The organism is Bradyrhizobium sp. 41S5 (assembly GCF_011516665.3).
GTDB lineage: Bacteria > Pseudomonadota > Alphaproteobacteria > Rhizobiales > Xanthobacteraceae > Bradyrhizobium > Bradyrhizobium quebecense.
Map to the genome: position 1 here is coordinate 56,377 of NZ_CP083721.1, position 56,502 is coordinate 112,878.

General features: G+C 63.4%; 54 protein-coding genes, 1 tRNA gene and 2 pseudogenes (2 of these 57 cut by a window edge). 25 read left to right on the forward strand and 32 right to left on the reverse strand.

The window, feature by feature from the left end; all coding sequences use genetic code 11:
• A protein-coding gene (locus HAP47_RS00265) for an MFS transporter (protein WP_173639938.1) crosses the window boundary here: on the forward strand, nt 1-151 show its 3' end. Its footprint begins 1,529 nt before the window's first position; 151 of the gene's 1,680 nt are visible here — the last part of the coding sequence; the start codon falls outside the window, past its left edge; the stop codon is at nt 149-151.
• 56 nt (nt 152-207) lie between these two features.
• On the opposite strand, the gene HAP47_RS00270 is transcribed toward HAP47_RS00265, so the two are convergent.
• Together HAP47_RS00270 and HAP47_RS00275 are read right to left on the reverse strand one after the other, a co-directional pair.
• On the reverse strand, nt 208-423 hold the full coding sequence (locus tag HAP47_RS00270) for a cysteine rich repeat-containing protein (RefSeq protein ID WP_173639937.1): 216 nt from the start codon (nt 421-423) through the stop codon (nt 208-210).
• Between the two features lie 162 nt (nt 424-585).
• On the reverse strand, nt 586-876 hold the full coding sequence (locus HAP47_RS00275; RefSeq protein ID WP_173639936.1) for a hypothetical protein: 291 nt from the start codon (nt 874-876) through the stop codon (nt 586-588).
• Between the two features lie 220 nt (nt 877-1,096).
• On the opposite strand from HAP47_RS00275, the gene HAP47_RS00280 reads away from it, so the two are divergent.
• Nucleotides 1,097-2,146, forward strand: coding sequence for a polysaccharide deacetylase family protein (locus tag HAP47_RS00280; RefSeq protein WP_173639935.1), 1,050 nt, complete (start codon nt 1,097-1,099; stop codon nt 2,144-2,146).
• A 434-nt stretch (nt 2,147-2,580) separates the two neighbouring features.
• Here the strand turns inward: HAP47_RS00280 and HAP47_RS00285 are convergent, their stop codons facing one another.
• A complete protein-coding gene (locus tag HAP47_RS00285; RefSeq protein WP_173639934.1) occupies nt 2,581-5,145 on the reverse strand; it encodes a glycosyltransferase family 4 protein in 2,565 nt (854 codons plus the stop codon).
• 660 nt (nt 5,146-5,805) lie between these two features.
• On the opposite strand from HAP47_RS00285, the gene HAP47_RS00290 reads away from it, so the two are divergent.
• The 4 genes from HAP47_RS00290 to HAP47_RS00305 all read left to right on the forward strand — a co-directional run bounded on the left by HAP47_RS00290 (nt 5,806) and on the right by HAP47_RS00305 (nt 8,791).
• Complete coding sequence (locus tag HAP47_RS00290; protein WP_173639933.1) at nt 5,806-7,098, forward strand: tyrosine-type recombinase/integrase; 1,293 nt, start codon at nt 5,806-5,808, stop codon at nt 7,096-7,098.
• Between the two features lie 79 nt (nt 7,099-7,177).
• Nucleotides 7,178-7,405: a hypothetical protein gene (locus tag HAP47_RS00295; RefSeq protein WP_173639932.1), complete on the forward strand. Its 228-nt coding sequence runs from the start codon at nt 7,178-7,180 to the stop codon at nt 7,403-7,405.
• A 99-nt stretch (nt 7,406-7,504) separates the two neighbouring features.
• Nucleotides 7,505-8,116, forward strand: a complete 612-nt coding sequence (locus HAP47_RS00300; protein ID WP_173639931.1) for a GIY-YIG nuclease family protein — start codon at nt 7,505-7,507, stop codon at nt 8,114-8,116.
• A 63-nt stretch (nt 8,117-8,179) separates the two neighbouring features.
• Complete coding sequence (locus HAP47_RS00305) at nt 8,180-8,791, forward strand: hypothetical protein (RefSeq protein WP_173639930.1); 612 nt, start codon at nt 8,180-8,182, stop codon at nt 8,789-8,791.
• 21 nt (nt 8,792-8,812) lie between these two features.
• Here HAP47_RS00305 and HAP47_RS00310 read toward each other — a convergent pair whose 3' ends face one another.
• The 15 genes and pseudogenes from HAP47_RS00310 to HAP47_RS00380 form a co-directional block, all read right to left on the reverse strand.
• Nucleotides 8,813-9,073: a hypothetical protein gene (locus tag HAP47_RS00310; protein WP_173639929.1), complete on the reverse strand. Its 261-nt coding sequence runs from the start codon at nt 9,071-9,073 to the stop codon at nt 8,813-8,815.
• Nucleotides 9,074-9,087: 14 nt separating this feature from the next.
• On the reverse strand, nt 9,088-9,330 hold the full coding sequence (locus tag HAP47_RS00315) for a hypothetical protein (RefSeq protein WP_210285735.1): 243 nt from the start codon (nt 9,328-9,330) through the stop codon (nt 9,088-9,090).
• Between the two features lie 370 nt (nt 9,331-9,700).
• Nucleotides 9,701-9,964 (reverse strand): annotated as a pseudogene (locus HAP47_RS00320) (hypothetical protein); the annotation flags it as partial.
• 317 nt (nt 9,965-10,281) lie between these two features.
• Entirely contained in the window at nt 10,282-10,878 is a 597-nt protein-coding gene (locus HAP47_RS00325) for a recombinase family protein (RefSeq protein ID WP_231168695.1), read from the reverse strand.
• A gap of 494 nt (nt 10,879-11,372) precedes the next feature.
• Nucleotides 11,373-13,805 (reverse strand): bifunctional DNA primase/polymerase, encoded by a 2,433-nt coding sequence (locus HAP47_RS00330; protein ID WP_173639928.1) that lies wholly within the window; start codon nt 13,803-13,805, stop codon nt 11,373-11,375.
• Between the two features lie 79 nt (nt 13,806-13,884).
• A complete protein-coding gene (locus HAP47_RS00335) occupies nt 13,885-14,442 on the reverse strand; it encodes a hypothetical protein (protein WP_173639927.1) in 558 nt (185 codons plus the stop codon).
• 15 nt (nt 14,443-14,457) lie between these two features.
• Nucleotides 14,458-14,766 (reverse strand): hypothetical protein, encoded by a 309-nt coding sequence (locus tag HAP47_RS00340; protein ID WP_173639926.1) that lies wholly within the window; start codon nt 14,764-14,766, stop codon nt 14,458-14,460.
• A 194-nt stretch (nt 14,767-14,960) separates the two neighbouring features.
• Nucleotides 14,961-15,359: a hypothetical protein gene (locus tag HAP47_RS00345; protein ID WP_173639925.1), complete on the reverse strand. Its 399-nt coding sequence runs from the start codon at nt 15,357-15,359 to the stop codon at nt 14,961-14,963.
• Nucleotides 15,356-15,541 carry a hypothetical protein gene (locus HAP47_RS00350; protein ID WP_173639924.1) on the reverse strand — a complete coding sequence of 62 codons (186 nt, stop codon included), beginning with the start codon at nt 15,539-15,541 and terminating at the stop codon, nt 15,356-15,358. The genes HAP47_RS00345 and HAP47_RS00350 overlap by 4 nt, the downstream gene beginning before the upstream one ends.
• Nucleotides 15,538-16,449, reverse strand: a complete 912-nt coding sequence (locus HAP47_RS00355; RefSeq protein WP_176396247.1) for a hypothetical protein — start codon at nt 16,447-16,449, stop codon at nt 15,538-15,540. The genes HAP47_RS00350 and HAP47_RS00355 overlap by 4 nt, the downstream gene beginning before the upstream one ends.
• Entirely contained in the window at nt 16,443-16,910 is a 468-nt protein-coding gene (locus HAP47_RS00360; protein WP_173639922.1) for a hypothetical protein, read from the reverse strand. Before HAP47_RS00360 ends, HAP47_RS00355 begins: the two co-directional genes overlap by 7 nt.
• A gap of 380 nt (nt 16,911-17,290) precedes the next feature.
• Nucleotides 17,291-17,782 (reverse strand): hypothetical protein, encoded by a 492-nt coding sequence (locus HAP47_RS00365; protein ID WP_173639921.1) that lies wholly within the window; start codon nt 17,780-17,782, stop codon nt 17,291-17,293.
• 321 nt (nt 17,783-18,103) lie between these two features.
• The gene (locus HAP47_RS00370) at nt 18,104-18,412 is read right to left on the reverse strand and encodes a hypothetical protein (protein WP_176396205.1); all 309 of its coding nucleotides are present in this window, start codon (nt 18,410-18,412) and stop codon (nt 18,104-18,106) included.
• Nucleotides 18,413-18,574: 162 nt separating this feature from the next.
• A complete protein-coding gene (locus HAP47_RS00375) occupies nt 18,575-19,006 on the reverse strand; it encodes a hypothetical protein (RefSeq protein ID WP_173639918.1) in 432 nt (143 codons plus the stop codon).
• An 85-nt stretch (nt 19,007-19,091) separates the two neighbouring features.
• On the reverse strand, nt 19,092-19,565 hold the full coding sequence (locus HAP47_RS00380) for a hypothetical protein (RefSeq protein ID WP_173639917.1): 474 nt from the start codon (nt 19,563-19,565) through the stop codon (nt 19,092-19,094).
• A gap of 1,260 nt (nt 19,566-20,825) precedes the next feature.
• On the opposite strand from HAP47_RS00380, the gene HAP47_RS00385 reads away from it, so the two are divergent.
• A complete protein-coding gene (locus tag HAP47_RS00385) occupies nt 20,826-21,551 on the forward strand; it encodes a hypothetical protein (protein ID WP_173639916.1) in 726 nt (241 codons plus the stop codon).
• Nucleotides 21,548-22,396, forward strand: a complete 849-nt coding sequence (locus HAP47_RS00390) for a hypothetical protein (protein WP_173639915.1) — start codon at nt 21,548-21,550, stop codon at nt 22,394-22,396. The genes HAP47_RS00385 and HAP47_RS00390 overlap by 4 nt, the downstream gene beginning before the upstream one ends.
• Before the next feature lie 471 nt (nt 22,397-22,867).
• Here HAP47_RS00390 and HAP47_RS00395 read toward each other — a convergent pair.
• The 4 genes from HAP47_RS00395 to HAP47_RS00410 form a co-directional block, all read right to left on the reverse strand.
• Nucleotides 22,868-22,943 (reverse strand) — tRNA-Thr (locus tag HAP47_RS00395).
• Between the two features lie 107 nt (nt 22,944-23,050).
• Nucleotides 23,051-24,802, reverse strand: a complete 1,752-nt coding sequence (locus HAP47_RS00400; RefSeq protein WP_173639914.1) for a heme biosynthesis protein HemY — start codon at nt 24,800-24,802, stop codon at nt 23,051-23,053.
• A 20-nt stretch (nt 24,803-24,822) separates the two neighbouring features.
• Nucleotides 24,823-26,082 carry a COG4223 family protein gene (locus HAP47_RS00405; protein WP_173639913.1) on the reverse strand — a complete coding sequence of 420 codons (1,260 nt, stop codon included), beginning with the start codon at nt 26,080-26,082 and terminating at the stop codon, nt 24,823-24,825.
• Nucleotides 26,083-26,300: 218 nt separating this feature from the next.
• Complete coding sequence (locus tag HAP47_RS00410) at nt 26,301-27,029, reverse strand: uroporphyrinogen-III synthase (RefSeq protein ID WP_173639912.1); 729 nt, start codon at nt 27,027-27,029, stop codon at nt 26,301-26,303.
• Between the two features lie 173 nt (nt 27,030-27,202).
• Between HAP47_RS00410 and tsaD the strand changes: the two genes are divergently transcribed.
• The 4 genes from tsaD to HAP47_RS00430 all read left to right on the forward strand — a co-directional run bounded on the left by tsaD (nt 27,203) and on the right by HAP47_RS00430 (nt 31,117).
• Nucleotides 27,203-28,276 (forward strand): tRNA (adenosine(37)-N6)-threonylcarbamoyltransferase complex transferase subunit TsaD, encoded by a 1,074-nt coding sequence (tsaD, locus tag HAP47_RS00415; protein WP_173639911.1) that lies wholly within the window; start codon nt 27,203-27,205, stop codon nt 28,274-28,276.
• A gap of 14 nt (nt 28,277-28,290) precedes the next feature.
• Nucleotides 28,291-29,271: an NAD(P)H-dependent glycerol-3-phosphate dehydrogenase gene (locus tag HAP47_RS00420; protein WP_173639910.1), complete on the forward strand. Its 981-nt coding sequence runs from the start codon at nt 28,291-28,293 to the stop codon at nt 29,269-29,271.
• Between the two features lie 141 nt (nt 29,272-29,412).
• Nucleotides 29,413-30,525 (forward strand): alpha/beta hydrolase, encoded by a 1,113-nt coding sequence (locus tag HAP47_RS00425; protein ID WP_173639909.1) that lies wholly within the window; start codon nt 29,413-29,415, stop codon nt 30,523-30,525.
• A 178-nt stretch (nt 30,526-30,703) separates the two neighbouring features.
• Nucleotides 30,704-31,117: an EVE domain-containing protein gene (locus HAP47_RS00430; RefSeq protein ID WP_173639908.1), complete on the forward strand. Its 414-nt coding sequence runs from the start codon at nt 30,704-30,706 to the stop codon at nt 31,115-31,117.
• Between the two features lie 23 nt (nt 31,118-31,140).
• Here the strand turns inward: HAP47_RS00430 and HAP47_RS00435 are convergent.
• The 3 genes and pseudogenes from HAP47_RS00435 to HAP47_RS00445 all read right to left on the reverse strand — a co-directional run.
• Nucleotides 31,141-32,130, reverse strand: a pseudogene (locus HAP47_RS00435) (IS30 family transposase); the annotation flags it as partial.
• Between the two features lie 156 nt (nt 32,131-32,286).
• Nucleotides 32,287-33,465: a DNA topoisomerase IB gene (locus HAP47_RS00440; protein WP_173639907.1), complete on the reverse strand. Its 1,179-nt coding sequence runs from the start codon at nt 33,463-33,465 to the stop codon at nt 32,287-32,289.
• A 483-nt stretch (nt 33,466-33,948) separates the two neighbouring features.
• Entirely contained in the window at nt 33,949-34,089 is a 141-nt protein-coding gene (locus HAP47_RS00445; protein ID WP_173639906.1) for a hypothetical protein, read from the reverse strand.
• 197 nt (nt 34,090-34,286) lie between these two features.
• On the opposite strand from HAP47_RS00445, the gene acs reads away from it, so the two are divergent.
• Both acs and HAP47_RS00455 read left to right on the forward strand, forming a co-directional pair.
• Entirely contained in the window at nt 34,287-36,227 is a 1,941-nt protein-coding gene (gene acs / locus HAP47_RS00450) for an acetate--CoA ligase (RefSeq protein ID WP_173639905.1), read from the forward strand.
• Between the two features lie 371 nt (nt 36,228-36,598).
• Nucleotides 36,599-37,114, forward strand: coding sequence for a L,D-transpeptidase (locus tag HAP47_RS00455; protein WP_173639904.1), 516 nt, complete (start codon nt 36,599-36,601; stop codon nt 37,112-37,114).
• Between the two features lie 89 nt (nt 37,115-37,203).
• On the opposite strand, the gene HAP47_RS00460 is transcribed toward HAP47_RS00455, so the two are convergent.
• On the reverse strand, nt 37,204-37,812 hold the full coding sequence (locus tag HAP47_RS00460) for a thermonuclease family protein (RefSeq protein WP_173639903.1): 609 nt from the start codon (nt 37,810-37,812) through the stop codon (nt 37,204-37,206).
• Between the two features lie 51 nt (nt 37,813-37,863).
• Nucleotides 37,864-38,091 carry a DUF1674 domain-containing protein gene (locus HAP47_RS00465; protein WP_173639902.1) on the reverse strand — a complete coding sequence of 76 codons (228 nt, stop codon included), beginning with the start codon at nt 38,089-38,091 and terminating at the stop codon, nt 37,864-37,866.
• A 183-nt stretch (nt 38,092-38,274) separates the two neighbouring features.
• On the opposite strand from HAP47_RS00465, the gene HAP47_RS00470 reads away from it, so the two are divergent.
• The 3 genes from HAP47_RS00470 to purH all read left to right on the forward strand — a co-directional run bounded on the left by HAP47_RS00470 (nt 38,275) and on the right by purH (nt 43,348).
• A complete protein-coding gene (locus tag HAP47_RS00470) occupies nt 38,275-39,624 on the forward strand; it encodes an RsmB/NOP family class I SAM-dependent RNA methyltransferase (RefSeq protein WP_173639901.1) in 1,350 nt (449 codons plus the stop codon).
• A gap of 137 nt (nt 39,625-39,761) precedes the next feature.
• Entirely contained in the window at nt 39,762-41,513 is a 1,752-nt protein-coding gene (locus HAP47_RS00475) for a heparinase II/III family protein (RefSeq protein ID WP_173639900.1), read from the forward strand.
• 242 nt (nt 41,514-41,755) lie between these two features.
• Nucleotides 41,756-43,348 carry a bifunctional phosphoribosylaminoimidazolecarboxamide formyltransferase/IMP cyclohydrolase gene (purH, locus tag HAP47_RS00480; RefSeq protein ID WP_173639899.1) on the forward strand — a complete coding sequence of 531 codons (1,593 nt, stop codon included), beginning with the start codon at nt 41,756-41,758 and terminating at the stop codon, nt 43,346-43,348.
• A 47-nt stretch (nt 43,349-43,395) separates the two neighbouring features.
• On the opposite strand, the gene HAP47_RS00485 is transcribed toward purH, so the two are convergent.
• Nucleotides 43,396-44,775, reverse strand: coding sequence for an MFS transporter (locus tag HAP47_RS00485; protein ID WP_173639898.1), 1,380 nt, complete (start codon nt 44,773-44,775; stop codon nt 43,396-43,398).
• Nucleotides 44,776-44,901: 126 nt separating this feature from the next.
• Between HAP47_RS00485 and ggt the strand changes: the two genes are divergently transcribed.
• The 3 genes from ggt (at nt 44,902) to HAP47_RS00500 (ending at nt 49,196) form a co-directional block, all read left to right on the forward strand.
• Nucleotides 44,902-46,641 (forward strand): gamma-glutamyltransferase, encoded by a 1,740-nt coding sequence (ggt, locus tag HAP47_RS00490; protein WP_173639897.1) that lies wholly within the window; start codon nt 44,902-44,904, stop codon nt 46,639-46,641.
• A gap of 174 nt (nt 46,642-46,815) precedes the next feature.
• On the forward strand, nt 46,816-48,114 hold the full coding sequence (locus HAP47_RS00495; protein ID WP_173639896.1) for an MFS transporter: 1,299 nt from the start codon (nt 46,816-46,818) through the stop codon (nt 48,112-48,114).
• 185 nt (nt 48,115-48,299) lie between these two features.
• Nucleotides 48,300-49,196: an SDR family oxidoreductase gene (locus HAP47_RS00500; RefSeq protein ID WP_173639895.1), complete on the forward strand. Its 897-nt coding sequence runs from the start codon at nt 48,300-48,302 to the stop codon at nt 49,194-49,196.
• 1 nt (nt 49,197) lies between these two features.
• Here the strand turns inward: HAP47_RS00500 and HAP47_RS00505 are convergent, their stop codons facing one another.
• Nucleotides 49,198-49,533, reverse strand: coding sequence for a GIY-YIG nuclease family protein (locus HAP47_RS00505; RefSeq protein ID WP_173639894.1), 336 nt, complete (start codon nt 49,531-49,533; stop codon nt 49,198-49,200).
• 104 nt (nt 49,534-49,637) lie between these two features.
• On the opposite strand from HAP47_RS00505, the gene HAP47_RS00510 reads away from it, so the two are divergent.
• The gene (locus HAP47_RS00510) at nt 49,638-50,063 is read left to right on the forward strand and encodes a DUF1330 domain-containing protein (RefSeq protein WP_231168698.1); all 426 of its coding nucleotides are present in this window, start codon (nt 49,638-49,640) and stop codon (nt 50,061-50,063) included.
• A gap of 8 nt (nt 50,064-50,071) precedes the next feature.
• Here HAP47_RS00510 and HAP47_RS00515 read toward each other — a convergent pair whose 3' ends face one another.
• Entirely contained in the window at nt 50,072-50,737 is a 666-nt protein-coding gene (locus HAP47_RS00515) for a glutathione S-transferase family protein (protein ID WP_173639892.1), read from the reverse strand.
• A 131-nt stretch (nt 50,738-50,868) separates the two neighbouring features.
• On the opposite strand from HAP47_RS00515, the gene HAP47_RS00520 reads away from it, so the two are divergent.
• The 4 genes from HAP47_RS00520 to panE all read left to right on the forward strand — a co-directional run bounded on the left by HAP47_RS00520 (nt 50,869) and on the right by panE (nt 54,797).
• Complete coding sequence (locus HAP47_RS00520; RefSeq protein ID WP_173639891.1) at nt 50,869-51,456, forward strand: DUF2239 family protein; 588 nt, start codon at nt 50,869-50,871, stop codon at nt 51,454-51,456.
• A gap of 211 nt (nt 51,457-51,667) precedes the next feature.
• Nucleotides 51,668-53,032, forward strand: coding sequence for an MATE family efflux transporter (locus HAP47_RS00525; RefSeq protein ID WP_210285285.1), 1,365 nt, complete (start codon nt 51,668-51,670; stop codon nt 53,030-53,032).
• A 121-nt stretch (nt 53,033-53,153) separates the two neighbouring features.
• The gene (locus tag HAP47_RS00530) at nt 53,154-53,759 is read left to right on the forward strand and encodes a 2-hydroxychromene-2-carboxylate isomerase (RefSeq protein ID WP_173639890.1); all 606 of its coding nucleotides are present in this window, start codon (nt 53,154-53,156) and stop codon (nt 53,757-53,759) included.
• A gap of 117 nt (nt 53,760-53,876) precedes the next feature.
• Nucleotides 53,877-54,797 carry a 2-dehydropantoate 2-reductase gene (panE, locus tag HAP47_RS00535; RefSeq protein WP_173639889.1) on the forward strand — a complete coding sequence of 307 codons (921 nt, stop codon included), beginning with the start codon at nt 53,877-53,879 and terminating at the stop codon, nt 54,795-54,797.
• A 165-nt stretch (nt 54,798-54,962) separates the two neighbouring features.
• On the opposite strand, the gene HAP47_RS00540 is transcribed toward panE, so the two are convergent.
• Both HAP47_RS00540 and HAP47_RS00545 read right to left on the reverse strand, forming a co-directional pair.
• Entirely contained in the window at nt 54,963-55,541 is a 579-nt protein-coding gene (locus HAP47_RS00540) for a c-type cytochrome (protein WP_173639888.1), read from the reverse strand.
• 202 nt (nt 55,542-55,743) lie between these two features.
• On the reverse strand, nt 55,744-56,502 hold the 3' portion of the coding sequence (locus tag HAP47_RS00545; RefSeq protein ID WP_173639887.1) for a PQQ-dependent sugar dehydrogenase. Its footprint extends 519 nt past the window's final position; only the last 759 of its 1,278 coding nucleotides appear in the window; its start codon lies off the right edge, out of view; its stop codon occupies nt 55,744-55,746.

Sequence of the window (56,502 nt, forward strand, 5' to 3'; positions counted from 1 at the left end):
GGCCGGCTTCCACATCGGCGCGGAGCCGATCCGGGTGCGCCGGATGCTGGAGCGTCCGTTCGGCTCGGTGCGCTGGAAGGACGAGACCCCGGACCGCGCCGCCAAGGAGGTGATCCCGGTGGTCGCGACCGCGGCGGGCAGCAGCACGTAGTCTCAGTCGTCATTCGGGGGCACGCAATGCGCGAGCCCGGATGACGACGATCGGAGCTACTGCCCGTTGTCGACAAGCGTCTGCTGGCAGGCCTTGCTGAGGCGGCTGCGGTGCTCCTTCAGGCAGGCCAGCACGACCTGATCGCCCTCGCTGAGATGGGCGCGGCAGAACCGCGAGGCGTCGCGTGAGCAGGCATCATGCCCCTGCTGCTGTGCGGAGGCGGCCGACGCCAACAGAACCAGTGGAACGACGGCAAACAGAAATCGGGTCATCTCAAAGCCTCTAAGGAATGCAACGCTGGTTCTATAGCGTTTCAGGGCCGCGAAGAAGCTTGAAACAGGAGGCGAATCGGCGGTTTCCGCCCCGGGATGACCATCCGGAGACGGCCTGCGTCTCGTCGCCGCAGGTTTTGCCCCGTCAGATGCCGCGCAAAATCACTCCGCGGCGGCCCTGCGCTGCGCGGCCAGATCGCGATCCAGCACCAGGCGGCAGCCGCTGCTCAGCTGGGGGCGATTCCTGACCATGCAGGCGGTGATCCTGGGGATGTTCGGGATCTCCGCGCTGCACAGGCGAAACGCGTCGCCTGAACACATCTGCTGGGCCTCGGCGCTGAATGCCAAGCTCGCGGTCGACGACAGCACAGAAAAACTGGCCGCAAAAGCCAGCGTGACGCTGGCGCTGCGAACCGCACGCTCCAGAACCTGGCTCTTCAAGATGGCGGTCATGATCGGCTCCCATCGGCACCGCAACTGGCGGGGCCCGTTGCTTGATGGGTCCGATCCTGCATGGGAGCGGGCTCACCGACTGTGACGGTTGTCACGCAGGCGTAGGCCGCACTTTTTCTTGCCCCTCCGGCGCCCTGTTGGGATCGCGTTAAGACCTTGTTGGCATTAATCGGACGTTACGGCTGTGGCGTATCCTTGAGTTCCGAGAGAGTGTGTAGCGATGCGTAGTGCGTTGGGCCTGATGCTGGCCAGTGTTGTAGCGGCGATCGTGATCGCCGGCGTGTGGTTCTGGACCTCCTCGCCGCGCGCCGACGCGGCTCCTCCGCAGACAACTGCCGCAGCCAAGGCCGATCCGCTTCCTGCGGCAGCGGCAAAGCAGGCTGCCAAGGACGATGTCGAGACGACCGCCGCGCTGTCGAAGCGCGCCGATGCCACCCAGGCGGCAGCCCCGGCCGCCGCCCCGGCGCCGGCCCCGGTCGCGGCCGCGCCCAAATGCGCCAATCCCGATGCGCTCGGCATCACCCGCACCGTCGTCGTCGACACCACAGGCGGCCCGGGCTTCGGCTTCCTGCAGTACAAGCAGTATGACTTCCTGACCGACCATGAGGTCGTGCTGACCTTCGACGACGGTCCGTGGCCGACCACGCCCGCCGTGCTGAAGGCGCTGGCGGACGAGTGCACCAAGGCGGTGTTCTTCCCGATCGGCCTGCACACCACCTATCACCCGGACATTCTCCGTCAGGTCGCCGCCGCCGGCCACACCATCGGCGCCCACACCTGGTCGCATGCGCACCTGGCAAGCAAGAAGATCACCGAGCAGCAGGCCAAGGACGAGATCGAGAAGGGCTTCAGCGCGGTGAAGCTGGCGTTGGGCAGCAACCCCGCCCCGTTCTTCCGCTTCCCGGCGCTGGCGCACACCCCGGCGACAACAGCCTATCTCGGCAGCCGCAACATCGCGATGTTCTCGGTCGACGTCGACTCCAACGACTTCAAATCGAAGAGCTCGGACGAAGTGATCAACAACGTGATGACCAAGCTCGACAAGGAGCACAAGGGCATCATCCTGATGCACGATTTGCAGAAGCACACCGCGCAGGCGCTGCCGACGCTGCTGCGCAAACTGAAGGCGGGCGGCTACAAGGTGGTCTGGATGAAGGCCAAGACCCAGATCGAGACGCTGCCGGAATACGACGCGATGATGGCGAAGACCGAGAAGCCGATCGCAACGGGCCGGCCAATCGGCAACGTCGTGCAGACGGTCGCCGAGTAACGCCGCGAACACGCTCAACGCAAAGCGCCCCTGGATCCGATCCAGGGGCGCTTTCGCTTTCTGATCGCAACTTGTGCTGGCCCGGCACGGCCGAACGACCTTGAACGCCTATGCGCCTTCGAGAGCGGCGCCATCGCGCCCGGTGGTTGCGGCTCCCACCAGAATATCGAAAACAACCCCATGCAAAGTAGCTGGCGGATACCGGCGCGCGACAAGGCAACTTGACCCGTCGGGCAAATCAGGAATATATTTCCAATATTCCGAAATCGCACGCCCTCGCCCGCACTCAGACGGGATGAAGCGAGGTTGAATCGACCGGGTGGCAGATTCGCTGCGCTTCTCCCGCTCGCTCGCGGAGGCAGGTTCTCCGCCGATGCAATTCAAACTAGATCTCATCACGCTTTAGTTTCGAGACCGTCGTGATGGCTGGCTCGTCAGGCGGCGCAAATCGTTCGATAAGCGGCCAGTTGCAGCGCGACGACGCGCTGCGCGGAATGACACTTCTCAAACCACAGACGAGCTGCATCGCCACGGCCGTTGCAGTCCAGCGGATCAGCAAGAACCTCGAGAATCCGGGTCGCGCACGACTCGACTCTGTCGGCGACCAGGCAGGGCGGCGCCGCTCCAAAGAACTCCGCTGATTGGGTTTCATCTAGATTGGTTATGACTCGGCGTCCGAGCGCCATTGCTTCAAAGGCAACGCCGCCGATCGCTGGTATCCTGAACTGATCGACGACGACGTCGCTCGAGCAGTACAGCTGTCGAAGCTCCGCCTTGTTCAACGACGGTATCCACGAAACCATGTCTTCGATTCTAAGTTCCTGAATCAGTTCCTTGCTTCGGTGCACGTCAACACCCCACTCGACCAGGATGATGCGAAAATCGCGATCCGTTTGCGCAACCTGCGCGGCCGCCCTCAAGAAGAGATCATTGCCCTTCTGCATCGAAACAGGTGCTGCGTACCAGTGATGGCGCGTCGGGCTAAAGAATGTGGTGTGCTTGGGGCCCCGCTTCGGAAGCTTGAGGCCTGCTCGGAAGCTTGAAATCTTTTCATCATCAAAGGCATGCGGAAGATAAACCGTCCGCTCTCTCTTCAACTGCAGCCGCGCCACAGACGGCAGCACATCCGAGTTGGTCACGAAGGAGAAAGCCGCATTCTTGTACGACGTCGAACAAAGAATGCCATTATAGGTTTTCTCAAAAGGCAGTTCCCGCAACGTGCCATGCTCGTAGCATGTGTAATTCTTGAGTCCATTGATGAACGGAATGAAACCGTCGATCGAATAACCCTGAATGATGTCATAATGCTCCAATACGTCAGCGAATTCATTGGCAATGGTGGACGCGAAGGCTTCGACCAAGACCAAGGCTTCTGCCGGATAATCCGTGAACTGTCGCAGCAGGTCACCAAGAAGTGCCGCACGCTGCGTAGCGTTTCGATCCTCTCCCTTGCCGTATTTCTCGAAATAGCGAAACTCCGGGCGGTCGACGATGTCCGCGTGGGTCACCACGGGCATGGCTGATGAACCGACGTCAGCGGCCGCGCTGTTGCTTGTGGTCGGCGTCACGGTGTCGGGATTTGGGATCGTGAAGACATCAGCAGGAAACTCGAAGCCAAAACGCGGCAAGCCGCGGCTGCATCGCTGACTTCGCCAGATTGCGACCGCCAGGCTCGGCCCGGCGACAACGCCGGTTTCCGCCTCACGCTGCAAATGTGCAAATACATACTTTGTTAGCAGGGAACGGTAGATTGATACGAGGCGGCTTGGCTCCTTGGGAGTTGATGACCGCAAGTCGCGGAACGTCCGATCTTCATTGCTTTCGCCTGCAGCCGGCGTCGCGATGTCAGGATTTGGGATCGTGAAGACATCAGCAGGAAACTCGAAGCCAAAACGCGGCAAGCCGCGGCTGCGTCTCTGACTTCGCCAGATTGCGACCGCCAGGCTCGGCCGGGCGACAACGCCGGTTTCCGCCTCACGCTGCAAATGAGCAAACACATACTTCGTTAGCAGGGAACGGTAGATTGATACGAGGCGGCTCGGCCCTTTGGGAGTTGATGACCGCAAGTCGCGGAACGTCCGATCTTCATCGCTTTCGCCTGCAGCCGGCGTCGCGATGTCAGGATTTGGGATCGTGAAGACATCAGCAGGAAACTCGAAGCCAAAACGCGGCAAGCCGCGGCTGCGTCTCTGACTTCGCCAAACCGCGACCGCCAAGCTCGGCCCGGCGACAACCCCGGTTTCCGCCTCACGCCGCAAATGAGCAAATACGTACTTCGCCAGTAAGGCGCGATAGGTTGATACGAGGCGGCCTGGTCCTTCGGGATTTGGATATTCGTTGCCGAGAGATCGACGTTGCCCAGGCCGCCGATCTGGCGAGGCCAACTTTGATGAGGTCGGCAAAATCGGAGAGAGTGCAGACTCAGGCTCTATGGTCGCCCCTGGCAGGACGATTGTCGGTTGATCGAGCGGCTGCGGGATCGCCTTGCTTGACTGGAAGTCCTGAAACTCGCGCGCAATTGAAATTTTGTCAGCCAGATGCTCCGGCATCGGTGGACGGACCCGGCTCTCTGCGGCAGCGATACCATCAAGCATCTCCCAATATCTTGCCTGCAGCAGCATCCAGAAGAATGCTTCGGCTCCGCCGTCGCCGGCGTTCTTCGCACGAAGGTAAGAAAGGCAATCGAGAACGGGGCCTTGCACAAACCAATCCGGTCGACGCCAACCGCCCAACTCGGTGGCCCACCAATCCGGGAACATGTTGTCGACGTTGCCGTCGAAGCTTGCGGCCTCCCATTCCGGGCACCCCATGACGTGGTAGTAGTTATAGCAAATGACATCCGCTTCGATCCCAAAGCGCCGCTGGATCAAAGCATTGTTGTAGGCGTTGTTCGCGATATTGCCGATATGCAGGACGCGGAGCGGACGATTGTGGGCGCGTTGGAACTCCCTCAGGAAGGCAAGCTGTAGTTGAAAGTCGCTATCACGATCCTTGTGCACCAACGTGATTCCCCAGCAATCGTAGTTCAGGTATTAAACTTCCGCGCGAAAATGCACAATCAACGAACACCGATTCCGCTGCGGTTATTCTGCTCCATGTCGCGCCTCACCAATCATTTAGTCGGCTTGCGCATTGGGTGCGGTTCGCGTTGCGCTGGAGCTATCGGCGGATGTGTTCCGCGTGTTGCAGATCGGCTCGGGCATTTACATCGTCACCATCTGAATACCGCGTTCATCTCGACGCGAGCCGCACATTCGGCGTTTTCTTCGTGTTTGGGCATCTCGCGCCGGGGTTGTGCGGGGTCCTGACGCACCGCGGGGCCACCACAGTCGCCCGCCGGGCTCGCCGCAGGCGAACTGGTCGCGACTGCGATCGTAAGCGGATTGTGCAATGCGAGGATCAAGGCGAGCAAGACTCACCTGCGCATCGCGGCGGGGGATATCTCTGAGGGGTGGTGCCGCAAGAGGGACTCGAACCCCCGACCCCGTCATTACGAATACCGGATTTCCGAATAACACGGCCTCACGCGCCCTAACGCAAATCGGCGTTTACCGTGATCAATCAACGCCCTAGTTAGGCCCTGTTACGCGGTGTTAGTAACGCCATCTAACCCCGAAAGCGCCGGGTTTTCTTACCCCGGGCTTACCCCGGAGGGTTTGATGCGCAAACTACCAGCATTGACAGAGAAGATCGCGGCCGACCCGGCGAAGGCTCTTCTCGCCGCCGGCATCGATCCGGAAGCCGGGCGCGTCGAGCTTCGCGACAGTGACGGTAGAAGCGCCGTGCGCGGGCTTGGCATGGTCGTCCAGCCATCCGGGCACCGGACATGGGTGTTGCGCTATGAAATCGCCGGCAAGCCCTACAAGCTCACGCTGGGCCCGTATTCCGAGGCCATGAAGCTAGCCGCCGCGCGCGAGATCGCCGGCCGCCGAAAGCTGGAGATCGCCGGGGGTAGCAACCCCGCTGCGGAGAAGACCGAGGCGCGGCGCAAGGCAGCCGCCGGCATCGATCCGGATGCGCTGTTCTCGACGGCATGGGGCGACTGGGAGAAGGCTCCCAAGCCAAAGTCACGGAGCAAGAAAGACTGGCGTGCATCCACGGCCGATCGCGTCGCGAAGCTCTACACCAACGAGCTAGAACCGCGATGGGGCAAGCGCCGGTTGAGCGAGATCGCCAAGGGCGACGTGCAGGCCTATCTCAACCCGATCGCAAAGAAGCATCCGCACGGTGCCGCGCGCCGGCTACGTGTGATCGGCTCGTTCTTCGCATGGTGCGTCTCGCAGGGCCGGATCGACAAGTCACCCTGTGACGGGATCGAAGCGGTCAAGCCGACAAAGGGCAAGCGCAAGCTGACGGATGCTGAATTGCGATGGCTGTGGAAGGCCTGTGACAAGGTCCCGTTCCCGTTCGGTTACATCGTGCGACTTCTGATCCTCACGCTTGCCCGGCGGAATGAGATCGCCCGCATGGTGGACCGTGAAGTGCATCTCGGCAACCGCCGCACGTGGATACTGCCCGCCGCTCGCGCGAAGAACAACCATGAGCACGAGGTCTTTCTAACTGATCCGATGCTGGCGATCATCAAGGCCGTGCCACGCGTCAAGAACAAGGCTGGCTACCTGTTCACCACGAACGGAAAGACGCCGTTCTCGGGGTTCAGCAAGGCGAAGCGGCATCTTGATGCGCTGATGCTTGAAGTGGCCCAAGAGGAAGACCCGGAGATCACGTCAATCCCGAATTGGACGCTTCACGATCTCCGCCGCACGAGCGCGACCCGGATGCAGCGTCTCGGCTTCGAGAAAGAGATCGTGGATTGCTGCCTCAACCACATCGACGATGACGAGTACCTTCAACACGACTATGCGGACAGCATGGTGAAGGCGTTCGATGCATGGTCGTCTGAAGTGCTGAGGATCGTGTCCGGGCCCGACGCGCCCACGGCGGCGGGCTAGACGTTGAAGCCCGGTATCATCCGGGTCTTCCGTTTTGGCGGGCGCTCGGTTCGCCTCACAACCAATGAGGGAGCGGGCCGTGTCAGGAAAGATCGCCAGTCCGCAGGGCGAAGCCCTACCGCACCGCGTAGAGCCGCCATTGATGGTGCTTCGATTACGCCGCGTCGAAGACTGGCGACGGGCTCGACTGCAACGTCTGCTTGCTGATCTCTCCGTGAGAGACAGGGAGAAGCGCATCCGTGCCGCACGGCTGTATCTCGAAGTTGGTGCTCGCCGCATGGCATTGGAGCGAGGCCTGATCAAATAAGAGGATCATCTCCAAAAAAAACCACATGAAGGTTTCCGTTGATCGTAACAGGTGTTCTTGCGCATAATGCGGCAACGCTGGATTGCGCAGGAACAGACCATGGCCGAGGTGATCTATGTTCTCACAAATGAAGCAATGCCGGGGCTGATCAAAATCGGTATCACAAACGGTGACATCGCGGAAAGGATTAAGCAGCTAGACAATACCTCCATCCCGCTTCCCTTCGAATGCTTTTATGCAGCCGAAGTCACGGACGCAGCAAAAGCCGAGAAGGCAATACACACCGCCTTTGGTGATCATCGGGTCCGGCCAAGCCGCGAATTTTTCAAGCTATCCCCTGATCGGCCAAGAGCCATCATTGAGCTTTTGTGCCTCAAGGTTGTTACGCCCGGCACCGAATTGTTCACCGAGCCGGGAGATAAGGAGGCACTAGGCGAAGCCAAAAAACGAAGAGCTAATTTTAGCTTCGAAACGGTCGGTTTGAAGCCGGGCACAATCCTCCAGTCGGTATTCGATGAAAATATAACATGCACGGTCAAAGGCGACCGGTGGGTTGAGTTCAGAGGGCAAGAGAAAAGCTTGTCTAGTTCGGCCCTCCAGATCGCTCACGAAAAGGGCTTCGGCTGGACTGCTATCGCAGGGCCGGATTATTGGAAATACGAAGGGAAGACACTGTCGGAGTTGAGAGAAGACAAGCAGAGCGAAGAGTAGAAAGCTCGCCCACTCCGATGACAAGCCGATGCAGCGCATACTTTCAGTTTCGGGGGGGGTGCTATGGTGAATTTGGCTGGCTGGCTCATTGGGCTTGGGATCGGCGCGGTCGTCGCAGGCGCGACATTTGTTATCGCGTCTAGGCTTTCACAAATGGCGAACCCGGGTAGCTGGAGAAAAGCAGCCATAATTGCCGGCGCCATTGCCGCAGTTGCCGTCTTTAAGGCTGGTTTCTCGGGCCTTTTTGAAAATACTCTCGACTGTGCGAATGCTCCAACACAAAATTTAGTTTTCAAAATCGCAGAGCAACATAGTGCGTTGGTATTGGCGGCCGTGTCGGGGAAAGGCGCGTTTACACAGGATGATTGGGACAATGCGCGGGTCAACGCTCACTCTAAAATATTAAGCGACCCGGGGGACCCGGAGAAGTGGGAGAGAATTGAAGCGGCTCGGGTCGAGGCCAAAAATTCAATGCAATACACCCTCGACGTTATTCGCACTACCCGCAAAGATAGAGAGACGGGAAACATTGCGTGCGCCGCTACTTTGCAAGGCACCGCTGGAAAGTTTGGCACATGGGCTTTGCCCATCACCTACACTGTGGAACGGACTTCGGATGGAAAGCTCTATGTAATCGCGTATGGATTGACTGGAGAGAGTACAAGAATGCGGTAAGGGATTTGGCTGGCTTGTTAGCTAGTGGCGCAACGTACCCGACGTAATCGGGTCTGTCTTGTCGTCATAGATCGCCAGCACCTCGCCGGCATTGAGGCCGAGGTCCTGCAACTGCGTCTTGCTCAGTTCGTGATTGATCGCGGCGGCCTCGCCAGAGCAGGACCGCAACGCGGCCCCAATGGCTTCCGTTGGATCGGCGAGCGCTACCGCATAGACGATGTGCCCCACGCTATTGTCATCCTTGATGATACCAACGGTCACCATCCAGCCTGCCGCCGTCATTGCATCTCAACTCCCTATCGGTCGCGCAACAGCTTCCGTTTTCCCCAATGTGGGCCTTTGCGATCGGGATTGAAGACGCGCTCCTCGTGCCGGTTGATCGCCTTCATGACGCCGATGCCCGCGAGCATCGTTGGCCCAGTCCGGCTGTTCGCCACGAGGATCAGCGCCTCAATCGCGGCCTGCCACTCGGCGCAGTCGCTCTCTTTCTTCGGGAGCGCGGTCGCGTAGGTCGCGGCGTCGAGAAGCGTCACGAGCACGCGGCCGTGCCCATGGGCCTTGCGGCCCGTGGGAGGGAGGATGATCGGCTCATCGAACGGTCGTTTCCAGAGCGGTCGCTTCGTGTCGCTAATGTCGCCAGCCCTTCTTATCGAACTCCGTCTTAAAGCCATCTGGCAGGCGCGGTGCTTCGTCTTCTCCGGATGACCGATTGCACATCGGACACGGCGCGCCGGCTCCGCCACACGTGCATGCGTGCTCACCCTGCCATGGTCGTGCGGGATGGTTCTCGCAGACCCAACCACAGTCTTCGCATAGGGTGCATCTCATCCGTCGCTGCATCTCTTCGTCTAGTGACGCAATGTGCCTGATGTGATCGGGTCGGTCGTCTCGTCATGGAGCACGAGCACGTCGCCGGCATTCAGACCAGCCGCCGTTGATCGCCTGATCAACTGTCGGGCTCGGGTCGATCGGGCCGCCGTTCGCCCACATGCGCTCATTCCATGACTGGCAATCGAGGCTGTCGGCTTCCCGGATCAGGGCCTCGCCGGCTGCCCGCTTCTCCGCTGCGCGCTCGGCGAGGATGGTTGTCATCGCACGAGCGCGGGCGATCTCCTTTTTGAGCGCCTTGCGGTCGCCTCCGGAAATCGGCGGCTGATGGTGCTTGGGGGCCATGACACGGCATTAGAGCGCGGGGTCTATCGGCTCGCAACCGCGTTGCCTCAATTGAGGGGAACCGTTTGGGGGTTTTCGGAAATTTCTCGCGTATACTTTTTCGAACGGACGGTCAGAGGGAGTGTGCCACTCAAGGGGCATAGCGGTTTTGCGTTGCACCGCGAAAAGGGGTCCGACCCCATAGCTCCGCAGGGGTTACGGTAGCATACCCCGGCCTCCCGGTCTAGTGCGCGTTGCGCGAATACTCAACCTATGGTTAAGTCAACCATTCGCATAACGAATGTGCTGCTAAACTGAACGTTCTGGTTACCAGAAGCCTAGGCCCGTAGTCGGCTGATCGTGCTGATATCGACAGCATAGCTCTTCGCGATTGCGCCCAGCGTCTCGCCAGCCGCGCGGCGCTTGATGGCCTCAGCACGCTGGAAATCGCTGAGCTTGGGCTTCCTGCCGAACTTGATGCCATCGGCCATGGCCCGCTTCCGGCCGTCCCCGGTGCGCTCGCGGATCAGGTCGCGCTCAAACTCGGCAATCGCAGCCAACAGCGTCGAGAGCAGCCGCCCTTGCGAACTGGACGTGTCCCAGAGCGGATCGCCCAACGAGCGGAACGAGGCGCGTGCATCGCCAATGCGCTGGATCAGGTCCAAAAGCTCCCGGGTGCTGCGGCCGAGCCGATCGAGCTTGGTGACGATCACGGTGTCGCCCGGTTGCAGCGCAGCCATCAGCTTCGCCAATTGCGGCCGATCGGCGCGCGCACCGCTAATCTTCTCTCGGTAGATCGTCTCGGCGCCGGCTGCCTTCAGGGCTTCAAGCTGGCCAGTGAGATGCTGATCTTGGGTACTAACGCGGGCATATCCGAGAGTAGCCATTTTGGAGGCTTCCAATTTTGCAGGTAAGTTATGCAAAGTATAAGCCATTGAAATAACTCGTCAAGCGCCAGTTTGCGAAACTTAGGAGTTTTGCAAACCGCCGGGCGGAGCCCTACGGCCGGGTGGTCGCAGGACCCTCGGAGCGTGTGAAAGATGCTTCGGTATTACCGAAATTCAGCATGAGTAACTCATGTTTCTGGATCAATAAAATTGTCTGAATAAAATTAGGGCGCCCCGGATGGCGCATAATACTTAGCATGTTAAGCAGTTCTACGGTGCAATTCGCGCTGATCGCGCCGGACGAGGGCTGAATTCCAGATAATCACCCGTGCCTCGGTGCTTCGCCGTGCTTCACCGGTTAGACTGCTCTCCGAAGCACCATAAGCCATTGAATAGGCGCGGCTTTTGCCCCATGTGCTTCGGTGCTTCACCTCTTTTCCCTAAAATTATATGTATAGAATATGGGGGGAAAGGAGTTTTGAGGGCGCCGAAGCACGAAGCTTCGAAGCGCAGCGCGGCCCGGCCTTCCCCTGCGGGCAGGCTCATCCCGCTGGGAAGTCGTCTTCCTCGGCAACCGCCTCCTCGGTGTCTGCTATGGACTTGAGCCCGGCGACATAGGCGGCCGTCACCTTCGCTGTTGCGCCGACTACCGGCACCAACTTGCCCTCGGTATTGGTGGTGAGCCAACCCCCAGCCTTCACCGTGGCAGCGAGATCGTTCTGGACCCAGACGCGGAGTTGTTGCGCGCCATCGCGTCCGCCGGTTGGCTTGATCTGGACCGGCCATGACAGACCGCCGCGCCGGACGATCGCGGCCTTGATGCTGTCCGTGGTGAGCCGGGCTTGCATATGCCTCGGCAGTGCCGCTGCGATTTGCTTCACCGTCACCACGCGCAGATTGAAAGGCGCCTCGCCATCGTGCTCACGCATCCACTGCACGAGATCGTTGCCGCCCGCGTCGATCATGTCACCCTTGGCGCTGGTGTAGGGTGCGGCGGCGAGGCCGTCATAGTCGCCAACGTCGCGTTCCAAGAGAGCATCGAAGATCGCAGCGACGGCAACGCGGGACTTCAACAGCCGGTAGAGGTCTCGGTAATAGCGCCGGCTCTCCGGTGTGTCCTTCCCATAGCGCGGCTTGGCGTCGGTGCGCACGATCAGATAGCGCCGATCAGTCGGATCGAGCACGAGCGCGGCAGCCATGTTGGTCATGGCAAAGACGCCGTAACACGTGTCCATCCTGTTGCGCGGTTGGTTCTTGACGTTGATCTCGCGCGGGACTTGCGTGATCATCGGGTGCAGCTTGAGCATCACGCCATTCTTATCGACGGAGCGAAGCTCTTCGATCACGATGAGCTTCGAGTTGCGTTCGTACTCATTGAACCGCTCGCTCAACATCTCTTCCGTCACGTCGGCGACATTGTAGCTGTTGAGGATGGTGCGCAGGAGATCGGCAATCCAGCTTTTGCCGGTACCCTGATCGTTGCCTTGAATGAGTAGCGCGTGACGCGGCTTCTCTTCGAGGTTCTGGAGCAGCCAAGCCATCCAATTCAAGACATGGTTGCGCGAGCCGGCATCGGGGAAAAGATAGGTCAGATGATCGTTGAACAACTCCAGCGCTCGCGCGGCTTCGGCGCGCTCGGCGTCCGTGTTGCCGGGTGACGGCTCAATACCGGACGGGACGTAGAGGTTGAGATAGCGGTGGCCGCCGTTCGAATAGACCGACGCGCGGCCGGGCTTGTAAACGAAGTCACGGAAGCGCTCGACGGACCTGCGCGCCCACAAAAGCCGCTCCGTCATGCTCTTCGGTCCCTTGCCCGTCGCAAGATACGCGAACTTTTTGTCAAACGCTGAGCACTTGAGCATGTGATAGTTGCGATCAAGAGCGTCGGCCGGCGGCAGCTCCCGATTGACCCACAACTCTTTGTCAGTGAGGTAGACCCATTCCTTGATGACCTCGCTCATCTTCCACTGCCGATCTTTCCTCGCGTTCTCCGCCGCATCCTTGCGGAGCTTCGCATCGGCGGCGATCTTCACAGGATCACCCATCGGCTCGAAGGGCTCGATAGGATCGTCAGCAAAATCGGCCTCGGCGGTTTTTCCGCCGACCTTCGAGAGCTTGCCGTAGCTGTAGGCGCTCTCCATCTTCTTGACGAGATCGTCGAGGTCCCATGGCGGCTCACAGCGCGGGTTGTAGTATTCATTCATCAACTCGGCGCCGCGCTGGACGCTGATGCCGAGGTCTTTCAGGTACGCTGCCGCGCGGAACGTGCAGCCGTCGCCGCTCTTGCCTTCGATGGCGGGTTCGGCGTCTTCCTGTAGGAAGGTGATCGCGCTGGCGACGTTGGCTTGTTGATCAAGCTCGACAACGAGCTCGCCGGCAGCATCGGCCCCGACGCCACGCTTGCGCTGCTTCGCGGTCAGGATCACATCGTAAATCCACTCCGGACACCGCACCGCATCCGCGCCGTTGCCGACGTAGCTTGTGCCGTCTTCGAAGGTGCATCCGGGGATGAGCGTATAGTTCGGGCTGTCGATGTCGGTGCCCAAGCCATTCTCGCCGAGCGCCATGATGTGCGCGTCGTGGCGATCATCGCTCCAACCTTGATAGATCAAATGGAAGCCGCCGGACGGTGTCACGGTCTTCTCGGTTTCTGCCCAATCGTATGCGAGCGCGAGAGCGTCGTAGGTCTCTTGCCCGCGCTTGCCTTTGGCTACGTTGCAGTCCACATCAACGACGAGAAGCTTGGACTTCCGATGAGCCACGCCCCAATTGCACCCGGGAAAACGCTTCGCCCAGTCCCTGATCTTGGCAGGATCGTTGCTCGCGTTGCCGTCGAGATTGTCCTTCACGAGAGGAGGGTTCTTTCTGGTTGCTTTGATCGGGAAGATGTACCGCGTCCCAAAGTGTCGATCGAGGTATTCGAGCGCGAGCGAAAGGGAATTGAACTTTTCAACAGAAGGTGTATTATTCGTCATAGGCTTTACTCCGAATTAGGGGCCGTGAACCCCGACACTCCCAGACGCCCCGTCCGCAAGGCCGGGGCGTTTTGCGTCCTCACATCAGAGCTTCGATCTCCGCATCAAGCTCACGCTGATGCCGTGCGATGTTGCCGGGGGATTTGAGTTCGTATGCTTCCGTCATCTCCGCCATCTCTTTGGCGGTTGGCCAGATGACTTGCTTGATGTCGTCGCGCGTAACGCACATCGGCAACGTCCCAAGAGGGAAGTACCATGATGCGGCCTTGCCAGCGGGCGGGACGTGCACCACGAGCTTGGAGCCGGTGTATTTGAAACCGCCTCCTCCTCTGGGCTGCATCCACCATTCGGCGACCGTGCCCTCGTTCAGCTTCTCGACATGACGCGGGAGATTATAGGCGTCGCCCACATAGTTGTGCGCGACGATGGCGACGGGAGAGCGACCTAAGCGGAAGTAGTCGGCATGATCACAGTAGGGCGGACGCTGCCACGGTTCGCGGTCATGGCTTCGGCCGTAGTGCGCTCGGTTGCGCGAGAGGAGAGCAAAGCCGAATTGCTTACCGACGTGCCAGCCGTTGGCCTTGGCGAAGCGCTCAACGGCAACGTCTGTGAGGTCGTACCAATGATGACGGGACATGGGGGACACACTCCTTCATTGAAAGATCGTGCGTCCAATGGGAGTATGAGGGACACAGTTCGATGCCGTTGTCGATGGGGTTTGGACGCGCTCGGAATAAATTTTTCGACGAGCTTCTACGCTGCGCGATGACAGCCACACGGCGTTGATAGTTTCGACCGTCAGCCGCTCTTCACCGAGCAGCGCAGCAAGAGCCAAGGTCTCCTCGTCTTCATGTCGGCTCTGCTCCAGCACTCGCGCGTACCATGCTGCTCTCGCCAGCCTGTACGCATTGAGCGCCCGGCGCTCGGCTAGGTCTGATGTCCTCCCGTAGAAGTTCGTCATGGCGTCCCCCTCCTCGTAAATGGGTGATTGGCAGATATCGGCCTGTCCGAGGGGGACGTTCGAACGGGCCAGCTATGGTGTTTCGTCTTGGTGCAATCTCGATAGGTCCTTTGAAGCCATTCTGGAGTCCGTAGAGGGGCCTTCCGGCTGCCCGGTGTATGGTGACGGGCACCCGGGATTAACGAGCCCTGCCCCTACGGCTCCGAGCCGGGCTGCCCAAACCGACGCTCCCATTCCTTCGCGGCGGCGAGGGCGCTTTCGTACCTGACCCATGCCCAGATTTCATCCACGGTCGGGGTCCGGGGCCAATCCATCCTGACCCGCCACTTTTCGCCTTCGCCATCGTCCAGAACCTCGGTGCCGTCTTCGTCATCTTCCCCGCAGAACAGCACGGGCGCCGCGAAGCTCGCTCGGCGGTGTTGCTCTTCTAGCTCGCCTATGTCGGGACCGCCGGCATCCAGCACAGGGACGACCAACCCGCCGCGCTCCGCCGCCGCCACCGCACGTGCGTCATCGTCGGCAATCGAGAAGACGGCATTCTCTCGGGCTTGCTGTAGTTCGGCTTGTCGCTTGGCAAGTCCGGCATTCGTCACTGTGAAACCTCATAGCCTGCCCACTCCCGCGCGGCATCCTCCGCCGCGAACGCGTGGCGTCGCAACTCCAGCGAGAGCTTTAGATCACCGTAGTCGGCCGCGTCGTTGGCCTCCACGTGGAGTTGCCGTGCACGAGCCTGCCACGCTGCAACGCCTCTGGCCTTCAATGCTGCATCAATCATTCGCCGGCATCCAATGGCTTCACAGCCTTGACGCTGCCGATCGGGTTTGCGCTCCGCTGCATGGGATCGCCGCGAAGGCGCGCAAGCAAATCGCGCTGGAGGTTCGACATCCCAGCGGACGCGGTCGGCTGATATGCCGGCGGAGGAGCTTCCCTGATCACGACTTCGGTTGTCGTCGGTTGAGGCGGCTGGAAAGCGTCGTCTACAGGATCAGCGATCGGCTCTGTCCCTACGACCGCCATCGGTGACGGCCCCGGCTCGACCTCGGTGAACTCGGCCTCGGCGATGGGTGCTGCAATCGTCGGACGACGCGGCGGAGGCGGTACGGGCGGAGGTCCATCGGAACGCGTCGGGAGCCGCTGCACTGGCACGGCCATCACGCCAACGTTCAGGCCGCCATTGACGTTGATGTTCTGGTCGGAGCGCGGCCGATATTCGTCGGGGAAGCGGCTCTCCAGAAACTTCACGACCGCTGCGACAGGCGGAGCATGCGTGATGGTGTGCTGAACCCGCCGGCCGAACCGGTCACGGAGAATTCCATCGCGGGGATAGCCCAGCATCTCCCTCGTGTCTTCGTCGAGCCCGACGCACTCCTCCATCTCGACGAACGATGGCTTGCCTTGGAAGAACACCGGCTCTTCATGGCCAATAAGACAGCGGCGCTCAAAATTGCCGCGTACCTCTAGGCTCGCGATGTTTCTAGCGACAGCGAGCGCACGATGAAACGGAATTGGTTCGTCGCCGGGCCAACGGATTAGATAGCGCTCGTCGCCGGCCTGCGATTGCTGGAGCCAATTGAAGAGGGTCCGACGCGCCACACCGCATTGAATTGCTGCACGCGAGATCGCAAGCTGCCCGGCGGCAACCGCCTCCGCGATCTCGACTAGCTTTTCTTCGGAGACTAGCATCCGGTTTTCTCCCGTAGCAGTTGATCGAGATGCGCGGAGTTCTGTGCAGCGAGGAGGCTGGTCTCATACTTGTGCAGCATGTCGCGCGGAAAGCGTGCCGAGATCGGTCGGTATCCGAACCGGGAATGCGCGGCGGTGGTGTTCGTCTCGCGCTTCTCCCGCAGTTGACGTTGTGGATAGACGGCGCTGAACTGCGGCGTATCGGGTAGACGCGGACGCATGGCCGGCTTTACTGGGCACGTGGCCACAATGGGACGCTCATTCGCGGGACGCTTCATAGCACGTCGCTTCGCATCTTGGGCGAGGCGGACGCATTCGATGCATTGCTGATGACCGCCGACTTCGCGTGGAGCCTTATGGCCATGCCAGCAAGGGCGGCCCGGGTCGAATGTGCGTTCGCCGGCAGCGAGAGCCGCCAGAAACGCAGGATGATTGCGAAAGCACGCAAGCACGCGAACCATGGGGACATCTCAGTCAGGATCGTGTACGTTGTCCAGATGCAGGACGCGGCGCGCTCGGTTGCGGGATGAGGCTGCCACGAACAGGCGGAGGTGGTGCGTAAGCACGGCGCGTACTGCGGGCCACTTCCTTCCTATGCTGGAAGGCTCGCGCGACCGGCCAGTCTCGCGGATCAGTGCTTACCGGATTGGCTTTCACGGCGGCAATCGCATCCTCAGCCGTCTTCGCGGCGGCGGCACGAGCGAGATCAAGCTGGGTCAGGCGCTTCGTATGCCTGCTCCACTCCACGATTGCGTCCGCATGGATTTGGCGCGCGGGATTGAGGGCCGCCGACGCCTGATGATACTCCGCCCTGACCTCGGCGAGATCGACGACAGCCTGATCAAAGGGCAACCGTGGCGGCTTCGATCTTCTGAGCCCGCTCCAGCTTCTCACGTGCAGCCTTCAACGCGCCCATGAGTTCGTTGTGCGCGGCAGCTTCTTCGTCGGTCGAGCCCTTCCTGATCTTCGCATCCGACGCACGCGCGGCAGCCTGCATTTCGGCGTGCGTCTTCGCAAGCTCGGAGATCGTTGGCTCGCGCTGGACTACTCCATTGTGGAGCGCGATGACCCTCTTAGCTTCCGCCACAGGATCGACAGGACCACGGATTGCGATCAACGCATTGTGCGCGGCATCGTGAGCGGCGGACAGTTCGGCCATTCGCTTCCGCGCCTGCACGACGCGGTTCTCGGCATTCTCGACAAGGGCGGAGGTCTCGATAACACGAGCGAGAGCCGCCCTCACGTCGGGACTGAGGGCTTCGAGGTCCGCTTTTACGATGGCCTCATGATCGATCTTGCCATAGCGATCGAAGATTACGAGATCGGTAGCCATTGGAGACCTTCTTTCTTTCGTGGATTGGGAAGCGCCCGCGCTCACCACGAGCCTGTGACGCTCGGGCCATTCGAGCCCGGCGCTGATCCGTCGCCCGGACTACCGGGAAGCGGAGAGCCGTTTCGCGTTTTCACGTCGAGCGGATGATGACGGCCGCGCCTGCCACGCTTCGAATTCACGTGGACGGACTTCTGCACATGCGCGACGACTGGCCTACGTGATCGCGCAGCGGCGCTGATCTTCAAATTCTTATGCGACATCTCGCTCTCCATTTTCTGCGGCGCTCTTCACAAGCCACATCTGGCTGCTGGCGCGCCCAACTCATCTGCTAACCCTCGAAAGCTTGCTTCCCCAATGCTCGACGGCCGGCGGCTTGCCTCCGTCGAGCACGATCATCACGTTACGTGCGTAGGCGACGGGCAAGTCGCGCTCGATGTGAAACAAAACACGCGCTCCGATCTCCGGTGCAAATCTGCGCGGCCAATCGGCGAAACACGTGAAGACTTGTTCGCCATCGTCGTCCGACGTGATGACGCCGGCCTCAATGCCCTCGAATGCCGTCAACACGCCCAACGCCATCGGATAACTCTCACCTGTGTTGCGTGCGGTCCTTTTGGCGTATCGGTCCATTCGTACTCGACCTCCAGCCCAGCGCGGAACGGGCTCCCAGCGCGAAACGCCGCCGGCAAATCTGTCGAGTGCACAATGACGCGCGGGTCCGAACCGGCTACCGGCTCGATAACACCAAAGTTACGGAGCCATTTTCGAATTATGCCGCGCTGCGCCATGTCGTCACCTACGTCGGTCCGTCTTGGTCATGATTTGCGACTGCGCACCACGAGGCGATGCCGGCAATGCTGCGTCTTTCTTGACGCGATGCCCGACATGGGTGTTATCGAAATCGTCACCGACACGATCCTGCCGCCCAAGCACGGCAGCGGCACGTAGATGCCGGCTGCCATCCTCGACGTGAGCGACGATGCCGCGCTCATGTGCGGATGCGCGGTGTGTGGCCATACCGGAGTGAATGTTCGGACTGCGGCCATTGAGATGGAGCTTCGTGTCAGTTTCGTCGTCGATCATCTGACCGTGCAGATGCGGGTGCAGCGCTCCTTTGGTCTGGCACTTCTGTCCGTGCACGGTCTCGACCGGCTTAAAGCTCTTCGAGTGGCTGGAGCGCGCAATGTCTGATCCCGTATGGCGATAGCCGGCACCGTCACCCATAAGATGCATTTGACCGTGAAGGAAAACATTACCCGACGGGGTATGCGTTCGATTTCGGTTACGTGGCATGGTGAGTGTTCTCCCCTCATCGTTTCGTCAGTGGACTGCCGTCAATGCGGCGGCCGGCAGCGGCAGCGATCTCCGCAACCTTCTTGGTGCCCATAGCGCGTATGAGCGAACCAATTTTGGCCTGTCGCTGCTCTGGCGTGGAGCGCCATGCATCGGAATAAGGATTGTTCGCGCCCTTGATCGTGGAAGCATCTTGCTTCGGACGCGGCTTGATCTGACCCAACGTCAAGCCATTGGCTTTGAGAAGAGCGCGGGTCGCGGCCTCACCGTGCTCGCGGACGTGATGGCCCTGCGCTTTGACGCTGTAGAGAATTTCGAGCCCTGCATCGGCTTCGAGCGCGAACCAATGCGGCTTGGCCGCGCGCTGCTTCTCCAGCCATTCGCTGAACGGCGTGTCTCCCCCTTCGGCTTCAAACTGCAAATCGATATCGGGCTGAGCGGAGGGGAGCGCGCCAAGTTGCTTGGCGATGAACGATTGATCGGGTGTCATGCGCGGGTTGCTTTCTTCTTAGCGTGGGGGTGAGCCTTGAACCAAGTTTCGATGTTGCCGCACCACACGCGACGCTTCCCGTTGATGTCGTGCACCGGGAGCGAGCCGTCTTCGATGCCCTGCTTCACGGCCGCCCATGACACACCGCACGCCGTGACGATTTGCGTCGGCGATAGTGCAAGTCGAAGCGTTGGGGCGACATGACGGCGCGGCATGGGAAATCCTCGGGTGCGATCGACGCAGCGAGAAGCGGCTAACGCCGCGTCGATCAGATGCAGTCCTACGGGAGATGAGCCGGCCATGCGGCTTGTGCGGAGCGGGGCATGTGAACTCCCGCACGCTGTTCGGCGGCGTTGCAGGCTCTTCGGTGCCCAGTACCTAGCAAGCCCTCGGGCGTCGCGCCCGCCGTGATCCGAACGTGACGCTATGGTATCCGAGATGATCGCAAGTTGACAACTGGCAATTGCACGAGGGTCGGAACGGATGCGTTTCCCGCTTGGGACACGCACGAAAAAGCCCGCCATCTCGGCGGGCTCTTCGACGTGCAATGTGTTGAACGATCACCGGAAGTATCTGGACAAGGTCCCTGATGTCGGAGCCCTCGCTCGCCTCCGCTCCGCCTTCGCTCTAGCCTTCGGCGTATGAGCGGCGCTGATGTCTTGCGGGACATGCTTCGCCGCTGGCGTGATGTTCTTCGCGTCCCATGCGTCCAACTCGCTCTCGCGCCAATGGCGAATGCGGGATCCGGTGAAGTAGATCGGACGCGGGAAGCCGGCAGCTGCCATCTTCCTTTCGATCCACATGTGACTGTGCTTGTAGCGGTCGCAGACGTGAGCAGTGGTGAGATAGGTTTCGGAAGCCATGGCGATGGCGCTCCAGAGTTGGAGAGCACCCATCGCCTCACATGTGCGACTGGCCTTCGTTCCCGTGCCGAGGGGGTCGGCATCTCAGGAGGCATGCGGGGCGTTTAGGCTGCCGCGCGATCACTCGTTCAAGAGGCCCCTAGAACATGGAGCTTTTCACGGCACACGGCAGCGCCCGCTGAGTGCCGGGCTACGACGTTAGGCAATGTGCGTCAATGGGGTTGGGAAATCACTCGCGACAATTTTCGAGGCGAGCCGGCCTTGGCCCGGTGCTGACATCGCGGGACGGTCATGTTTCTCTATGAAACATTGAGTCCGCTACTACATTTCTGTACTCTGGACCGCTAAACCTTTGTACATCAATCGGGTTGAGCGCCTAAGAGGGGGAGCGCCTAACATGACGGACGCTGACGGCCGAGAGGCGCAGGTAAATGCTTTCATCGAGAAGTGTGTGCAGGAGAACTGGCGAGAGCGTTCACAAGCGCTGCTTTTGAGCTATCTCGGGATGAACCTGAAAAATGTATTCCCGGAAAGCGATAAGATTCTTGGGCGGAGTCTCCGCCGATATATTGAAACGTGGCCCATCGTGACGATGGTTGTGCATCCGACTCAACGAGAAAAGATTGGCCTGATTCCTCTTGGCGTGCCAGTTCCCAGCGACGTTTCTTCCCTATTTGCTGAGAAAAAAGATTCTGCACCTCGTGTGCGAGCGGACCACACGATTTACCGTCAAGATTTCTGGAACTTGTTTTTGACGCAGCTAAATGCTCGAAAGTTTGTCGTCGTTACCGGCGACCAAAATTTCCTCATAGCAGAATCACTACCTCAGAATCCCGTGGAGGGAACATCATACGAAGTTATTCCTGACGACGTTGTAGTCACAGCGCCTAACACGCCAACCTATGAAAGAGCGAAGCTAGCCAGGGACAAGATTGATGCTTGGCTTCTGCGGAATCGACTGGATAAGCGAATCTTTGAGGCGCACCGCACGCCGCTTCGACATCCAGATGAATTTGTCGGCAATCCGTTAGACGCGTTCTCCTCGCTCGATCCAGTCGATCAAGCTCGAATTTCGATACCGCTCGATATCGTTCTCAAGCTTCTCAAGGGAACGACGCGGTGAAGCATTTTTTAGTCTTCGTTGGAGCGTCGCCATCATTATCGACTGAACTGCTCGCCCTCCAAAAGCGCTTCGTGGACGTTAAGGTGATTGCGCCTGCCGCGCGCAAAGGCGATCGTGGCATAAGCCAAGCAAACGTCGAACGAGCTTCTGAAGAATTCATCACGGCGCTCAAATCAGCAACTGAGCAAGATTCGCCCGCAAGACTTTCGGTCTGGTGCTTCGCGCCGGAAAGCGCGGATAGCGTGGAGATGCTCTGGCACTCGTTTGGTCGTTCCGCGTGGATCGAATTCGTGCCGTCTAATCTAATCAATAAGGACCGTCCAACAAGGATTTTCATTGAGCAGAAGTTGGATGAGGTGTTTGGCTGCCTCCATCAAATCTACTTGTACGTCTACGGGAGTAGAAAGACGTCTCCCGTATCGTTACCGTTCGAGAATTTCCGCTCTGACATGACCTCTGAATTTCAGAAATATTGGTATCGCGGTCGAACCGACACCGATCTGAAGAAGCATCTTGCCAGTCTCGCCGGACGTTTTCGAAGAGAGCACACCACAAGCGAGCACAGTCACCGCGACGATAGAAAACTCCTCTTCTCTCCGGCGGAGGACGGCGCGTGCCACGGACAGCCGCATCCGACCGGTTCGAGCAGGCACGCGTTTATCAATGGCCGCTTTCGTTTCGGCTCGGCCTTATACCCGGGCTTTCACTACGACGTGACTGCGGAAAACCGATCCACGCTGGAGTGCATTTTGGTGAACGCGGAAGGTCAGGAGAGAGCAATGAAGTCTGAAAAGCGTACGTACATAAATATCTTTCCGAACAACTATCTTTCACCGGAAAAGTAGGGCTCAAACGCAAACAGGGCGCTTGTGTGCGCCCCGTTCCGTTTATTCTCTCTCAGCCTTCAGCCACTAAGTAGACTAACTCATCGTAGTCTCTTGCCGTGTGCAGCGATCCAGCCTTTTAGACGTCTTAACTGGCGCGGCACGGATGTGGTCCCCTTTGATCGTTGGACTGAGATGCAACGACCACAAGCTTTCCACCGGATTAGGCTGCTTCTATCAAAGCCCTCTCGAATCGCTTGTCAACAAATTTGTTGATGTACGGTTCCAGCGCTACGGAACCTTGATCGCAACTGAAAGCCAAAAACCCTTAACAAACAGCACTTGTACGTACGTACGTCGCCAAATCTTTGCAAGGCCTCTAATTATGCCCATCGCATGCTCCCCGAGGCCGCCTGCCGGCACAAAGCCGCCGCAGCTTACCCCCGCCTTACCCCGTTGGCTTCCGTGGAGTACCGAAAGTCGGCTAAGTGCTGGTGCCGCAAGAGGGACTCGAACCCCCGACCCCGTCATTACGAATGACGTGCTCTACCAACTGAGCTATTGCGGCGAACCGTTGGGCAACGGCCTTACAACGCGCCACCTGATATCGGGCATGACCCCGATTGGCAAGGAAAACGGGGCTATTGAACCGCACACCGGTTATCTAACCGCCAATTAGCTTCCCAAACGTGACAGAAATCCGCGCCAACCGCCGATCTGGGCCTTGGGGGGGCCAATTTGTTCCGCAAATTCGTCCACGGCGCCGTCCTCGTCGACCCCGGGGTCGTCGGGGGCCCGGACGATCGGGATGACGGCCGGAATGGGCGCAGGCGCCGCCTTCGGCAGGTCGGTCCGGGAACGGAACAGGGGGGCGGGCGCCGGGGGAGCCGATTCGGCGGCCGGCGGCGGAGCCGGCTCCGATGCGGGCGGGTCGGCCTGAACCGGGGCCGGCTCAGCCTCGGTAGCTGCCGGCAGCGGGGCGTTATCCTGCGCCGTCGGCGCGGCCGGCTCGACGGGCTTGACCTCGACCGGCTCAGCCGGCCTGGGCGGGGGCGGCTCGCTGGCCACTTCCTTTGGCGGTTCGACCCGGCGTGGCGCCAGCATGGCCTCCTCGAACGGCGAGGGCTCGATCGCATTGCCCTTGTCGGACGGCAGCGCCGCCACCGGCGTCTGCCACTGGAAGGCATCGAGACGGCCGGTGACCGGCGACACCGGACGCCAGCGGTCGGAGACATAGCCGTCCGCGGTCCACACCGGATCGTGCAGCGCGCGCACCGCGCGCAAGGTCCAGGCCCGCGCCCGGCCGCTATCGCCATGCTCGGTGCGTTCGATCTCCGCCATCAACAGCGCGACGCGCTGCGTCGGCGCCGCCGTGAACGGCTCCAGCGCCGCACGCGCCTTGGCGAATTCGGTCGCGTCGATCGCGGCACGCGCGATCGCCAGCGCGCCTTCGATATGCCCGGGCGTTTTCGCCGCCAGCGTCTCGACGCGCACCAGGCGCTGGCGCGCGGAATCGCCGAGCCGCACATGCGAATAGGCGTCGGCGAGATCGGGATGCGGTTGCGCCAGCCACGCCGTCTCGACGATACGCATCGCGCGGCGCACCTGATGCGCCTCGCTCTCGAATTTGGCGGCCAGCACCGCGGCCGGGATCAGCGTCGGCGCCAGCTTGAGCGCTTCCATCGCGCTCGCGCGCGACAGGTCGCGATCGACCGTCTCGAATTCCAGCGCGCGGGCCGCGAGCAGCACGCCGCGTTGCCGCCGATAGGTCGCCTTGTCGATCAACCCGGCGGCCTGGTTGTTGTCGATGATCGACAGCGCACCGGCCCAATCGCCCTTGGCGCAGCAGAAGCCGAGCACCGCATGCGAGGCCCAGGACGAGGACGGCGACATTTTCAGCGCTTCCTCGGCAATCATCACGGCCGCAACCGGATCGTCGGCGCGCTGCGCCTCGATGAACAGACCGCGCAGGCCGAGCAGCCGCGTGTCCGGGCGCTCGGCCATGGCGCGGAAGGCGCGCTGCGCGCCGTCGCGGTCGCCGTCGAGCTGCGCCGATTGCGCGTGCAGCAACAGCGCCAGCGGATCGCCTCCGGCGTGGCGCCGCGCCACTTCGGCATGCGCCCGCGCGGCCGACGAATCGCCGTGCCCGATCGCGAGCAGGCCTTGCGTGATGGCGTGACGGCCCCGCGCGTGGCGCCGCTCGCGCCTGCCGCGGCGGACATGGCTTGGGATCTTCCACAGGCCGCGCAGGATCACGCCCGCGACCATCGCGACGACGATGACGAGGCCGAGCAGATACATCGGCTGCTTGGACGTCAGGCGCAGACCGCCCCAATTCAGCACGAGATCGCCGGGCTGATCGGCCAACCAGGCCGCACCCGCTGCGGCGAGTGCGATCAGCAGCAGGAACAGAATGATCCGGATCATCGAGAACCTATTGCAAAGACTTACTGGTTGACCGTGGCGAGCGCCGCCATGGCGTTGTCGGCAAATTTCCGCGACGCGTCGAGCGCGGCGCGGCGCGCGTCCACCTTGGCGAGCCAGGCTTGCGCCGCGGTGCGATCGGCCGGCGGCAACGACTTCAATTCGCGCTCGGTCAATGCGAGATCATTATGCACGGCGGCCGATGTCACGCGCGCGACGATGCTGCCGCGGTCGGTCCCGGTGCCGTCGGTCCGCTCGATGCGGATCAGCTTGGAGGCGCCGGCCTGCAGACGATCGACCAGCCCGGCGCTGGCTGCCGCAGCTTCCGGCGGCGGCGGTGCGAGTTGCGGCACGATCTCGATCAGTTCGCGGCACAGCGCATTCGGACTCGGAACGCCTGAGGCAGCGAAGACGTCGAGCGGCTTCAGCACGTCAGGATTGTCAGTGATCGCTTTCGCGGCCCCGAGCGCCGAGGCATAAGGGTCGCCGTGACGAACCGCGACGTCGAGCAGCGATGCCGCGACCACGCGGCGAAGCGGCACGTCGTCCGCCTTCGCCTCGGCCTTGGTGTCGGCGATCTTGCTATCCTGCTTGGCGAGCGCGGCACCCTGCGCCTTCACCGCGCCCTCGACCTTGTCGATGCGCGCCGTGATGCCGGAGATGTCGGGCGCAGCCGCGCCATCGCGCGGCGCCGTCTTCACATCATTGACCGCCGCCGCAAGCTTGTCGGATTGCGCCCGCGTCGCAGCGAGCTCGGTGCGCAACGCGGCGATCGATTTGTCGAGCGCCTCCAGCCGCGCGGCTGCCGCGGGATCGGCGGCCGCAGTGACCGGCCTGCTCGCTTTTGCTTCAAGCGCGGTCAGGCGCGTGCCGAGTTCGTCGACCGTTGCGGCGCTGGGCTGCGGCGCTGACGCCGGCGGCACCGCGGGCCAGCCGAGCAGCCAGCCGACCCCGATCACCAGCGCTGCCGCGACCGCGCCCGATACCGGCGCCACCACCCAGGGCGACACCGGCCGCGACGGCTCGGCCCCGGACGCCGCGGGGGCGGCCTCGGGCTGCGGCTCGGCGTGGGGAGCGGGATCGGGATGGGGCTCCGCCTCAGGCGCAGCCGCCTCCGCCGCCTTGTCGGTATCCTTGTCAGTATCCTTGGCGCCTTCCTCGCCCCCCTCGGCCCTAGGCGGCTCGCTGGATATCTCGGTCGCCTGAAGGTCGATGGTCGGCGGCGCGCGCTTGGGCCGGGAATCCGGCGAAGGTCCTGGGTCGTCGGGCCGTTCTTCAGCCATCGCGAGGGTCCTCAAAACTACTGGCCGCACATTCTAGGGCATGATCCTATCCGATTGAATTTGATCATGCTTTTATCCTTTTGGTCGCGTTTTCTTAACGCGAACCGGTCCCCACTTCGCTTGAACACGCTCCGTCAGAATCGGCCCAAGTTCTTAGAGCACGATCCGAAAAACGGAGCATTGCCTAACATCATGGTCAGACGAAAGAATTATTCCGCTTACGGCCGCAGGGTGCGGCCGAGCGCCTCCAGCAGGGCGTTTTCGTCCGGCCGCGCCGGCACCACCACCTTGGTCGCGCCGGCGTCATGGAGTACCGCGGCGACCGCGGCCGAGATGCAGCATTGCGGCAGGGCGAGCGCTGAAATCTCGATTCCGTCGGCCCGAACGGTATTCAGGAACGCCTGCGCGCTGCGGCGGGAATAATGCAGCACCGCGGTGATCCGGTTCGCCATGAAGGCGTCGCTGACCTCCGTCGGGAAGCCGGCCACCGGCGCCATGCGGTAGGTGGTGTGGGTGACGACGCTCAGGCCGGTTTCGCTGAGTTCGCCCGCCAGATCGCGCGACAGGTCGGCGCCGGCGAGATAGAGCAATGTGGCTGACGCCACCAATTCGCCGGCCTTGACCCGCGCGAGCACGAGATCGCGCAAGCTCACCGCATCGCCCTTGGCCACCATCACCTTGTCGAAGCCCGCGGCGCGCGCCGCGTCGGCGGTGTGCGCGCCCACCGCAAACAGCGGCAGCCGCAACAGCCGGCTGCCGGCGAGATCGATTGCGCGCGGCGCGTTGGCGCTGGTCAGGATGACCGCGTCATAATTCGCGTCGTCGTCATGGAACGGTAGCGGCTCGAAGCGCAGCACCGGTGCCGCGAGGGCCTCAAAGCCGCGTTGGCGCAACGTCGCGAGCGTCGCTTCGTTGTCCGGATGCGGTCGTGTGACAAGGATGGTCACGGATCAGGTCTCCCGCGCTGCGAATTGGACCTTGCCGACCGATTGCACTTTAAGACCTCGCAATGCTACCCCGGAGGGGACATTCTGATGAACATGATCTTGCCGGAAACCGGTTCCGGCCTGTCCGGATCATGCTGGTAGCACAAGGGCCTGAATTGGGACACGAACCACCGATGCTGGTGCTGGGGATCGAGACCACCTGCGATGAAACCGCAGCCGCCGTGGTCGAGCGCCAGGCTGACGGACAGGCAAGGATCCTCTCCAATGTCGTGCGCTCGCAGACCGACGAGCACGCCCGGTTCGGCGGCGTGGTGCCGGAGATCGCGGCGCGCGCCCATGTCGATCTGCTCGACGGGATCGTCGCCTCCGCCATGAAGGAGGCCGGCGTCGGCTATGGACAATTGTCGGCGGTCGCGGCAGCCGCCGGTCCCGGCCTGATCGGCGGCGTGATCGTCGGTCTCACCACCGCGAAAGCGATCGCGATGGTGCACGATACGCCGCTGATCGCGGTGAACCATCTCGAGGCGCACGCGCTGACGCCACGGCTGACCTGCGCGCTGGCGTTTCCCTATTGCCTGTTCCTGGCCTCGGGCGGTCACACCCAGATCGTCGCCGTGGTCGGGGTCGGCGAATATGTGCGGCTCGGCACCACGGTCGACGACGCGATGGGCGAGGCGTTCGACAAGGTGGCGAAGATGCTGTCGCTGCCCTACCCCGGCGGGCCGCAGGTCGAGCGCGCCGCGGCCGGCGGCGACCCGACGCGATTTGCGTTTCCGCGCCCGATGCTCGGCCGTCCCGATGCGAACTTCTCGCTGTCGGGATTGAAGACGGCGGTGCGCAATGAAGCCAGCCGGCTGGAGCCATTGGAGCCGCAGGACATCAGCGACCTCTGCGCGAGCTTCCAAGCAGCGGTGCTGGAATCGACCGCGGATCGGCTGACCGTCGGCTTGAGGTTGTTCCAGGAGCGCTTCGGCACGCCGCGCGCGCTGGTCGCGGCCGGCGGCGTTGCCGCCAACCATGCCATTCGCAGCGCACTGCAGGATGTCGCGGCGAAAGCGCAGACCACGCTGATCATCCCGCCGCCGGCGCTCTGCACCGACAATGGCGCGATGATCGCCTGGGCCGGCGCCGAACGGATGGCGCTTGGCCTCACCGACACGCTGGAAGCGCCGCCCCGCGCGCGCTGGCTGCTCGACGCCAACGCCAAGGCGCCGGCCGGCTACGCCAACAGCCGCGCCGGATATTGAGCTGAGGGGTTGCGATGCCCGCGCATATGTCCGTCAGCGTGATCGGTGCCGGCGCCTGGGGCACGGCATTGGCCGATGTCGCGGCGCGCGCCGGGCGCAAGGTGACGCTGTATGCGCGCAATGCCGAGCATGCGGCGCAGATCCAGGCGACGCGGGTCAATCCGAGGCTGGCCGGCGTCCAGCTTCATCCCGACATCGCGGTGACATCGGATATCGCCGCTGCCGCGCGCGCGGACATCATTCTCGCGGTCACTCCGGCGCAGCATTTGCGCGCCGCGGTCAGTCATCTGGCGCCGCATCTTGCGCCTGAAACGCCTGTGATCGCCTGCGCCAAGGGCATCGAGCACGGCACGCACAAGTTCATGACCGAGGTGATCGCGGAAGCAGCACCGCGCGCAGTGCCTGCGATCCTGTCGGGGCCGAGCTTTGCCGACGACGTCGCGCGTGGATTGCCGACGGCCGTGACGTTGGCCACCAGGGACGAGGCGCTGGCGCGGGCGCTCGTCCAGGCGCTCGGCTCGGCGACCTTCCGGCCCTATCACACCACCGATGTGCGCGGCGTCGAGATCGGCGGCGCGGCCAAGAACGTGCTGGCGATCGCCGCCGGCATCGTCGTCGGCAGGAATCTCGGCGCTTCCGCGCTCGCGGCGCTGACCACGCGCGGCTTCAGCGAGCTCGCAAGATTGGGCCGCGCCTGCGGCGCGCGTACCGAAACCCTCTCCGGCCTGTCTGGATTGGGCGATCTCCTGCTCAGCTGCTCGACCGCGCAGTCGCGCAATTTCGCGCTCGGCCTCGCGCTCGGCCGCGGTGAGGCGGCGCCGGTCGGCAAGCTCGCCGAGGGCGCATTCACCGCGCCGGTGCTGTGCGAGCTCGCCGCTGCGCAGAAGGTCGACATGCCGGTGTCAAACGCGGTCGCCGCGATCCTGAGCGACCGGCTGACGATCGACGACGCGATCGAAGGCCTGCTGACGCGGCCGTTCAAGGCCGAAGGTTAGAGCTAACGTGGTGACGCGTTTTCTCCACGCGAACCGGTGTCCGTCGCTGACTTCCGCTCCGAGATCATGCGCACTGTGATAGCGTAGCGACGACCGTCGGATCCCGTTCCAACAACAAGAAAACAAACTTGGGGAAAGTACATGCGTCAACCGCGTCACGTTATCGTTTCGATCAGCATTCTGCTTGCCGTCGCCACCTCCTGCGCCACCGCCCGCGCGCAAACGGCCGTCCCGTACGACGAACTCGCCAAGCGCGAGGCTGCGGCGAACGCCGAGGACGGCAAGCGGGTCGCCCCGCTCAAGTCGATCGGCAATCCCTCAAGTGACGTCTCCCCGGAGATGCAGGCGATGATCGGCGCGCCCTACCCGCCGCATTTCAACGCCGATCCGAAGACCCCTGCGGAGTGGAAGGAGCTGATCGACCGCCGCGCCAAGCTCCTGATCGCGGGTATTCCGGCCATGGAGGCGAAGCTCGGCGTCAAGGTCGAGGAAACCAGAATTGCCGGCGTGCACTGCTACATCGTGACGCCGAACAAGATCGCGCTCGAGAACCGGCGGCGCCTGCTGATCCACGTGCATGGCGGCGGCTACGTGTTCGGCCCCGGCGAAGCCGCGTTGCCGGAAGCCATCATGATGGCCGGCTTTGGCGGCTACAAGGTGATCTCGGTCGATTACCGGATGCCGCCGGACTTTCCCTATCCGGCTGCGATGGACGACGCGATGGCGGTCTGGAAGGAAGTCCTGAAATCGCACGAGCGCCACCGGCTGGCGATCTTCGGCACCTCGACCGGCGGCGCGATGACGCTTGCGATGGTGTTGCGGGCGAGGGACGAGAAGCTGCCGCTGCCTGCAGCCATCGCGCCGGGTACGCCATGGTCCGACATCGACAAGATCGGCGACAGCTACGCGAGCAATGAGTGGGTCGACAACGTGCTGGTGACCTGGGACGGATGGCTCGGCCGCGCGGCAAAGCTCTATGCCAACGGCACCAGCCTGAAGAATCCCTACATCTCGCCGATCTATGGGGACTTCAAGGGTTTCCCGCCAACCATCCTGACATCGGGCACGCGCGACCTGTTCCTCAGCAACACGGTTCGCACGCACCGCAAATTGCGCCGCGCCGGCGTGATCGCCGATCTCAACGTCTACGAGGGGCAATCCCACGCGCAGTACCAGATGAACATCGATGCGCCCGAGACGAAGGAAGCCTTCACCGACATTGCCAAATTCTTCGATCGATATTTGAAGCAGTGAGCGCGAGAGCTTCTTTATCTGACGCGTTTTCTTCACGCGAACCGGTGCCCATCCCGCATCGCGTACGGGACAAGCTTCGCTCGAAAACGCTATGGCTTCGGCTGCCCGCGCTTGTCGCGGGCGTCCGGGTGCCTGTAGATTGCCGCGCGATGAACGATCGAGACTGGGGTGAGTCGCAATGAATTACTGGCTGGTGAAATCCGAGCCGTCGGTCTGGTCATGGGACCAGCAGGTCGCCAAGGGCGCGAAGGGCGAAGCCTGGACCGGCGTGCGCAACTTCACGGCACGACAGAACCTCGTCAACATGAAGAAGGGCGACAAGGCGTTCTTCTATCATTCCAACGAGGGCAAGGAGATCGTCGGCATCGCCGAAATCATCAAGGAGGCCTATCCCGATCCGACCGACAAGACCGGCAAGTTCGTCTGCGTCGACATCAAGGCCGACAAGCCGTTGAAGACGTCGGTGACGATGGCCGCGATCAAGGCCGACAAGAAGCTCGCCGACATGGCGCTGGTGAAATATTCGCGGCTCTCGGTGCAGCCGGTGACATCAGAGGAATGGAAATACGTCTGCAAGATGGGCGGGCTTTGACGTCGTCCCGGCGAAGGCCGGGAGGTGGCTTCACATTCGAAGTGCAACACTTGATCGGCAAAGGACTCCGCAGGCGTGCGGTAGTCAAGGCATTTGCGTGGGGTGTTGTTGTAGGCGGCGATGAACTGGCGGAATCTGGCGGTCGAGAGGGTTGCGATATCCGTTTTGCGAGGGATGAAGCGGCGCATCCTGCCGATCGCGTTCTCGATACCACCCTTCTGCCAGGGTGCGTGGGGATCGCAGAAGAAGGTCTCGATCGAGAGGCGATGCAGCGCCAGGTGACCGGCAAACTCGGTGCCGTTGTCGAAGGTGACGGTCTGGCGCAGCTCTTGTGGAAAGGTGGCGAAGAAGCGCACGAGATGGCGGGCGACACCGCGCGCAACCTTGCTGGCGAGGCGGATGCCGAACAGCAGACGCGAGCTGCGCTCATGCACGGTCAGAACCGCCTGACCATATTTGGAGAACATCATCAGGTCGGCCTCCCAATGTCCGGGGACACTGCGGTCGGCAGCCTCGACCGGCCGCTTGTCCAGCGAAACACGGCCTTCGATGAAGCTTGCGGGACTGCCGCCCCTCTTGCCGCGGAGGCCGCGCTTGCTCTTGGCGCGCGGCAGAAAGCGTCGCCAGCTGAAGTCCGAGGTGCGTCGGATCTGGGCGTAAATGAAGCGGTAGATGGTCTCGTGGGAGATCACCTTGCGGCCGTGGTCGCGGGCCAGCCGGCCGGCGATCTGCTCGGGCGACCAGCCCCGCCCCAGGCGTTCCAACACCGCGCGGCGCAGGACGGGCTCCCGTTCGAGGCGTCCGCCCGTCCAGCGCCGCGCTCGCATCTGTTGCTGGGCATAGCTGGGTTTGTAGCCCACCTGAGCGCCCCCATTGCGGTTCAGCTCCCGAGAGATCGTTGATGGCGGGCGATCCAAAGCTGCCGCGATTTGCCGGACCGAGCTGCCATTGGCCGAAAGCCGGGCAATCTCGCATCGATCTTCGAGAGAGAGCTGCTTGTAAGTCCGCGCCATGGCAACACCTCCAGTCGGAAGTGTTGCACTTCGTTTGTGAACTCAGGGGACCCATTACCACAGGGTTGCTTTGTTGAAGCGCGCTGTGGCCACAGCTTGTCTCTGCAATCAAGATTTGGGGTTATGGGTCCCGGCCTTCGCCGGGACGACAGATCGTTACGCCCCGGCCGCCATCACCACCTGCGCCAGCAACTGCTCGCGCTTGGACTGGGTGCGGTAACCGCCCATCGTCGCGGCAAAGCGTTCGAGGATGCCGTCCTCGAAGGCGGTGACGATGGTGTCGTGGACATAGCTCTTGCGGCAGATCGCCGGCGTGTTGGAGAGCTGGTCGGCGGCGGCGCGGATCGCGTCCAGCACCTGGCGCTTGCGGCCGCGCTGGCTGGCGGCCGGCGTGATCCGCGACAGCGATTCCACGACGACGGCCGAGGCCATCAGGGTGCGGAAATCCTTCAGCGATATCTTGATGCCGGCGAGCTCGCGCAGGAACGCATTCACCGCCGTGGTCGACGCCGCCCGGACGATGCCGGAGCGGTCGTAATACTGGAACATGCGCTTGCCCGGGACGCCGCGCAGAATGCCGATCGCACGCACCAGCTTGGCCGCATCGCATTCCTTGCGCACGGCCTTGCCGCCCTTGGCCTTGAAGGTCAGCACCAGAGAATCGTCCTCCAGCGTGACGTTGGACTTCAGAAGCGTGGTGGCGCCGCGGGTGCCGTTGAGGCGGGCGTAGGATTCGTTGCCGGGCCGGATCGCGGTGCGCGCGATCAGCTCGATCACCGCCGACAGCGCGAATTCGCGCGTCGGCTCGTCGCCGGACAGGAACGCCGAGACCTTGCGCCGGATCTTCGGCAGCGCGGCGACGAGCTTGGCCAGGCGATGCGCCTTGCGCTGCTCGCGGACCTTCTCCCAGTCGGCGTGATAACGGTACTGCAATCGGCCCGCGGCATCGCGGCCGACCGCCTGCAGATGCGAGCTCGGGTCGCTGGAATAGCGCACCTGGCGATAGGCCGGCGGAACCGCCATCGCGTGCAGCCGGCGGATCGTCCGCGCGTCGCGGATCCGCGAGCCGTTGGCGCGAACGAATGAATAATTCTTGCCGCGCTTGATGCGGCGGATGGTCAGCTCATTCTGGTCGCCGAGGCGCAGGCCCAGATCACGCGCCAGATCCTCCACCGAGGTCTTGATGACAGCGGGCGCGTCAAGCTTGAGCCTTGCCCGGACCGATTGCACCTTTGCCTGCGGCTGCTTGGGCCATTGGCCCAGCGCCTTCGCCAGGGCGACAGCGGGATCGGCGGACATGGGCCGCACAGCCGCGATGTTCTGCTGATCCATCATACTTCCAGGACGCCTTGTTCCGCTGTTCTCCCGGTAATGCCGTTGCTTCGGCTTCGTTCCGGTGGGGCCATCCGGCCTCGGTTTCGCGATTTAGGGCGTCGGGGCCGACATTGCGAGTCGCGAATCAGTTATCGACGGTTGCCAAATACCTTTCATGGGTGCCATTCGCCCGCTAACCTTGATTTTGGTCGCTCCGGGATCGGTCAAAATGGCCAGATCGCAGCCCCGGAACCGGCTTTGGGGGAGCCGATCAGGCCGGCTGGACCGGCGCAAATCAGGTCAGAGACCATGCCCTTATAAGCGCGGCGCGCAGCCTCATCCGCACGCCACAGGTTGGCCGAACCGCTGTCCGGCCAGCGGGGACCGCGCGGCGCGAACGGGCGTCCTTGCTGCAGATTTCTGGCTGGCCCGGAGCAAGGCCATCCAGATCTCCAAATGCGCAATTGTTGACGCAGATCATCGCGGCGACGTCCGGCAATTCGTTCAATGGCAGTTGAAGTGGTCCGCCAAAATCGGCGCCTGCGTATCGTTGTCGCGCGGCATTGTTGCGGTGACGGCGCGCGGCGCGGAGAGCGACATCACTACGACCAAGAGATCAGTGACCCGGAGCTGGCGATAGAGCATAGATTTCTCCCGTCAACGAAGCGCGGTAAACCGCCCAATCAGATGCGGAAGCCTATGGGATGTCCGGCGGCTTCCACGCGACGAAAGTGACGGCCTTTTTCCTTGCCCGGCTGGAATGCGGCAACGCATAATCGCGGCAATGATCAAGACGGCTTGTCGGCGCGTTATGTGCGATCGGCAATGAGTGGAGGAAAACGATGTCCGAGAAGATCTATGACGTGTCGGCCGACTGGGCCAAGCGCGCTTACGTCAACGACGCAAAATATCGCGAGATGTACGCGCATTCGGTCAAGGACCCGAACGGCTTCTGGGGCGAGCACGGCAAGCGGATCGACTGGATCAAGCCCTTCACCAAGGTCGAGAACGTCTCCTTCGCGCCCGGCAACATCTCGATCAAGTGGTTCGAGGACGGCGTGCTGAACGTCGCCTGGAATTGCATCGACCGCCATCTCGAGAAGCGCGGCGACCAGACCGCGATCATCTGGGAGGGCGACGACCCCTCCGAATCCAAGCACATCACCTACCGCCAGCTGCACGACGAAGTCTGCAAGATGGCCAACATCCTGCGCACGCGGAACGTCAAGAAGGGTGACCGCGTCACGATCTACTTGCCGATGATTCCGGAAGCGGCCTACGCCATGCTGGCCTGCGCGCGGATCGGCGCGATCCACTCGGTGGTGTTCGGCGGCTTCTCGCCGGACAGCCTCGCCCAGCGCATCAAGGACTGCGACTCGAAGGTGGTCATCACCGCCGATGAAGGCCTGCGCGGCGGCAAGAAGGTGCCGCTGAAGGCCAATGTCGATGCCGCGATCGCCAAAACCGGCGGCGTCGATTGGGTCGTGGTGGTGAAGCGCACTGGTGGTGCGATCGACATGAACCCGACGCGCGACCTCTGGTATCACGAGGCCGCCGAGATGGTGACGACGGAATGCCCGGCCGAGCACATGCATGCCGAGGACCCGCTGTTCATCCTCTACACCTCGGGTTCGACCGGCACGCCGAAGGGTGTGCTGCACACCTCGGGCGGCTATCTCGTATTCGCGTCGATGACGCATCAATACGTGTTCGACTATCACGACGGCGACGTCTACTGGTGCACCGCTGACGTCGGCTGGGTCACCGGCCACAGCTACATCCTCTATGGGCCGCTCGCCAACGGCGCGACCACGCTGATGTTCGAGGGCGTGCCGAACTACCCGGACAATTCGCGCTTCTGGAACGTGGTCGACAAGCACAAGGTCAACATCTTCTACACCGCGCCGACCGCGATCCGCGCGCTGATGCAAGGCGGCGACGGGCCGGTGAAGAAGACCTCGCGCAAATCGCTGCGCCTGCTCGGCTCGGTCGGCGAGCCGATCAATCCCGAAGCCTGGGAGTGGTACTACCGCGTGGTCGGCGACGATCGCTGCCCGATCGTCGACACCTGGTGGCAGACCGAGACCGGCGGCATCCTGATCACGCCGCTGCCCGGCGCGACCAAGCTGAAGCCGGGGTCGGCGACGCGGCCGTTCTTCGGCGTCGTGCCTGAAATCGTCGATGCCGACGGCAAGACGCTGGAGGGCGAGACCTCGGGCAATCTCTGCCTGGCCAAATCATGGCCGGGCCAGATGCGCACGGTTTACGGCGACCATGCGCGGTTCGAGCAGACCTATTTCTCGACCTACAAGAACAAGTACTTCACCGGCGACGGCTGCCGGCGCGATGCCGACGGCTATTACTGGATCACCGGCCGCGTCGACGACGTCATCAACGTCTCCGGCCACCGCATGGGCACCGCCGAGGTCGAGAGCTCGCTGGTCGCGCATGAGGCGGTGTCGGAAGCCGCCGTGGTCGGCTACCCGCACGACATCAAGGGCCAGGGCATCTACGCCTATGTCACGCTGATGAAGGGTACCGAGCCGACCGAAGCCTTGCGCAAGGAGCTCGTCGCCTGGGTCCGCAAGGACATCGGCCCGATCGCCTCGCCGGACCTCATCCAGTTCGCGCCCGGCCTGCCGAAGACGCGCTCCGGCAAGATCATGCGCCGCATCCTGCGCAAGATCGCCGAGGATGAGCCGTCGAGCCTCGGCGACACCTCGACCTTGGCCGATCCGGCCGTGGTCGACGACCTCGTGCAGAACCGGCAGAACAAGAAGTAATCCGGCAGCAGCGCTATCGAGACATGAAGCAAGGGCCGCGCGATCATCGCCGCGGCCCTTCGCTTTTCATCACGCGATCCGGCGTCGGCGGCCTCTGAGATGCGATGGGATTGGTCATTTCACGGGATTGTCAGCGGCGAGGCGCCATTGCGGCGTGTTTGTGGCCAAGTGTTGTTTTCAGGTCATTTACTTTAATCCGAACTTTTCCTTCTCTCCCCGCCATCAGGACGTGTCTCGCGGTCGGTGTGAAACCACCCGGTTAAGACACGCGGTTAATATTATGTGCGCGAGACCGGCGGGCCCGGTTTTTCAGGGCCCTGCACCTTCGTTTTTGGCTCCCCCACAGGAGCTGTTGGGAAGTGGAGAGGTTGATGTCGATGAAGTTTGCGGCGGCGCTGGCTGCCACCCTTGGTGCTGTTGTTGTGATGTCGCAGACGGCCGAAGCGCGGCCGGAAATGGTCGGAATACACGCCGACAATTATGAGCCGGGCACCATCGTGGTGAAGACCAACGAACGGCGGCTCTACCTCATTCTCGATTCCGGTCACGCGATGCGTTATCCGGTCGGCGTCGGCAAGTCGGGCAAGCAGTGGGCCGGCACGACCCGGATCGACGGCAAGTACCGCAACCCGGCCTGGTCGCCGCCCGCCGAGGTCAAGCGCGACAAGCCGAGCATCCCGAACGTGATCGCAGGCGGTTCGCCCGCGAACCCGATGGGCGTCGCTGCGATGACGCTGGCCGGCGGCGAATACGCGATCCACGGCACCAACGTGCCGGGCTCGGTCGGCGGCTTCGTCTCCTACGGCTGCATCCGCATGCTGAATCCCGACATCACCGATCTCTATTCGCGCGTCTCGGTCGGCACGACTGTTATCGTCACCCGCTGATCGCACACGGCTTCGTCGGAAGGAAAGCCGCGCATCTGCGCGGCTTTTTGTTTGCCTCTCCTGCGCCGTCGCGGCGACGACGCTATTGCCTAGCGCACAAAATTTCCGCACCAGCCGAAGCGGTGCCCGCCATTGTAGGCGCGGGCATGGCCGGCCTCGAGCAGCACCGCCGAGACGTTGTCGGTCTTCTTCGTCGCGACGTCGGCGACGACGCGTCCCTGATACTTGTCGGGACCGATATTGTAGATCGCGACATCGCCCTGGCCGAGCAGATCGCGCAGTGCCACCGTGGCTGCTTGCGCCATTTGCAGTTCGCGCGCGCACGACGCCTTCAGCTCCGGCGCATCGATGCCGCGCAGCCGGACCCGCGTATACAGATCGGGGCCCGGTGCGAGATGCACCCGCGCCTCGAACGTGTCGCCATCGATCGTCCTGATGACATCGACAGCATGGCGAGCGTCAGGCGCGCCGGCCCGCTGCCAGATCATTTCGGCGTCGCGCGACCGGCTCAACGACCAGTGCGACGGCAAGGGTATCCATTGAGGCGCCCATCGGCGGATCGGCAGCATGCTGCCGACGGCAATGCCGAGAACGAACACCCACGGCAGCGCTGCCGAGACTCGGCGACCCCATGGTGAGCGGCGAAAGGGCGGACGTCCCGTCCCACGATAAGGATTTATTCTCTCGTATGGGGACATATTCCCAGACTGGCTTGAGTCGGGCCGTCAGGCAAGACACTCCAAAACCTCTCAGAAGTCCGAGGCGATGCCCTTGGTCTCCCAATCACCGTAACGCGTCGGTTCCGGTCCCTTCGGACCCTGGAATTCCTTCGGCCGCGCGGCCGCCTCCTTCGCGGCGGCCTCCTCGGCAGCCTTGCGCCGCGTCGCGGCCTCGGCGAGCGCACGTTGCGCGGCCGGCGTCAGCGGCTTGCGCGGCGCGGGTTCCGGCGGCGATGGCGATGGCGATTTCTCAGACATAGCGGGCCTTCTTGGCAAAACTTTCTGCCTGCGAGTTTCTTATCTTGGTGTCGGCTCAGTGACGGCATCACAAGAAATCCCGCAAGACGATTCTTACATTTGGCATATTCGCATGCCAGTGGTGTTTTCGAGTTGATGGCATGAGCCGAATGTAACTCAGCACCTTCGAGATATTTCCGCTCCATGCCTCCTTCAAGATTTGCAGTTCCTGCCGAAGTCCCCGGTCTCGCGGCGCGCCGTATCGCGGCCGACATCCTCGACGGCGTTCTGCACAAGCATCGCACGCTCGACGATCAGCTCGACGGCGCCGGCGCGCATCCCGGCCTGAAATCGCTGGCCGATCGCGACCGCGCATTGATGCGCCGGCTGGTGTCGACCATCCTGCGCAAACTCGGCACGCTCGGCCATGTGCTGTCGCGGCTGCTCGACCGCGGCGTCCCGACCGATGCACCGCGAGCGCAAAGCGCGCTCCTGATCGGCGCCGCGCAGATCCTCTGGATGGACGTGCCTGACCATGCCGCGGTCGATCTGTCGGTGCGGCTGGTGCAGTCCGACCGCCGCGCGGCGAAATATGCCGGGCTGGTCAACGCCGTGCTGCGCCGCTGCGCGCGCGAGGGCCAGGGCCTGATCGACGAGATCAGCCCGCAGACGCTGGATCTGCCGCAATGGATGCTGGCGCGCTGGAGCGCGCATTACGGTGAAGCCACCGCGCGCGACATGGCGCTGGCGCTCGGCCATGAGCCGTCGCTCGATCTCACGGTGAAGTCCGACGCGCCGCAATGGGCGAGCCGCCTGCATGGCGAGATATTGCCGACGGGAACCGTACGCACCCTGCTGCAGGGTTCCGTCACGATGCTGCCGGGCTTTGCCGAAGGCCAATGGTGGGTACAGGACGCCGCCGCCGCACTTCCGGTGCGCCTGTTCGGCGACATCAAGGACAAGCGGGTCGCCGATCTCTGCGCTGCGCCCGGCGGCAAGACGGCCCAGTTCGCGCTGGCCGGCGCACAGGTCACCGCGGTCGACCGCTCGCCGGCGCGGGTCGCGCGGCTGCGCGACAACCTCACGCGGCTGGCGTTGCAGGCCGAAACTGTCGTCGCCGACGCCGCCGAATGGCCGGCGGAAGCCGCGAGCTTTGACGGTATCCTGGTCGATGCACCCTGCACCTCGACGGGAACCATCCGCCGCCATCCCGACGTCGCCTGGCTGCGCCAGGAAGGCGACATCGCCGCGCTGACGGCCCTGCAGAAGCGGCTGCTGCATAGGGCCGCCAACCTGCTGAAGCCGGGCGGCACCCTCGTCTACTGCACCTGCTCGCTGGAGCCGGAGGAAGGCGAGCACGCGATCGCCGCGCTGCTGGCGAGCGAATCAGGCCTGCGCCGTGCGCCGGTCGAGACAAGCGAGATCGCCGGCCTCGACGACATCATCACCGCCGACGGCGATTTGCGTACCCTGCCCAGCCATTTGCCCAACGCCGACGACCCGCGGCTGGGCGGGCTGGACGGCTTTTACGCCGCCCGGCTGGTTAAATCCTGATTTTAAACTTCAGTCTTCTAAGCTCGAAGTGATTCGTGCGGTATCAAGAGGGTGTCTTGTTTATCAAGATGGTGTCTTGGCCGCGTTTCCGGATTAAATAAGGATTCGTTGAAAATTCCCTCCCCGCAAGGTTAGGCGTGTCGGTCGCTCAAAGCAGACGCATCTCGACGCTGATTGCTGGCCGGTTTGCCCGCAGCATGCTCGCACGCGCCAGCGGGAGCACGGTTGCGCTGTCGCGGCTCTGGCCCGGCCGCACCGACCGGCTGATCATCGCGCCGCACGACCTGCGGACCGCCGACGCCACCCGCGCGGCCGAGATCTATGCCGGGCGTTTCGTGTTCGCCGGCAAGATCGTCACCTGCCACGGCCGCTCGATCTTCGATCTCGAGCCGCCGTCGGAGGATTGGGAAGCCGCCCTGCTCGGCTTCGGCTGGCTGCGCCATCTGCGCGCCGCCGACACCGCGCTGACCCGCGCCAATGCCCGCTCGCTGGTCGACGACTGGATCTCCAACCAGGCCCGCAAGCGGCCGCTGGAGCGGCGCGCCGACGTGCGCGCGCGGCGCGTGATCTCGCTGTTGTCGCAGGCGCCATTGGTGCTCGGCGACACCGACGGAAAATTCTACCGCAAATATCTGCGCGGGCTGGCGCGCGAGATCCGCTATCTGCGCCACTCCACGCACGAGAATGACGGCGTTCCGCGCCTGCAGGTGCTGATCGCGCTATGCTATGCCTCGCTCTGCCTTGCCAACCAGGCGCGCAACATCAAATCGGCCACGCGCAGATTGTCGGACGAATTGCAGCGTCAGATCCTGCCCGATGGCGGCCACATCTCGCGCAATCCCGGCGCGCTGGTCGAGCTGCTCAGCGATCTGCTGCCGCTGCGGCAGACCTTTGCTGCACGGAATATCGCCCCGCCGCCGGCGCTGCTCAACGCCATCGACCGCATGATGCCGATGCTGCGCTTCTTCCGGCACGGCGACGGCAGCTTCGCGCTGTTCAACGGCATGAGCACCGCGCCGTCCGATCTCGTCGCGACGCTGCTCGCCTATGACGACACCCGCGGCGTGCCGATGGCGAGCATGCCGCACACCGGCTTCCAGCGCCTCGATGCCGGCAACATGACCTTGATCATCGACACCGGTCCGCCGCCGCCGGCAAGCGTCAGCCAGGATGCGCATGCCGGCTGCCTGTCGTTCGAGCTCTCCTCCGGCGTCAGCCGCATCGTCGTCAATTGCGGCATGCCGAACACGGGGCGTGACAATTGGCGGCCGTTCGCGCGCTCCACCGCGGCGCATTCGACGCTGACCTATCGCGACACCTCGTCGTGCCAGTTCGTCGAGCTGTCGGCGATGAAGCGGCTGTTGCGCGGCGCGCCGGTCACCAGCGGGCCCAGCAATGTCGAGAGCTACCGCGAAGCCATCCCCGACGGCGACGTGCTGACCGCCTCGCATGACGGCTATCTCTCGCGCTTCGGCGTGATCCATCGCCGCGTGCTGATGATCTCCCGGGACGGCACGCGGATGGAGGGCGAGGACTCACTCTCGCCGGCACCGGGCGGCCGCATCAAGGGCAGCGAGGCCGATTTCGCGCTGCGCTTCCATTTGCACCCCTCGGTGAAGGCGAGCCGGCTGTCGGATGCCCGCGGCGTGATGCTGGTGCTGCCCAACCGCGACGTCTGGACCTTCGAGGCGATGGACGACAAGGTCGACCTCGAGGACAGCGTGTTCCTGGCCGGCAATGACGGCCCGCGCCGCACCTCCCAGATCGTGATCCGCCAGGACGCAAGGCAGGCCGCCACCATCCGCTGGAGCTTCGTGCGCTCCTCGACCTCGGCCACCGCCACCAACGCCCGCCGCAACGCCCGCCGCGAGCCGGAACTGCCGCTGTAGGCCCGCACCGCCTCTATCAGAGCGATTAATCTCAGACCCGTCATCCTGAGGTGCGAGCCTCTTCGGCGAGCCTCGAAGGATCGACGGTCGCTAGCGGGGCCGTGCATCCTTCGAGGCTCGCAAGGGCTCGCACCTCAGGATGACGGGGGAATGGCAATTCCCCGGAAATGGGTCCCACGGACCGGTTTCGTATGGCACAAAACCATGCTACCCGGCTGACTTAACAGCCAGGGATTTCCTAGATGACCGAACAGCTTCGCCGCGTGACCCGCGCTCTGTTGTCCGTTTCCGACAAGACCGGACTGATCGATTTCGCCAAGGCGCTTTCCGACCATGGCGTCGAGCTGGTCTCGACCGGGGGCACCGCCAAGGCGATCGCGGCGGCCGGGCTGAAGGTCAAGGACGTCTCCGAGCTCACCGGTTTCCCTGAAATGATGGACGGCCGGGTCAAGACACTCCATCCGAAGGTGCATGGCGGCCTGCTCGCGATCCGCGACAACAAGGAACATGCCGCGGCGATGGCCTCGCACGGCATCGCGCCGATCGACCTCTTGGTGGTCAACCTCTATCCGTTCGAGGCCACCGTCGACAAAGGCGCCGGCTTCGAGGAGTGCATCGAGAATATCGACATCGGCGGCCCCGCGATGATTCGCGCCGCGGCGAAGAACCATGACGACGTCGCCGTGGTGGTCGAGGCGCAGGATTATCAGGCCGTGCTGGACGAGCTCGCCGCGCACAAGGGCGCGACTTCGCTCGGCCTGCGCCGCCGGCTCGCCGCCAAGGCCTATGCGCGCACCGCGGCCTATGACGCCGCGATCTCGAACTGGTTTGCCGTGCAGCTCGACACCAAGGCGCCGGACTTCCGCGCCTTCGGCGGCAAGCTGATCCAGTCGCTGCGCTATGGCGAGAACCCGCACCAGACCGCGGCGTTCTATGCCACGCCGGAGAAGCGGCCGGGCGTTGCGACCGCACGCCAGCTGCAGGGCAAGGAACTGTCCTACAACAACATCAACGACACCGATGCGGCCTATGAATGCGTCGGCGAGTTCGACCCGCAGCGCACCGCGGCCTGCGTGATCGTCAAGCACGCCAATCCCTGCGGCGTCGCCGAGGGTCCGGATCTTGCGACCGCCTATGCCCGCGCGCTCGCCTGCGATTCCACCTCGGCCTATGGCGGCATCATCGCGGTCAACCGCACGCTCGATGCAGATGCCGCGCGCGCCATCATCGGCATCTTCACCGAAGTCATCATCGCGCCCGATGCGACCGAGGAGGCGATCTCGATCATCGCCGGCCGGCGCAATCTGCGCCTGCTGCTCGCCGGCGGCCTGCCGAACGCGCGTGCGACAGGCCTCACCGCCAAGACCGTTGCCGGCGGCCTGCTGGTGCAGAGCCGCGACAATGCGGTCGTCGAGGACATGAACCTGAAGGTTGCGACCAGGCGCGCGCCGACCGATGCCGAGCTGCGCGATCTCAAATTCGCCTTCCGTGTCGCCAAGCACGTCAAGTCGAACACCATCATCTATGCCAAGGATCTCGCCACCGTCGGCATCGGCGCCGGCCAGATGAGCCGGGTCGATTCCGCGCGCATCGCCGCGCGCAAGGCGCTCGATGCGGCAGCCGAGCTGAAGCTCGCAGAACCCCTGACCAAGGGTTCGGTGGTCGCCTCCGACGCGTTCTTCCCGTTCGCCGACGGCATGCTCGCCTGCATCGAGGCCGGCGCGACCGCGGTGATCCAGCCCGGCGGCTCGATGCGCGACGACGAGGTGATCAAGGCCGCCGACGAGCACGGCATCGCCATGGTGTTCACCGGCGTGCGGCATTTTAGGCACTAAACTCTCAGCGCGGTCGTCCCGGCGAAAGCCGGGACGACCGCGCTGGTTTACTCGCGCACCTTCCCCAGCAACACGAGCCCCACCACGAGGAACCCCACCAGCACCGCCATGCCGTATTTCTGGCTCGCGGTCGCAGCCGTGATCGCGCCGATCAGCAGCGGGCCGATGAACGACGTCACCTTGCCGGTGAGCGCGAACAAGCCGAAATACTGCGCGATGCGATCCTTCGGCGCGAGCCGGATCAGGAGCGAGCGCGAGGCTGCCTGTAGCGGCGCGCCGGTGGCGCCGATCAGGCAACCCAGCACGATATAGGCGCGCTCGGCGGCGCCCGCGAACAACGGACCGCCCGGCACCGGCGGCGCGACCGGGATGAACAGGATGGAATCCTTGTTCACCGTGAGGATCACAACGATCGCAAACAGCAGGATCACGAGGCTGCCGGTGATCACGCGCTTCGGCCCCAACGCATCGTCGAGCTTGCCGCCGAGCCAGCCGCCGAACGTGCCGGCGACCGCGAGGATGATGCCGAAGGTACCGATCCGGATCGTGTCCCAGCCGAACGTGCCGGCGGCATAGATGCCACCGAACGCGAACAGCGAAACCAGTCCATCGGTGTAGATCATGTTGGCCAGCAGAAACCGCGCCAATGATTTCTGCTTCGGCAGGCTGGCCAATGTTTCCCTGAGCTCGCGCAGGCCCTCGCCGAGCGCCTCGCGCATCGGGCGCTTCGCCGGATAGTCCGGCGTGAACAGGAACATCGGCGTCACGAAGATGATGAACCACAGCCCGGTCAGCGGCCCGGTGATGCGGTCGCCTTCATGCATGACCGGATCGAGACCGAACAGCGGCGTGAAGCCGAACAGCGTGCGGCCCGTCTCGGCATTGGCGGCGAGGAAGCCGAGCACCAGCACGAGGCTCAGGATGCCGCCGACATAGCCGGTAGCCCAGCCGGTGCCGGAGAGCCGCCCGATCCGGTCCGGCGGCACCAGCGTCGGCATCATCGCATTGTTGAAGACGGTCGCGAACTCGACGCCGACGCTCGCGATCGCATAGGCGAGCAGCAGCGCCGGGATGATGTCGGGATTGCCGGGCTTGCCGATCCACATCGCGCTCGAGCCGATCACCAGCAGCGCGCCGAAAACAGCGATCCACGGCTTGCGCCGGCCGCTGGCATCGGCGATCGCACCCAGCACCGGCGACAGCAGCGCGATCGCCAGTCCCGCGGCCGCGGTGGCAAAGCCCCACAGCGCCTGCCCGCTCGCGGCATCGGGCGCAACGAAGCTCGCGAAATAGGGCGCGAACACGAAGGTCGTGATCAGCGTGAAATAGGGCTGCGCGGCCCAGTCGAAGAAGATCCAGCTGACGACGGCTGCGCGGCCAGGATAGACCTTGGTGTAGGCCTTCGCATGCTCAGTGCCCGTCTGCATTGTTGCCGTCATCGCGAGAGATATTCCCCAACTCGAACCACAGGCAGGCTTTCGCCGCTTCAGTCCGTTCCCATATAGCATGGGCCGATTTTGCTGATACGGCGATGAACAGGGCAGGACATTTCGATGGCGCCAACGATGTCGCGACGGCTGTTTGCCGCTCTCCTCGTGATCGGCCTCGCAACACCCGCCCTCGGTCAGGTGCAGCGGCGCGCTTACGAGCCCTCAGCCACCGATACGATTCAAAGCATTCGCGCCGAACACGGCATGGTGGTGGCGCAGGAGAAGCTGGCGGCGCGGGTCGGCACCGACATCCTGCTGCAAGGCGGCAACGCGGTCGACGCCGCGGTCGCGACCGGCTTTGCGATGGCGGTGACCTATCCGCGCGCCGGCAATATCGGCGGCGGCGGTTTCATGGTGATCCATCTCGCCGGCCGCAACGAAGATGTCGCGATCGATTATCGCGAAACCGCGCCGCAGGCCGCGTCGCGCGACATGTTCCTGAACGCCGACGGCAAGCCGGACCCGGACAAGTCGCGCAACTCTGCGCTCGCGATCGGCGTTCCCGGCACGGTCGCGGGCCTTGCGCTGGCGCTGGAGAAATACGGCTCCGGCAAGTTCACGCTGGCGCAGATCGTCAAGCCCGCGATCGATCTGGCCCGCGACGGCTTCATCGTCACCGACGATACGTCGGACACGCTGTCGGACATGTATCGCCGCATGTCGCGCTGGCCGAACTCGGCCAGGACGTTCTCGCATGCCGACGGCACGCCGCTGCATGAGGGCGACCGCCTGATCCAGGGCGATCTCGCTGGCGTACTGACGGCAATTGCCGAGCAGGGACCGCGCGGCTTCTATGAAGGCGCGGTCGCCGAGAAGCTTGTCAGCGCGATCAGGAATGCCGGCGGCATCTTTACGCTCGCGGATCTGAAAGCCTACCAGCCGGTGATCCGTACGCCAATCCGCGGTACCTATCGCGGCTACGACATCGTTTCGATGCCGCAGCCTTCCTCCGGCGGAGTGGTGCTGCTGGAGATACTCAACATCCTGGAAGGCTTTCCGATGTCGGACATGAAGCAGGGCTCGGCCGCCTCGCTGCATGTCATGATCGAGGCGATGAAGCGGGCCTATGCCGATCGCGCCCGCTATCTCGGCGACCCCGCCTTCGTCGACGCGCCGACCCAGCTGCTGATCGACAAGGATTATGCCGCCAGGCAGCGCGCGACCATCGACCTTGCCCGCGCCACGCCCTGGACCGATGTGCGCAACGCCAAGCAGCCGCATGAGGGCGACAACACTACGCATTATTCGGTCGTCGATGCCAGCGGCAACGCCGTCAGCAACACCTACACGCTGAACTTCCCCTACGGCGTCGGCCTGATCGCCGACGGCACCGGCGTGCTGCTCAACAACGAGCTCGACGATTTCACCGCGGCTCCCGGCGCCTCCAACGCCTTCGGCCTGGTCGGCTTCGAGGCCAATCTGCCCGGACCCGGCAAGCGTCCGCTATCGTCGATGTCGCCGACCATCGTGCTGAAGGACGGCAAGCCGGTGCTGGTGACGGGATCGCCGGGCGGCAGCCGCATCATCTCCGCGGTGACGCAGATCATCGTCGACGTCATCGACTACAAGATGGACATCGCGGCCGCGGTCGCCGCGCCCCGCATGCATCATCAATGGCTGCCCGACGAGGTCCGGATCGAGCGCGGCTTTCCCGACGAGGTGCTCGCCGAGCTGCGCGCCAAGGGCCACAAACCGGTCGAGCCGCTCGGCTACTCCTCCGCGAACTCGATCGTCGTCACGACCAGCGGCCTGCTCGGCGCGCCCGATCCGCGGACACGCGGCTCCGAGGCTGCAGGATACTAGAGCTTGATCCGGAAAAGTGCGAAGCGGTTTTCCGAAAAGATCATGCTCAAACTAAAGACCTAGATGGGCAAACGCCGCTTTGCCCGGCCTGCAACATCGCGATAGATTGGCGGTCCGCGCAACTCCGGCCGCGGATCGCAAACAGCCGGTGAAAGATTTCTCCGGGGAACGCGCATGAGCACGGCCGAATCCAAAACGATCGAAGTCGCAGAGATCGAGGACACCAGTCTCCTCGCCTTCTATCGCGACATGAACCTGCCGGAGCGGCGCACGTTCTGGGCCTGCGCCTCGGGCTGGACGCTCGACGGCATGGATTTCATGATCTATCCGCTGGTGATCGGCACCATCATCACGCTGTGGAAGGTCGATGCCGGCACTGCCGGGCTCGCCGGCACCGTGACGCTGCTGGCCTCCGCCGTCGGCGGCTGGCTCGGCGGCTATCTCTCCGACCGGATCGGGCGGGTCAAGACGCTGCAGCTCACCATCATCTGGTTCTCGTTCTTCTCGCTGGTCTGCGCCGTGGTGCAGAATTTCGACCAGCTCCTGATCGCCCGCGCGCTGCTCGGCTTGGGCTTTGGCGGCGAATGGGCGGCGGGCGCGGTGCTGATCGGCGAAGCGATCCGGCCGCAATATCGCGGACGCGCGGTCGGCTCGGTGCAGTCGGGCTGGGCGATCGGCTGGGGCCTTGCGGTGCTGGCGCAGGCGATCCTGTTCTCGATCTTGCCGCCAGAGAACGCCTGGCGCTGGATGTTCGTGATCGGCGCGCTGCCGGCGCTGCTGGTGTTCTATCTGCGCCGCTATGTCACCGAGCCAGAGATCTCCGCCGCGACGATGGCGCAGCAGCAGGCATCCGGCAGCGGCCCCGCGGCATTGTGGGAGATTTTTCACGGGCCGATCCTGAAGACCACGGTGCTGGCCTCGCTGGTCGGCACCGGCATGCAGGGCGGCTATTACGCCATCACCTTCTGGGTGCCGCGCTTCCTCACCACCGAGCGCAAGCTCTCGGTGGTCGGCTCGACCGGCTATCTCGCGACGCTGATCATCGGCTCCTTCATCGGCTACCTGGTCGGCGCCTGGCTTGCCGACCGGATCGGCCGGCGCAATCTGTTCCTGATCTTCTCGCTCGGCGCCATCGCGATCGTGCTGCTCTATACCCAACTGCCGCTGTCCAACGAGGTGCTGTGGGTGCTGGGCTTCCCGCTCGGCTTCTTTGCCTCAGGCTATTTCTCGGGCATGGGCGCGTTCCTGACCGAGCTCTATCCGACCCGGCTGCGCGGCTCCGGCCAGGGCTTCTGCTACAATTTCGGCCGCGGCGTCGGCGCGCTGTTTCCATTCCTGGTCGGCGCGCTCTCGACCACGACCACGCTGGCCAACGCGATCGCGATCTTCGCGGTGGCGGCCTATGCCGTGTTCTTCATCGCCGCCTACGCGCTGCCGGAAACGCGCGGCCGCGTGCTGCATGCGGGTGGGTAACGCTGTAACAGCTACGCGATGGCCCCGACGCTTGCTCCCTCGTTCCCTCACCCCTTGCGGGGGAGGGCTAGGGAGAGGGGTGGCCGCGAAGACAGTGCCTGTGGCTTACCCCTCTCCCCACCCTCCCCCGCAAGGGGGGAGGGAGCCCTGATAGCGTGGGTCCCTAACGAAAGAGGAGTCGTCTCATGACATCGCTCAAAGGCAAGACGCTGTTCATCTCGGGCGCGAGCCGCGGCATCGGGCTTGCGATCGCGCTGCGCGCCGCGCGTGACGGCGCCAATGTCGCGATCGCGGCGAAGACCGCCGAGCCGCATCCGAAGCTGAAGGGCACGATCTACACCGCCGCCGACGAGGTCCGCGCCGCCGGCGGCAAGGCGCTGCCGGTGGTCTGCGACATCAGGGACGAGGCGCAGGTGATGGCGGCGATCGAGCAGACCGTCGCCGAATTCGGCGGCATCGACGTCTGCGTCAACAATGCCAGCGCCATCAGCCTGACCAATTCGCAGGCGACCGACATGAAGCGCTACGATCTGATGATGGGGATCAACACCCGCGGCACCTTTATGGTGTCGAAATACTGCATCCCACATCTGAAGAAGGCGGAGAATCCGCACATCCTGATGCTGTCGCCACCGCTCGACATGAAGGCCAAGTGGTTCGAGCAATCGACCGCATATACTATGGCGAAGTTCGGCATGAGCATGTGCGTGCTCGGACTGGCCGGTGAGCAAAAAGCCGCCGGCATTGCGGTCAACGCATTGTGGCCGCGCACCACGATCGCAACCGCCGCGGTCGGCAATCTGCTCGGCGGCGATGCCATGATGCGCGCCAGCCGCACGCCGGAGATCATGGGCGACGCGGCCTATGCGATCGTCACGCGGCCATCGCGCGAGTTCACCGGCAATTTCTGTATCGACGACAAGGTGCTCTACGCCAACGGCGTGCGCGACTTCGAGCGCTATCGCGTCGATCCCTCGGTGCCGTTGATGTCGGATTTCTTCGTGCCCGACGACGATGTGCCGCCGCCCGGCGTCACCGTGCAGCCGTTGCCGTCGGCGGGCGGCGCGCAGGCGTCGCGCTAATCTAGACGGCGGACGCGTTGAGCTGCGCGCGCCAGTGCTGCACGCGCTCTTTCAGCAGCGTATCGCGGACATAGGCAAGCTCCTCGTCCTCGATCCGCTCCAGCGTTTCGAGTGAGAGATGGTCCGCGCCATGCGCCGACCAGGCGCGCTGCAGCTCGGCATTGCGATGGCTGCCCATCCGCAGCGTGAACCAGATGCGGTTCTGGATTTTCTCCAGATCGAGCGCCTGCCCGACCCAGACCTCCCCGGTGGCGCGGCAGCGGATCGCGAACACGCCGGCCACAGCCGCGCGTTTCTTGTAGTCGGCAATGGCGACCTTGCGGTCATCGGTCTTCATGGCGGTTCCTGTCGTATCGGCGCACCTGTTATATCCGGGTATTATTGACAAGGCAATTACACCCGGATAAAACATCGCATCGAACGCGAATGGGACGAGCTGACATGGACACCACCTGCCATCTGGAGCCGACGTGGAATGCCGGGCGCGACTTTGCCCAACGCGAGATCACCGGCGAGCTGGTGATGCTCAATCTGCTGCGCTTCCGCGACATAGCCGACTATTCGCAAAGCCCGGAGCTGGCCCCGCCGCGGCCGATCACGGGTGCGGAAGCCTACGACCGGTATGTCGCGCACACGCTGCCGCATCTGCGGAAGAGCGGCGGCGACATCCTGTTCATGGGTGAAGGCGGCTCGTTCCTGATCGGTCCCGAGGGCGAGCGCTGGGATCGCGCGATGCTGATCCGGCAGAAGAGCCGCGGCGCGTTCCTCGCCTTCGCGGTGGCAGAGGCCTATCTCGCCGGCATCGGACACCGCACGGCAGCGCTGGCCGATTCGCGGCTGCTGCCGCTGGTCGAGCTGCCGCGATGAGCGATCAGTTAGCGCCCAACCTCGTACGGCCCGCCCTTCTCGAGCGCCCGCGCGTAGGCCGGGCGCGCGTGGATGCGCTCCAGGAAGGCGACACATTTCGGGTGTCCGTCCGCGAGCCCGCCGCGCGCGGCGGCAGCCTCCAGTGGAAAGCTCATCTGGATGTCGGCGCCGGAGAATTCGTTGCCGGCGAACCACTCGCTCTTGCCGAGCTCGCCTTCCCAATAGGCCATGTGCTGCTTGAGCTGCGGATTGACCAGCGTGGACAGCGCCTGGTTCGACACCTTGCGCACCAGCGGCCGCAGCAGCGCCGGCGCGCGCTTCGGCATCAGCGTGAACAACAGCTTCAAGAGCAGCGGCGTCATCGCCGAGCCTTCGGCATAGTGCAGCCAATAGGTGTAGCGCAGCCGCTCCGGCGTATCGGCCGGCGGGATCAGGCGGCCCTTGCCGTAGGTCGAGATGATGTATTCGAGGATCGCGCCGGATTCCGCGATCGTGTTGCCATTGTCGGTGACGACAGGCGACTTGCCGAGCGGATGGATCGCGCGCAGCTCCTTCGGCGCCCGCATGTCGGGCTGCCGCTGGTAGCGCACGATCTCGTAGGGCACGCCCAATTCCTCGAGCAGCCACAGCACGCGCTGCGAGCGGGAATTGTTGAGATGATGAACCGTCAGCATGGGCGTCCTCTGAAATGTCGGCGCAATCGGGCGGCTTGTGGTGCCAGCCGGGAACAGGAAGGTCGAGATCCATGCGCCGTGCTTGCTGGAAATCACCCGGGCAATACGTCGCGCAATCGAAGAGGTCTACCATGAATCCTGCCTATGTCGCCTTCGAAGGCGAGCATCGCATCGCGGCCGGTGACCTCCCGGAGGTTGCACGCGCCGCCAAGCAGCTGCTCGACCGGCGCGAGGATGCCGCGGTCCTGGTGTTCAACGGCCGCACCTCGGCGCTGGTCGATATCGATTTCCGCGGCTCGATCGACGACGTGCTGGCGCGGCTGCCGAAGCTCGCGCCTCCGCGCGACGACGAGCCGGCAACGCCGGCCGCGCCCCGCGGTCCGGGACGGCCGAAGCTTGGCGTCGTCGCGCGCGAGATCACGCTGTTGCCGCGTCATTGGGACTGGCTCGCCCAGCAGAAGGGCGGCGCATCGGTTGCGATCCGCAAATTGATCGACGAGGCGCGGCGCGCGAGCGGCGACAAGGATCGCACGCGCAGCGCGCAGGATGCCGCCTATCGCTTCATGACGACGATGGCCGGCAACCGGCCAAACTACGAGGATGCGATCCGCGCGCTGTTCGCGCACGACCGGCGGCGCTTTGCGACGCTGATCGCGGACTGGCCTGCCGATATCCGCGACCACGCGATCCGGCTCGCCTATAGCGATCAGGCGGACTGATGCGCGATGCCGTATTTCAACGAGCAGCCGCGAACGGGATGTCGTCCCTGCGAAAGCAGGGACACATCACCACCGTAGTAGTTGCAGCGCGTCGAACTAGCCGCGTGCCCTTTGCAAGAGCCGCGGCGTATGGGTCCCTGCCTTCGCAGGGACGACAGTGGTGCGCTGCCTGACCTGACCTACTCACCAAGCCGCATAAGCTCGGTACCATATGTGGAAGTTGAACGTGTCCAAGCCTCCCTCCTTACGCAAAGCCTTCCTGTCGTTCCTGGCGCCGATGCTGCTGAGCAACGTGCTGCAGTCGCTGTTCGGCACCATCAATGGCATCTATCTCGGCCAGATGATCGGCGTCGACGCGCTCGCCGCGGCGTCGGTATTCTTTCCGGTGATGTTCTTCTTCATCTCCTTCGTGATCGGCCTGAGCGCGGGCGCCTCGGTCATGATCGGCCAGGCCTGGGGTGCCGGCGAGCCCGACCGCGTCAAGGCGGTCGCCGGCACGACCATGACCGTGACCCTGCTGCTGGCGCTTGCGATCGCGATATCAGGCGGCCTGTTCGCCCGCCCGCTGTTGATCGCGCTCGCCACGCCATCAGACGTTCTCGACGCCGCGGTGTCGTATGCGCGGATCATGATGATCACGATGCCAGTGACCTTCGCATTCCTGCTGCTCGCGGCGATGATGCGCGGCGTCGGCGACACCGTGACGCCGCTGGTGGCGCTGACGGTCTCGACCGTCGTCGGCCTCGTGGTGACGCCCGCATTGATCCGCGGCTCGCTCGGGCTGCCGATGCTGGGCGTCGCCAGTGCCGCAATCGCCTCCGCGGTCTCGGGCGTCGTCACGCTGCTCTGGCTGCATATCCACATGCTGCGGCACAAGCATCCGCTGGCCTTCGACGCCGCGTTCCTGCGCGCGATGCGGCCGAACGGCGCCCTGCTGCGCATCGTGCTGCGGCTCGGCATTCCGACCGCGATCGGCATGGTGGTGGTCTCGCTCGCCGAACTGGTGCTGCTCGGCCTCGTCAACGGGTTCGGCTCGGAGGCCACCGCCGCCTATGGCGCGGTCAACCAGGTGATCGGCTATGTGCAGTTTCCGGCGATCTCGATCGCCATATCCGTGTCGATCTTCGGCGCACAGGCAATCGGCCGCGGCGATTCCAACCGGGTCGGCGCCATCGTCCGGACCGGGATCGAGATGAATCTCGCGCTGACCGGCGGACTGGTGGTGCTCGGCTATCTGTTCGCGCGGCCCCTGATGGGCTTTTTCATCGTCGATGGCACGGTGCTCGCGCTGGCGCAGCAGCTTCTGTACATCGTGCTGTGGAGCATGGTGCTGTTCGGCATGGCGACGGTGTTCTCGGGTGCGATGCGCGCCGGCGGCACGGTGTGGATGCCGCTGTTCATCTCGATCCTGGCCATGGCGCTGGTCGAGGTGCCGGTCGCGGTCCTGCTCAGCCGGGCCATCGGCATCAGCGGCATCTGGATCGCCTATCCCGCCACCTTCGCAACCATGTTCGTGCTGCAGATGGCCTATTACGCCCTGGTATGGCGCAAGCAGACCATCAAGCGGCTGATTTGACATCGCGCACTGCTGCTCACATGATGAGTATCATATTCTCCTGATGGCGCCTGCGGCAGCAGGCCCATGCTCGAGAAAGGCCAAACAAACGCAGACCAGACAGGCCGAGGGAGAGACCGCCGTGAGCCAGAATCCGCAATTCCTGTTCGATTTCGGCAGCCCCAACGCCTTCCTCAGCCACGAGGCGATCCCGGCGATCGAGCAGCGCACCGGCGTCAAGTTCGAATATGTCCCGATCCTGCTCGGCGGCATCTTCAAGGCCACCAACAACAAGTCGCCGGCCGAGACGCTGGCGGGCGTCAAGAACAAGCCGGAATTCATGAAGATCGAGACCGAGCGCTTCCTCAAGCGCTTCAACGTCAAGCCCTACACCTGGAACCCGTTCTTCCCGGTCAATACGCTGAACCTGATGCGCGCGGCGGTCGCCGCCCAGTTCGAAGGCGTGTTCGAGAAATACATCGAGGCAGCTTTCCACCACATGTGGGTCGAGCCGAAGAAGATGGATGATCCCGAAGTGGCCGGCAAAGCCATCGCCGCCTCCGGCCTCGACGCCGCCAAACTGTTCGCCCGCGCTCAGGACGCCGACGTGAAGGCCAGGCTGATCGCGAACACCCAGGCCGCCGTGGAGCGCGGCGCGTTCGGCTCGCCGACCTTCTTCGTCGGCAATGAGATCTTCTTCGGCAAGGAGCAGCTGCGCGAAGTCGAGGCACTGGTGTCGGGAAAGTGAGATGAGCGAATGGGGAATAGCGAGTAGCGAATAGCGGGCTTACGCCCTTATCTACTCGCCAGTCCCTGTTCGCTATTCGCCCCTCCCCCGGGCAACAACAAAGAAGGACAAATTCCCATGCGCGTTCTCGTGGTCGGCGCCGGTGCGATCGGCGGATATTTCGGCGGCCGGATGCTTCAGGCCGGCCGCGACGTCACATTTCTCGTCCGGCCCCGCCGCGCCTCCGAGCTCGCCTCCGCCGGGCTCGTGATCAAGAGCCCGAACGGCGATGTCACCTTGAACAATCCGCCGGCCGTGCAGGCCGACAAGCTCTCGGACAAATTCGACGTCGTGCTCTTGAGCTGCAAGGCGTTCGATCTCGAAGACGCGATCAAGTCGTTTGCGCCTGGTGTCGGCGACAAGACCGCAATCATCCCGCTGCTCAACGGCATGTTGCATCTCGATGCGCTCGACAAGAAATTCGGCGCTCAGCACGTGCTCGGCGGCCTCTGCGCGATCGCGGCGACGCTGAACGAGAAGCGCGAGGTGGTGCAGCTGCAGCCGATGCAGTCGCTCGGCTTCGGCGAACGCGCCGGCGGCCTGTCGGACCGGGTGCGCGCGATCGCCGAGACCTTCTCCGCCATCAACGGTGCGGCCGCCAGCGAGCACGTGATGCAGGACATGTGGGAGAAGTGGGTGTTCCTGGCATCGCTCGCCGCCTCCACCAGCCTGATGCGAACCTCGGTCGGCAACATCCTGGCCGCACCCGGCGGCAAGGATTTCCTGCTCGGCATCCTCGACGAATGCAGCGCGATTGCGGCCGATGCCGGCCACGCGCCGGGCGGCCCGTTCTTCCAGCGCACCCGCGGGCTCTTGACCACCGAAGGCTCGCCGATGACCGCATCGATGTTCCGCGACATCAAGGCGGGGCTGCCGGTCGAAGCCGATCACGTGATCGGCGACCTGATCGTCCGCGCCGATGCCGCCAAGATCCCGGTACCGAAGCTGCGCACGGCCTACACGCATCTCAAGGCGTATGAGAAGCAGCGAAGCGCCTAACGCACAACCGGTGTCGTCCCTGCCTAGTGCGCAATTGCGCACGCGAGCAGGGACCCATAACCACCGGCTTCAATTGGTCGACTAGATAGCAACCGCATCTGCTTCAAATCGAGAGGCCGCGGCGTATGGGTCCCTGCTCTCGCAGGGACGACGACCATTTTACGGCTACAGATGCGACAGATAATGCGCGAGCGCGGTGATCTCCTCGTCGCTTAGCGGATACGCCACATCGGCCATCGCCGCCTGCGCCCCGCCGGAGCGGGCGCCCGATTTGTAGTCGTGCAGCGCCTTGACGAGATATTCCTCGCGCTGGCCGGCGATGCGGGCAACTGCCTTGGTGCCGACGAAGGTATCGGTGTGGCATGAGGCGCAGCGGCGGCCGGCCGCGGCCTGCTTGCCCTTCTCGGACAATTCCGGATTGTCGTCCTTGCCGCCCTTGAACGGCGTCAGCGAGGCGAAATAGGCGCCGAGATTGCGGATGTCGTCGTTGTTGAGCTGCTCGACGATCGGCTGCATCTGCTCGTTCTTGCGCGCACCGGCGCGGAAGAACACCAGCTGCCATTGAATGAACTGGTCGAGCTGGCCGGCGAGCGACGGAATATTCTCGGTCTGCGAGATGCCGTTGTCGCCGTGGCACCCGGCGCAGATTTCGGCCTTCGCCTTGCCGGCGGCGACGTCGGCAGCATTGGCTGACGATGCCAGCAGGATGGCCGCTGACAGAACTCCGAGCGACGCATGACGCATGATCAGTTTCTCCGGCTGTCACTGCCGAGCGCTTGTCCTCGACCAGATCGAGGATGCCCGGCAATCCATCGCGTTTGCTAAAGGGTTTTTGTCGGGATGGATGCCCGGATCAAGTCCGGGCACGACGAGGTGGTTCCGCGGCTGATCGCGATTGAGGCTGCGGTCGCCGCTTGGCCACCGCAGCCTCGCACCGTTTCAACCGTTACTTCTTGCTGTAGCTGATGCGATAGATCGCACCGGCCCAATCGTCGGCGACGAGGATGGAGCCATCCTTGTCGAGCAGGATGTCGGCGGGACGACCGAGATAGCCCTGGTCACCCTCGATCCAGCCGGAGGCGAAGATTTCCTGCTTGGCATTCTTGCCGTCGGGACTCGCGGTGATCTTCACGATGCGGCCGCCCTGGTACTTGTGCCGGTTCCAGGAGCCGTGCTCGGCGATCAGGATGCTGTTCTTGTACTCGGCCGGGAATTGGCTGCCGGTATAGAACTTCATGCCGAGCGGAGCCACGTGCGCACCGAGATTGTAGACCGGCGGGGTGAACTCCGAGCACTTGTGACCCATCGCGAACTTGGTGTCAGGCAGGTTGCCCTGGTGGCAATAGGGATAGCCGAAGTGCTCGCCGATCTTCGAGATCATGTTGAGCTTGTCGCTCGGCAGATCGTCGCTGATCCAGTCGCGGGCGTTTTCGGTGAACCAGTACTTGCCGGTGCGCGGGTCGACGTCGCCGCCGACCGAGTTGCGCACGCCGAGCGCCCAGATCTCCGCGTTGCCGGTCTTGGGATCGACGCGGCGTATCTGCGACACCGAGGTCGGCGGGATGCCGATGTTGAAGGGAGGTCCGAACGGAATGTAGAACCAGCCGTCCTTGTCGACGGCGATGTATTTCCAGCCATGCGCCGCGTAGGACGGCATGTCGTCATACACCACCTTGCCGCTGCCGAGATTGTCGAGATTGGCTTC

Coding starts and splice junctions, on each gene's coding strand:
- HAP47_RS00380 (WP_173639917.1), bottom strand. CDS start 19,565: ATGACACCCGATCAATCGTTCATCGCCAAGCAACTTGGCGCGCTCCCC.
- HAP47_RS00350 (WP_173639924.1), bottom strand. CDS start 15,541: ATGATTGATGCAGCATTGAAGGCCAGAGGCGTTGCAGCGTGGCAGGCT.
- HAP47_RS00340 (WP_173639926.1), bottom strand. CDS start 14,766: ATGACGAACTTCTACGGGAGGACATCAGACCTAGCCGAGCGCCGGGCG.
- panE (WP_173639889.1), top strand. CDS start 53,877: ATGCGCGTTCTCGTGGTCGGCGCCGGTGCGATCGGCGGATATTTCGGC.
- HAP47_RS00500 (WP_173639895.1), top strand. CDS start 48,300: ATGACATCGCTCAAAGGCAAGACGCTGTTCATCTCGGGCGCGAGCCGC.
- HAP47_RS00330 (WP_173639928.1), bottom strand. CDS start 13,805: ATGACGAATAATACACCTTCTGTTGAAAAGTTCAATTCCCTTTCGCTC.
- tsaD (WP_173639911.1), top strand. CDS start 27,203: ATGCTGGTGCTGGGGATCGAGACCACCTGCGATGAAACCGCAGCCGCC.
- HAP47_RS00455 (WP_173639904.1), top strand. CDS start 36,599: ATGTCGATGAAGTTTGCGGCGGCGCTGGCTGCCACCCTTGGTGCTGTT.
- HAP47_RS00425 (WP_173639909.1), top strand. CDS start 29,413: ATGCGTCAACCGCGTCACGTTATCGTTTCGATCAGCATTCTGCTTGCC.
- ggt (WP_173639897.1), top strand. CDS start 44,902: ATGGCGCCAACGATGTCGCGACGGCTGTTTGCCGCTCTCCTCGTGATC.
- HAP47_RS00300 (WP_173639931.1), top strand. CDS start 7,505: ATGGCCGAGGTGATCTATGTTCTCACAAATGAAGCAATGCCGGGGCTG.
- purH (WP_173639899.1), top strand. CDS start 41,756: ATGACCGAACAGCTTCGCCGCGTGACCCGCGCTCTGTTGTCCGTTTCC.
- HAP47_RS00515 (WP_173639892.1), bottom strand. CDS start 50,737: ATGCTGACGGTTCATCATCTCAACAATTCCCGCTCGCAGCGCGTGCTG.
- HAP47_RS00365 (WP_173639921.1), bottom strand. CDS start 17,782: ATGGCTACCGATCTCGTAATCTTCGATCGCTATGGCAAGATCGATCAT.
- HAP47_RS00525 (WP_210285285.1), top strand. CDS start 51,668: ATGTGGAAGTTGAACGTGTCCAAGCCTCCCTCCTTACGCAAAGCCTTC.
- HAP47_RS00505 (WP_173639894.1), bottom strand. CDS start 49,533: ATGAAGACCGATGACCGCAAGGTCGCCATTGCCGACTACAAGAAACGC.
- HAP47_RS00375 (WP_173639918.1), bottom strand. CDS start 19,006: ATGGGTGACGGTGCCGGCTATCGCCATACGGGATCAGACATTGCGCGC.
- HAP47_RS00470 (WP_173639901.1), top strand. CDS start 38,275: ATGCCTCCTTCAAGATTTGCAGTTCCTGCCGAAGTCCCCGGTCTCGCG.
- HAP47_RS00460 (WP_173639903.1), bottom strand. CDS start 37,812: ATGTCCCCATACGAGAGAATAAATCCTTATCGTGGGACGGGACGTCCG.
- HAP47_RS00510 (WP_231168698.1), top strand. CDS start 49,638: ATGGACACCACCTGCCATCTGGAGCCGACGTGGAATGCCGGGCGCGAC.
- HAP47_RS00385 (WP_173639916.1), top strand. CDS start 20,826: ATGACGGACGCTGACGGCCGAGAGGCGCAGGTAAATGCTTTCATCGAG.
- HAP47_RS00310 (WP_173639929.1), bottom strand. CDS start 9,073: ATGACGGCGGCAGGCTGGATGGTGACCGTTGGTATCATCAAGGATGAC.
- HAP47_RS00290 (WP_173639933.1), top strand. CDS start 5,806: ATGCGCAAACTACCAGCATTGACAGAGAAGATCGCGGCCGACCCGGCG.
- acs (WP_173639905.1), top strand. CDS start 34,287: ATGTCCGAGAAGATCTATGACGTGTCGGCCGACTGGGCCAAGCGCGCT.
- HAP47_RS00355 (WP_176396247.1), bottom strand. CDS start 16,449: ATGCTAGTCTCCGAAGAAAAGCTAGTCGAGATCGCGGAGGCGGTTGCC.
- HAP47_RS00305 (WP_173639930.1), top strand. CDS start 8,180: ATGGTGAATTTGGCTGGCTGGCTCATTGGGCTTGGGATCGGCGCGGTC.
- HAP47_RS00275 (WP_173639936.1), bottom strand. CDS start 876: ATGACCGCCATCTTGAAGAGCCAGGTTCTGGAGCGTGCGGTTCGCAGC.
- HAP47_RS00370 (WP_176396205.1), bottom strand. CDS start 18,412: ATGGACCGATACGCCAAAAGGACCGCACGCAACACAGGTGAGAGTTAT.
- HAP47_RS00325 (WP_231168695.1), bottom strand. CDS start 10,878: ATGGCTTATACTTTGCATAACTTACCTGCAAAATTGGAAGCCTCCAAA.
- HAP47_RS00335 (WP_173639927.1), bottom strand. CDS start 14,442: ATGTCCCGTCATCATTGGTACGACCTCACAGACGTTGCCGTTGAGCGC.
- HAP47_RS00495 (WP_173639896.1), top strand. CDS start 46,816: ATGAGCACGGCCGAATCCAAAACGATCGAAGTCGCAGAGATCGAGGAC.
- HAP47_RS00360 (WP_173639922.1), bottom strand. CDS start 16,910: ATGGTTCGCGTGCTTGCGTGCTTTCGCAATCATCCTGCGTTTCTGGCG.
- HAP47_RS00445 (WP_173639906.1), bottom strand. CDS start 34,089: ATGCTCTATCGCCAGCTCCGGGTCACTGATCTCTTGGTCGTAGTGATG.
- HAP47_RS00420 (WP_173639910.1), top strand. CDS start 28,291: ATGCCCGCGCATATGTCCGTCAGCGTGATCGGTGCCGGCGCCTGGGGC.
- HAP47_RS00485 (WP_173639898.1), bottom strand. CDS start 44,775: ATGCAGACGGGCACTGAGCATGCGAAGGCCTACACCAAGGTCTATCCT.
- HAP47_RS00540 (WP_173639888.1), bottom strand. CDS start 55,541: ATGCGTCATGCGTCGCTCGGAGTTCTGTCAGCGGCCATCCTGCTGGCA.
- HAP47_RS00430 (WP_173639908.1), top strand. CDS start 30,704: ATGAATTACTGGCTGGTGAAATCCGAGCCGTCGGTCTGGTCATGGGAC.
- HAP47_RS00405 (WP_173639913.1), bottom strand. CDS start 26,082: ATGGCTGAAGAACGGCCCGACGACCCAGGACCTTCGCCGGATTCCCGG.
- HAP47_RS00465 (WP_173639902.1), bottom strand. CDS start 38,091: ATGTCTGAGAAATCGCCATCGCCATCGCCGCCGGAACCCGCGCCGCGC.
- HAP47_RS00280 (WP_173639935.1), top strand. CDS start 1,097: ATGCGTAGTGCGTTGGGCCTGATGCTGGCCAGTGTTGTAGCGGCGATC.
- HAP47_RS00440 (WP_173639907.1), bottom strand. CDS start 33,465: ATGATGGATCAGCAGAACATCGCGGCTGTGCGGCCCATGTCCGCCGAT.
- HAP47_RS00400 (WP_173639914.1), bottom strand. CDS start 24,802: ATGATCCGGATCATTCTGTTCCTGCTGCTGATCGCACTCGCCGCAGCG.
- HAP47_RS00270 (WP_173639937.1), bottom strand. CDS start 423: ATGACCCGATTTCTGTTTGCCGTCGTTCCACTGGTTCTGTTGGCGTCG.
- HAP47_RS00520 (WP_173639891.1), top strand. CDS start 50,869: ATGAATCCTGCCTATGTCGCCTTCGAAGGCGAGCATCGCATCGCGGCC.